This window comes from Streptomyces sp. NPDC003379 (assembly GCF_053589195.1).
This window is the reverse complement of the sequence record NZ_JBSFRK010000008.1, coordinates 17,548-73,921: the sequence shown is the minus strand read 5'-3', so window position 1 is coordinate 73,921 and position 56,374 is coordinate 17,548. Positions and strand designations below refer to the sequence as shown.

Below are 56,374 nucleotides of genomic sequence, written 5' to 3'. Positions count from 1 at the left end.
TCTTCACGATCCAATGATCAGGGTGTCCACGATCCAGGGGCAACGCCCGATCTGGCGGGCGTCCTGGGGGTTGTGGTGGACCTCCCACTTGCCGGCTTTGCTGGAGACGGGGGAGCGCTGGCTGCGGTGGGGGTCGAGGATGTCGTGGTCGTAGGTGCGGTAGTCGAGGCGGATGCCGCGTTCGGTGATGGGCTGCCAGCGCACTGGCAGCAGTTCGAGGTACTGGGCCCCGGTCAGCGGCACCGGTACGTAGCCGCTGATGGTGATCAGTGCGGCCCACATCTGGTTCGGCGTGAGGGCGGCCTTGGGCAGGACGGGGTGGCGCAGTCCGTCGTGGGGCCGGTTCTGCCAGCCGCAGGTGATCCATTCGTCGAGGAAGTCCTGCAGCTGAGGGATCGTCCACCGTGCCTCGGCCACCGTCGCGGAGCCGCGGCGCTGAGGGTGGATCCGGTGTGGCCCGGGCAAACAACCCCGCCCGTAATGGGCTGTTGCCCGCCCCCTCGGTGATGGGGGAGTGTCGTGAAAGCCCTGTACCGGTTAGCGCCGCGGCCGAGCGCCCGACCGCGACCTCACCCGGTCCGTCAGCGGCCTGCTGGCCGTCGTGCGCACGCACCACGCCGACGCCAACCTTGCACTCCTCGAGCAGGCCCATTCTGCGCGGCCCTGCATCCGGCCAGGCCGGTCTGCTCGCCGATTCAGGCCGCGAGGGCGTCGGCGCGGGACGCGATCGCCTTGGTGGACTTCTGGTCGGTGTCGATGCCGAAGCAGCCCGCCTGGTCGGAACGGGAGGCGACGGCGGTGATCTGCGGGCTGTCCTCGCTGCCCACGGCCAGCGGCGCACCGGCGGTCGCCCGCGCAGATCGCATCCCCGTCCGTGCCGTTCAGCTCTACGTCGGTGCCCCGGGGGGCCGACAAGGGAGGCTGCGGCACACGGTGCGACCGCGGCCGCTCCGCCAGAGTGCGTGCGCGGACGGTGTGGTGCCCGGGCGGCTGCCCCGCCCGGAACATCACCCGTCCTTGAGTACCTTGGTGGCAGCCTCACCCTCCCGCTGGCGCAGAGAGTGCCATTCGGCCGCCGGCTGTGGGTTGGCGTCGAGCCAGCGTTGTTGCAGCATGGCGAGCCTGGCGTACGAGCGTTTCAGGTAGCCGGTGGCGTGCTTACAGGTCACATCGGCACGGGCCGCGGGTTGTTCGGTCAGGGGAGTGTCGGGGCGCAGCGCCGCTGCATGCCGCTGTGGGTCTTTCACGGTGGTGAATCCCGCCTGCCGCATACAGGAACGCCAGCGTGCCGTCGCTGTGAGGAACTCGGAGTCCTTGCCCAGTGTGCGCAGCGCGTCGCGCTCCCCCTGGTCGAGCTGCAGCCGCAGGGTGAGATCGCGTTGCGGTCCTCCTGTGTTCAGCAGTCGTCGCTCGGCGTCGGCCGCGCAGCCCGTGGCGGGTCGGCTCACGCTGATCTCCTTGTTGCGGGCGGAGATCCTGCGCTGCGGGTCCCCGTAGAGCGCCCGGCCGAATGCCTTGCTGCGGGGTTTTTCTGCGGGCTGTGTGTCGGGTCGGCCGGCGGAGCCTGGCGGGCCGAGGGTTTCGATGCCGAACTGCGCCGGGCCCGAGCCGGTGTCTGCCGAGGCCGTGGCATCGACGGGCGGCGCCTGGTAGCGGAAGCCGTGCTTGGCCATGCAGCGGGTGATGAGGCGTTGTCGGGCCTCGTGCACGCGGCGGGAGGTGCTGGTCGGCGTGTGCAGCAGGGGATGAAAGGGGAGCCGGGAGCGCAGTACGGCGGGCTCGGGACCGGACTGCGGTGCGGACTGTCGGGCGGGTGGTGGCTTGCTGTCGTGCAGCGCCCAGGCAGTCATCCCGGTGAGGGCGAGGAGGGCGAGCGCCAGAGCGGTGAGACCCGCCCGGGAACCTACTTTCAGCAGGGGCACGGCAGATCCTCTCTCCGTGGTCCGTGGATCGTGGTCCGTGGTCGGGGTGCGATGAGTGGTGGTGCCGGGGGCGGCGGTGTGTGGTGCGCTGCCGCCCCCGGCACCTGCGGGGGCGTTCGCTCAATAGCAGTCCCCGCTGTTCTTCAGCAACCGGAGCGAGCTGGCCCTGTCCCGCAAGTCCCGGTGGACGTAGCTGACCTCGGAGCCGGGTTCGACGCAGAGCAGGTGCCCGCCCCAGTCGCTGCCGACCCCGGTGTAGTAATGGCTTTCGTATCCGCTGTTGCTCGAGTTGCTGAAGGACACCGCGTTGTTGTGCACGGTCTGGCCGCCGCCCACACGGCCGGTGAGCTGGTTGAAGGTGTCGTTGCGGAAGTCGGTGTCGTTGTTGAAATACGAGTGGCGGGCTGAGTCGTTGAGGCCCTGGTAGAACACGCAGTGATAGCCGGACGAGCAGTTGGTGCTGGCCGAGGCCGGGGACGTTCCGAGCATCAGTCCGGCTGAGGCTGCCATCGTGGCCAGACCGGTGATTGCCGCCCATCGCTTGCCTGTGCGCATGCGTCTCCTCGTTTCTTCAGAAGCTGTGCGATTTCGTCTGGTGGTTGTTTGGGGCTCCCCGCTGCTGACGCGCTGCGTTCCCCTCCCTCCTCGCGACCGCGGCGTGATGAGGCAAGCCCCGTGCGATGTCTCTCGTGGGTTCGACAGTGATCTGCCCCGGACGCTGCACAGTGGCAGGGATGTGCCCAGCCACTCGTGCATCCCCGGGCCGAAGCGCCCGGCTTCGGCCCTGAGTTCACTGGGCTGCGGGTTGTTGCACAGCCCTGCCCCGGGCGTGAAACAAAGCAGGTCGGCGGGCCTGGTTGGCCAGTTAGCCGCTTCCGCGTCTGAGGCAGGCGTGTTCGGATAAGACGCCGTCGCAGGTGCCAGGGGGAAGGACACCAGGTGGGGCGCCCGGAGACGGACCTTGATCCCGGACAGGGGCCGGTCCAGAGATTCGCGTTCGAGTTACGCAAGCTGAGGCAGGAAGCAGGCGGTATCACCTACCGGGAGATGGCCCGGCAGGTGAAGGTCTCCGTCTCGACACTGTCGAGAGCCGCAGCAGGGGAGCAACTGCCCTCTCTGGACGTGATGTTGGCGTACGTCACCATCTGTGGCGGAGACCCTGAGGACTGGGAGCGGCGCTGGCGTGCCGTTGCCCGTGAGGAGGCTCAGGCCGCGGCCGCCGACGAGGACACTGCTGAGGCCCCCTATCGGGGGCTGGCTCGTTTTGAAGCCGATGACGCGCATCTGTTCTTCGGCCGGGACCACCTGGCCGGCCATCTGACACAGCTGGCCCGCCAGCACCGGATCACGATGGTCTTCGGCCCGTCCGGCAGCGGCAAGTCCTCGCTCCTGCGCGCCGGGCTGATCCCGCGCCTGCGCCAGAGTGAGGACGCCGGGCTGCGCCCGGCAGCGATCCGCATCCTCACCCCCGGCGCGCGCCCCGCGCGCACCCACGCCGGCATCCTGGTCCCTGCGGCAGCCACCGGGGAGACATGGCTGGTGGTGGACCAGTTCGAGGAGGCCTCCACTCTCTGCCACGACCCCGCCGAGCGGGACGAGTTCATCTCCGGCCTGCTGGCTGCCCGCTGCCCCGGCAGCCGGTTGCGGGTGGTCTTGGGAGTGCGCGCGGACTTCTATCCCCGGTGTCTGGGCCAGCCGGGCCTGGATGAGGTCATCCGGGAGGCGAGTATGCCGGTCGGACGCATGACACCCGCCGAGCTGAGAGAGGCCATCGTCCGCCCGGCCGCAGCGCAGGGCCTGATCGTTGAGCGCGCATTGACGGCGCGCCTCATCGAGGAGGTGGAAGAGGAGCCGGGAGCGCTGCCGTTGCTGTCGCATGTGCTGCTGGAGACCTGGCGCCGACGCCGAGGCCGCACGTTGACCATGGAGGCTTACGAGGCAGCCGGTGGCCTGCAGGGCGCCATCGCGCAGACCGCCGAGACCCTCTACACCCACCTGACCCCCGCCCACGCCGACACGGCGCGGCGTATCCTGCTGCGTCTGATCGCCCCGGGGAACGGCACCCCGGACACACGCCGCCCCGTCGACATGGACGAACTGGAGGAAGACCCGCGTGCCAGCACCTGCGCCGTGCTCAACCTGTTGGCCCGGGTCCGTCTGGTCATTCTTGAGGAATCCGTCGTTGACTTGGCCCACGAGGCACTGATCACTGCCTGGCCCCGGCTCCGGGGCTGGGTCGCGCAGGACCGCGAACGCCTGCGCGTCCACCGGCGGCTGACGGAGGCCGCCACGGTGTGGGCCGGACTCGACCGGGATCCCGGCGCATTGTACCGAGGGACCCGCCTGGCGAGCGCCGAAGAACACTTCCCCCACCCCTACGGCCATCTCACGGGTCTGGAAGGCGCCTTCCTGGATGCCAGCGCCGCTGCCCGCGACCAGGAACAGCGCGCCGCCGCCCGCACCACCCGGCACCTGCGCCGGTTCTCCCTCGCCGTATCAGTACTGCTCGTCCTGGCCCTGACCGCCGGTGTGCTGGCCTGGCAGCAAAGCCGCGCCAGCGACAGGCAGCGGGCCAGCGCGGTGGCCGCCCGGCAGACCGCTCTATCCCGGCAACTCGCCGCACAGTCTTCCGCGGCGATGGCGACCGACCCCGACCTTGCCGCGCTGCTGGCTGTTGGCGCCTATCGCACCGCCCCCACCGACGAGGCAACCGCCAGCCTGTATACCGCTGCAGACCTTGCCCGCCAGTACCGCTTGCCCGTCTCCGCCCGGCCGGTGCTGGTGTCGGCGTTCAGCCCCGACGGCCGTACCCTGGCCACTGCCGACGAGAAGACGGTGCGGCTGTGGGACGCCGCGACCGGTACACCCCGCCGTGTCCTGAGCGGGAGCAAAGCCCCGGTGCTCGCGGCCGCGTTCAGCGCGGACGGGCGGACCCTGGCCACCGCTGACATCTTTGAGCTCCGGCTGTGGGACACCGTGACCGGCACAGTCCGCCGCACTCTTCCCGGCTCTGTCGGCGTCGCGCCCGCGATGGTCTTCAGCCCGGATGGGCACACCCTCGCCGTCGGTGACGGCACCGCACCGGCAGAGCTGTGGGACACCACCACCGGCAGGCTCCGCCGCACGCTCACCGGCCACGCAGGGGCTGTGTCCGCGGCCGTGTTCAGCCCCGACGGCCGCACCCTGACCACCGCCAGCACCGACGACGGTGGGCAAGGGGATGACGAAGGAGTGGTCACGCGCTGGAACGTGGCCGGCGGCAAGACGGACAGCACCCTCACCGACTTCGAGAGCCCCTCTCCCGTAATGGAGTTCAGTCCGGACGGGCGCACCCTGGCCACCGCCGGCAACGACGGAGCGGTGCGGCTGCGGGACACTACGACCGGCACAACTCGCCGCACGCTCACCGGCCACGCAGGGGCTGTGTCCGCGGCCGTGTTCAGCCCCGACGGCCGCACCCTGGCCACTGCCGACGAGAAGACGGTGCGGCTGTGGGACACGGCCAACGGGACGCTCCGGCGCACCCTGCCCTTCCCACATGACTCCACGCCCACCATGGCATTCAGCCCGGGCTGGAACACCCTGACCGCCCTCGCCACCACAGGGACCGTGCGGGCATGGGACATCACGCCGGACCGGCCTCGCCGTACCTTCACCGGTCACACGGGGGAGGTCACCGAGGTGGTCTTCAGCCCCGACGGCCGCATCCTGGCCACTGCGGACAGGGACACGGTGCGGCTGTGGGACACCGCCCGCGGAAAGCTCCGGCGCACCCTGCGCGCGGCCGCCACCGACATGACCGGAGGGATGGCGTTCAGCCCGGGCGCAGACACACTGGCGGTCAGCGACGCCGACACGGTGCGCTTGCGGGACACCACGACCGGCAGAACACTCCGCACCCTCACCGGCCACAACGGGTACGTGTCCGATCTGGCGTTCAGCCCCGACGGCCGCACCCTGGCCACTGCCGACAGGTCGACGGTGCGGCTGTGGGATGCGGCCGAGGGAACGCTTCGACGCGCCCTGCCCCTCCCCAACGAGTCCATACACGCGATGGCATTCGGCCCGGGCGGCAACACCTTGACCGCCCTCTCGAGCGCAGGGACCGTGAAACTCTGGGACACCGCGACGGGCACGGTCCGCCGCACCAGCCGCATCGGGCCGGTATCCGCGGCGGCGTTCAGCCCGGACGGCCATATCCTGGCCACCGAGAGCAGCAGAGACGGCGACACCGCCATAGTCCGGCTGTGGCAGGCACCTGGTGAAAAGCCCCGGCACACCCTGACCGGCCCGACGAGATCCGTTCACACGATGGCGTTGAGCCGGGACGGACGGACCCTGGCCACTGGGGACGACACGGGAGTCATGCGGTTGTGGGACACCGCGACAGGCAAGGCCCGCCGCACCCTCACCAGCCACACCGGGCCCGTGCTCGCCGTGGCTCTCAGCCCGGACGGCCGCTCCCAGGCCACCGGTGGTGTCGAGACGGTGCGACTATGGGAAGGTGAACTGCCCACTCCCGCCCAGGCCGTCCGCAAGATCTGCCGTGCCGTAGACCGGGAGCTCACCCCGCAGGAACGCGCTCTGTACCTGTCCGACCTGCCGGCCCCTCCTTTATGCAAGTCATGACACTGTTCCACGTGGTGCCGCTGCTGGGACGACGAGGGAGAGCATCAGTCGCATCACCACCGGCCTTGACCGCATAGGCTCCGTACTCGCCAGCACCGAAGGCGCCAGCGCGTTTGGGGAACACCTGCTCCCATTCGCGCCGGAGATCTGCCTCGAATCGGTCGAGGTGTCGTTTGGTAGGGGTGCAGTTGAGGGTCAGGCGTCGTCGGGCCTTGACCCCTGATGTTGGACACACGAGACACTGGATCCTGAGGATCTGAGAACGGACATCTCGTGGTCATGAAGAACTACCCGCCGGAGTTCAAGGCGGACGCGGCCGCGCCGTACGAGTCGCGACCGGAAGCGACGATCAGGTCGGTTGCCGCCGATCTGGGGATCAACGGAAGAAGGTCCGCGAGCTCGAGGAGGAACGCGAGATCCTGCGCAAAGCGGCGAAGTGTTTCGCCGGGGAGACGCGCTGGTGAACCGCTTCCAGTGCGTCGCCGACGTCCAGCGCCGCTACGGCGTGGAGCGGCTGTGCACCATCCTCGGCGTCAGCCGCTCCAGCTTCTACTACTGGCGCCGGACGGCCACGGTCCGGGTCGCCCGGCAGGCGGCGGACGCGAAGCTGGCCGCCCGGATACGGGCCGTGCACCAGGAATCGGACGGCACCTGCGGAGCCCCACGGATCACCGCCGAGCTCCGCGAGAAGAACAGTGAAGCCGTCAACCACAAACGCGTCGCAAGGATCATGCGCGTGTCCGGGATCGAAGGGGTCCGGTCGCGACGTCGGCACCGCACCACCGTCCCCGGCCCAGCAGCGGCCAAGGCTCCGGACCTGATCGGCCGCGACTTCAGCGCCGGACGGCGGGAAGTTCTGCTGTCTGGCGACCGTCATCGACCTCGCTTCGCGGCGGCCGGCCGGCTGGGCGATCGCCAACCACATGCGCGCGGACCTGGTGACCGACGCCCTGACCGCGGCGATCCGCAACCGCGGCAGCCTCGCCGGATCGATCATGCACACCGACCACGGAGCCCAGTACACAAGCAGGGCATTCGCCGAAGCCTGCAAGTCAGCAGCGGTCCGGCGCAGCATGAGCGCGGTCGGGTCCAGTGCAGACAAGGCACTCGCCGAGGCCTTCAACGCGACCTTCGAACGCGAGACCCTGCAAGGACGAAAGAGCTGGAGCAACGAGCGCGAGGCCCGACTCGACGCCTTCAGATGGCTGAACCGCTACAACACCCGACGCCGACACTCCCACCTCGGACAACAATCACCGATCGCCGTCGAGAACGCCTTTCACCTCACACCAACTACATTGGCACAAGCCGCATAACCCGTGTTCAGGATACGGGGTCAAGGCCCACTCGTAGTCGAAGGTCGGGCTGTACACGGCAATCCGTGCGGATCACCTGCTGGGGGTGTCGTTGCGGTCGTTGCAGCGGCTGCACAACGTGACGTGGCGGACAGCGGGGCGGGCCCTGGACGGGAAGTGGATGGAGCCGCGGACGAGGTCGCGGTGCAGGGAATCGCGGCTCGATCCCTGCAAGCGTGATCGGCCTCTGTCCTCTTCTCCCGGATTCCGGCGTGGAGTATCAGGCCTTGCGCGCTGTCATGAGCGCATAACCGACATGGGGCAGTGTGGCGATGGTTTCGAAGCAGCGCAGGCTTTGGGTGAAGTGGTCTTCGTTCATCGCGGCGTCGTGGGCCCTGATGGTGCGGAAGCTGGCAATCATGCCGTGCAGGGTGCGCTGGGTGTGGGCGGTGATGTCGGTGAGCTGCAGCAATTGCAGATCGGCTGCTTCGATCAGGGCTGGGTAGGTGTCGATTCTCTCCAGGCCGCGGGAGTGGACGATGGAGGTGAACTGGTCGATCAGAGCCTGGGTGTCATCGTCGGGGATGGGGGCGCGCAGGACGATGTCGGCGATGACCAGGCGGGCGCCGGGCCGCAGGACGCGTGCTGTTTCGCGAAGGACGTGGCCGCGGTCGGGCATGTGGAGCATGGATTCCAACGCCCAGGCGTGATCGAAGCTGGCGTCGGGGTAGGGCAGGTCCATGGCGTCGGCGTAGCAGAAGCGGACTTGGTGGTGGAGCGCTTGGGCTCGGGCAGCGGCATTGGCGATGCCCACCTGGTGCCGGCTGACGGTGATGCCTGTGACGTCGGCGCCGGTTTCCCTGGCCAGCCGCAGGGCCGGCTTGCCGGTGCCGCATCCGATGTCGAGCACTCGTTGGCCGGGATGCGCGTCCAGTCGGGTGATCAGCTGGTCGGTCATCCGGTCGGTGGCCTCGGCCAGGGACTCCTCCTGGCTCTGAGGATCGGCCCAGTACCCGTAGTGGAGGTTGTCGTCGTGGATGGTGCGTGAGAGGTCGGTGAGCTGGTCGTACATCGCGCCGACCTGATTGCTGAAGGGGTGCGGCATATTGTCCTCCACGCCGGGGTGAAAGTGGGCCGTTCTCGCGTCGGGCGCAGAGCGGTGTGTGGCGCCGGGCAGCAGCCAAACACGCCGGGCGCGGCAAGAATCCGAGTATGGACAGGGAGAGTGTTTTACAAAGGCAGTTGGCGAGGAACACCACCAACTGCTCTTCGCCGGTATGACAGGTAACAGCACGGCTTTCAACGGATTTCCTTCCCGCTCGCGCGGCGGTTCACCGGATCGGGCCTGGTGAGGGTCCGAACGGCTGACATATCCCACACACGGAAAGGGCCTGTCATGGCAGCGTGTAGCTTTGAGTCCCTGGCGCCGCCCGGCACGGATTTCACTGCCGATCCCTATCCGGTCTATGCGCGCCTGCGTGAACGCGGTCCGGTGCACCGTGTGAACACCACCACGCATGGTGAGGTCTGGGCGGTTCTCGCTCATGAGGAGGCCGGGGAAGCGCTGGCCGATCCCTGCCTGCGTACCAGCCCGATCGGTATCGGCGAGCCGGAGTCGGACCGGGGCGTCCTGAACCGGACCATGCTGGAGAGTCACCCGCCCGAGCACACCAGATTGCGCAGACTCGTTGCCAAGGACTTCACCAACCACCGCGTACGGATACTGCGCCCCCACATCCAGCAGGTAGCCGACGAACTCCTGGACGCGATGGCGCCGCTCGGCCGCACGGACCTCATCGAATCCTTCGCACTGCCCCTGCCCGCAGCCATCATCTGCGAGCTCCTTGGCGTGCCCGTCACCGACCGCACCGACTTCCACCAGTGGTCATCCGACATCGTCACCGCCACCAGCGTGGAAGCAGGGGCCGCTGCCGCACAGGCCATGGCCCAGTACCTGGCCACTCTCGTTGACGCCAAGCACTCCGGCCAAGAGGGCGAGGATCTCCTCAGCGCCCTGGCCCGAGCCGCAGACGACGATGGCGACCGGCTCTCCCGCGAGGAGCTGCTCGCTATGGCCTTTCTCCTGCTTTTCGCCGGCCACGAAACCACGGTCAACCTCATCGCCAATGGCTGCTACGCACTGCTGCGCCACCCCGACCAGCTGGCCGAGCTGCGTGCTGACTGGACGCTGCTCGACGGCGCGATCGAGGAGATGCTGCGCTATGAGTCCCCGGTCAAGGACTGCGCCCTCCGGTTCGCCGCGGAACCGGTGAACATCGCAGGCACTGCCATCCCCGCCGGGGAGCGCGTACTCATCGTCCTGGCCGCGGCCTGCCGCGACCCCCGCCGTTTTACCGAGCCCGACCGTTTCGACATCCGGCGCGACACCCACGGACACTTGGCCCTGGGGCACGGCATCCATCACTGCCTGGGCGCTGCACTCGCCCGCCAGGAGGCCGCCGTTGCCTTGCGTACGCTTCTGGAGCGCTGCCCCGACATCGCCCTTGACGCCGACCCGGCCGACCTCGTGTGGAGGCCCAGCATCTGGCTGCGCGGACTTGCCCGCCTCCCTGTCCGGTACTCGCAGGTCGCTCCCGCTCAGACAAACTGAAGACTGTTGCCGAACCCCGCAGTCGGTCGGCTGCCCGTCGTCCCAGCCTTTGATTCCGGGTGGCCGCTCTCGTGAAGAGGAGTGGCCGAAGCGGATGGGCGGCTTGCTCAGTCCGTGGCTGGTGAAGAGGTCCAGCAGTGCCTGGATGGGCAGGTGGGCTTCGGCTGGGTGGCGGAGTCTGTTGTTCAGGTGGAGGGTGTAGTGCGTGCGCCGTCTGTGCCGTTCCCGGCTGAGGTAACCGGCCTGTTCGAGGTCGGCGACGATGGCCTGGGTGGAGCGTTCGGTGATGCGGCAGACTGCGGCGATGTCGCGGATGCGCGATGCGGGTTCCCGGGCAAGCACCAGGAGAACGCGGGCGTGGTGGTGAGGAAGGTCCACCGTGTCGATCCGGGCTTGTCCATATGCTGGCCCTTCTTGAACGCTGTCCGCTTGGAACCCTGCAAGCGCTTGCTTGAAACCTTCTTCAGGCATTGAGCGTTTTCCAACCTCGTGGAGCTGACCCAAGATCACCCGGTGTCCGCCAGGAGATTCGCGTGCTTGTCTACCCGTCCTCGATCGATCTGTCCAGCAACACCCTGCGGCATCTGAGCAGGCAATTTGCCGCTAGGCAGCGGCGACACCTACGCCCAGCTCGCCGCCGGGTGCGGCATCGGGATCGCGAACATGTTCCGCTACATACGCGAGGCCATCGAGGCGCTGGCCGCCCTCGCGCCGTCCCTGGCCGAGGCGATGGAGGATATCCGGGAAAAGGCGTTCGTCATCCTCGACGGCACCCTGCTGCCGCTCGACCGCATCGCCGCCGACACCCCGTACTACTCGGGGAAGCACAAACGGCACGGCATGAACGTCCAGGTCCTCACCGATCCGGTCGGACGGCTCCTCCGGGGCCTCTCCCGCACTGCCCGGCTCAACCCATGATCTGACCGCCGCCCGGCAGCACGGAATCGTCGAGGCCCTCTCCGATGCGGGGCTCAAGTGCTGGGCGGACGAGGCGTACCAAGCAGTCATGCCAAGATCCGCTGCCTCGGCGAGCAGGCCATGGCCACCCTGAAGGGCTGGCGCCTGCTCCGGAAGCTCCGATGCAGCACCAACCGCATCACCGACATCGTGAAGGCCGTCCTGGTCCTCCACCACGCCTCAACCTGAAGTTGGAAATCGCTCACTGACAGATGCTGGCGGTGTTGTCGGCGCGTATGCGGTTTTTGATACGCGGACGATATATGCCCGCTCGTACCATCGAGAGTATGCGTGTGTTGATCGTCGAGGACGAACCCTATATGGCGGAAGCCATCCGCGATGGCCTGCGCCTGGAAGCGATCGCGGCCGACCTCGCGGGCGACGGCGACATCGCCCTGGAAATGCTGCGCATCAACAGCTACGACATCGCCGTCCTCGACCGCGACATCCCCGGCCCTTCCGGTGACGAGATCGCCAAACGCATCGTCGCCTCGGGCAGCGGCATGCCGATCCTCATGCTGACCGCGGCCGACCGCCTCGACGACAAGGCATCCGGCTTCGAACTCGGCGCCGACGACTACCTCACGAAACCGTTCGAACTGCAGGAACTCGTCCTCAGGCTCCGGGCGCTCGACCGCAGGCGTGCCCACAACCGGCCTCCGGTCCGTGAGATCGCGGGGCTGCGGCTGGATCCGTTCCGACGCGAGGTCTACCGGGACGGCCGCTACGTCGCGCTGACGCGCAAGCAGTTCGCCGTACTCGAGGTCCTCATCGCCGCCGAGGGTGGTGTCGTCAGCGCCGAGGAACTTCTGGAGCGCGCGTGGGATGAGAACGCCGATCCGTTCACCAATGCTGTGCGCATCACCGTCTCAGCACTGCGCAAGCGTCTCGGTGAGCCGTGGATCATCGCCACGGTCTCCGGCGTCGGCTACCGAATCGATGCACAGCCGCAGGCCGGAGAGAGGGGGGAGAACCGTGGATAGAGCGCCTGGATTGAGCGTCCGCCTCAAGCTCACCCTCAGCTACGCCGGATTCCTCATGCTCGCCGGTGCCTTGGCGCTCGCCGCCGCAGGAGTGTTCCTCCTGCGACAGGGGTGGTTGCAAACCAACGAAGAGGGGGCATGGAAAAGAAACCCGGTCACCGACTTCGTGCAGGGTTTCGCGCCAACGGCAGCCGCAGTAATGGTGTTCCTCCTCGTGTTCGGCCTCCTAGGGGGATGGATCCTCGCCGGCCGTATGCTCGCCCCCCTGGCTCGCATCACCAACGCCACCCGCACGGCCGCTATGGGATCGCTCTCGCACCGTATCCAGATGCCGGGCCGCCAGGACGAGTTCCGCGAACTTGCCGACGCCTTCGACGCGATGCTTGAACGGCTTGAAGCACACGTAGCCGAGCAGCAGAGATTCGCGGCCAACGCCTCGCACGAACTACGCACCCCGCTGGCAATCTCGAAGTCGCTTCTCGACGTGGCCCGCACCGATCCAGCACAGGACACCGGCGAAGTCCTCGAACGCCTCCAAGCTGTCAATACTCGAGCGGTCGACCTCACTGAAGCCTTGCTCTTGCTCAGCCGAGCCGGCCAGCGGTCCTTTACCCGAGAACAGGTTGACCTGTCCCTCATGGCGGAAGAAGCCACCGAAACGCTGCTCTCCCTCGCAGAGAAGAACGGTGTCACCATCGAGACCCGCGGCGACATCACACCCACGAGCGGATCGCCGGCGCTCCTGCTGCAACTGACCATGAACCTCGTGCACAACGCGATCGTCCACAATCTGGCCGAACAGGGCATGGTGTGGGTTACTACCAGCGCCCACCCCGGCACCGTGATGCTCACGGTCGAAAACACCGGCGAGAAACTGACTCCACACCTGGTCTCGACGCTCACCGAACCATTCCAGAGGGGAACCGAGCGCATCCACGCCAACCAGGCGGGCGTCGGCCTCGGCTTGGCAATCGTCACAACCATCACTCGCGCACACGACGGCACCCTCACCCTCACCCCGCGCGACACCGGCGGCCTGCGCATCACGGTGGAACTGCCCGCGCGCACGTCCCCGCGGTCGTGATACGGCCCCAGCCGCTACGCGGGTGGGGCGTCCGTGTCGACGTACGCCAGGATCTGCCGGATGTCCCACGCGTGCTGCGCGGCACCGTGGGCATTGTTGTGCGCCACGTCCTCGGCGCGCTGGATGCCGCGTTCGGTGTGCTCGAGCACCACGTGGGCCTCAAGGGCGGCGGACACCCCGATAGGTGTGCTCCGGCCAGTCACTCGGTCCAGTTGCGCAGGCTGTCCGTGGCGTGGCTGACGTATACCGAAATGTTCCAGCCGAGTTCCGGATGCCGCTCGTTGCCCCGGCGTCCCTCGACCAGTGCAGCCTACCGCGCGGGCAGTCCCTCGACCTGGTCCATGGTGTCGTCCGGCGTCAGTGACCAGTCGTAACCGCAGCCGCTGGTCGGCGTCCCGGCGGCCTCACGCGGTGCGAGCGGCGGTCTCCGAAGAAGCCGCCCTCCCCACCCGGCGTGAGCGCGCAGGCGCGCGCCTCCGGCTGAAGGGCGCACTCAGCGACGCGTGGCGGGGTCACGAGATCGGCGTCGGCGGGGGTGAAGCCAGCGGCGCGAACTTGTCGGGTTCGTACCGGTATGCCGCGTGCCTACTCTCCGGCACCGGGTCGACCCCGGGTGAGCGGGGCGGCGCTCCACCTGTTCCCAGAGATCCAGCACGGCGACGTTGAGCACCGGCTCGGTGCGTACGGCGAGGTTGCGCGCCGTCTGGCTCGCATCGCCGAGGCCAAGGACCACGTTCTGGCCCAGGACCCAAGCGGAGGAGATCGGGGCGAGGTTGGCGGTTCCCTCGGCATGCCCGTGGTCAACAGGAACACGGGCATGCCGCGTCGCCCGCCGACTATGGCCGGAGTGACCAGCACCGACACCTTCGCGGAAGAGCCCGGCCCAGCCGCCTTGGGTGCCCTGCTGACGGAGCGCACCAGCGCCGCCATGTGCCTAGCCCCCCTCGACGGCCGCGCCTGGACGGCCGGCGACCTGGACCGGCTCGCCGGGGTGGCGCCGTTCACCGCGAACAGCCACCGCGACCGGCTGGTGGCCTGCTGGGCGAACACCGCGCGGGCCGGCAAAGCGGGTGACAACGTATCGGAGGCGTATCGAAAACTGCATACGCGCCAGCAACACCCTGTTTCCTTGAATGGAGGCATGACCTACAGCGAACCAGTGGGAATCACCGCTTTCGGATGCGGGCGGGACGAAGCCGCACGGTTCCGGGAGCTGGCGCCCCGATTCGGAGTGACGCCCACGATCACAGAATCCGCGGTGTCGGAGGAGACCGCCCATCTGGCATCCGGAAACCGGTGCACCAGTGTGGGGCACAAGACCCGGATCACCCCGGCGACACTTCGTGCGCTGAGCCGAGTCGGCGTCTCCTACATCTCCACAAGAAGCATCGGGTACGACCACATCGACGTGAATTATGCGGGCCGCGTGGGCATTTCCGTCGGGAACGTCTGCTATTCCCCCGACAGCGTCGCCGACTACACGGTGATGATGCTGCTGATGACGGTGCGCCACGCCAAGTCCACCGTCCGCCGCGCGGATGTGCACGACTACCGGCTGCACGACGTACGGGGGAGAGAGCTGCGCGACCTGACCGTCGGCGTGGTCGGAACGGGGCGCATCGGCACGGCCGTCATGGACAGGCTCCGCGCCTTCGGATGCCGGATATTGGCGTACGGAAATCGTACCGGTGAATCCGGCGACCCCGGCGACGAGATGCCGCTCGATGAATTGCTGAGGTCGAGCGACGTCGTCACGCTCCATGCGCCGCTCAACGCCGAGACGCACCACCTTCTCGACCGTGAGCGCATCCAGCGGATGAAACCCGGCGCGTTCGTGGTCAACACCGGCCGCGGTGCCCTCATCGACACGACCGCGCTGGTCGAGGCACTGGAGGACGGACGCCTGGGTGGTGTCGCCCTCGACGTCGTCGAGGGCGAGGAAGGCGTGTTCTACGCCGACCGACGGAACGCGCCCATCGACAGCAAGCCACTGCTGCGGCTACAGGAAATGCCGAACGCGTTCATCAGCCCGCACACCGCGTATTACACGGACCGCGCCCTGAGCGACACGGTCGAGAACTCGATCACCAACTGCCTGGAATTCGAAAGCAGGAATCAGCATGCCTAAGGCCAAGCTTCAGGTCGGAATCCTCTTCGGCGGCTGCTCGGAGGAACACACCATCTCCATCAAGTCCGCGCAGGAGATCGCACATAACCTCGACCCGGACAAGTACGAGCCGTACTTCATTGGCATCACGCGCAACGGCGCCTGGAAACTCTGCGAGGGCCCCACCGCAGACTGGGAGAGCGGCGCATACCAGCCCGCCGCGCTGTCCCCGGACCGCGGCGTGCGCGGACTGCTCGTCCTCGATCAAGGGAAGTACGAGACGATCGGCCTGGATGTCGTGGTGCCCGTCCTGCACGGCAAGCTCGGGGAGGACGGCTCGATCCAGGGCCTGCTCGAACTGTCCGGAATCCCGTACGTGGGCTGCGATGTCCAGAGTTCCGCGCTGGGCATGGACAAGTCCCTCGCCTATGCCGTCGCCGCCGGCGCCGGAATCGCCACGCCGGACTTCTGGACGGTCACGGCGGGCGAGGACATCGACGCCGACCGGCTCACCTATCCCGTCTTCGTGAAGCCGGCCCGCTCGGGATCATCCTTCGGGGTCAGCAAGGTGACGAACGCGGAGGAACTGCCGGCCGCGCTGGACGTCGCCCGACGGTACGACACGAAAGTCCTGGTCGAAGAAGCGGTCGTCGGCAGCGAGGTCGGCTGCGCCATCCTGGGCGACGGAACGGACCTGACCGCTGGAGAAATCGACCGCATCGCCCTGTCCCACGGATTCTTCCGGGTCCACCAGGAGGACGAACCCGAGACCGGCTCCGACAATTCGACGCCGATCGTCCCCGCCGACATTCCGGCTGAATCCCGGGCACGCGTCCAGGAAGTGGCGAAGGCCGTCTACCGCGCCCTGGGCTGCAGCGGACTCGCCCGCGTGGACCTGTTCCTCAAGGATGACGGACAGGTCGTCCTCAACGAGGTCAACACATTCCCCGGCATGACCTCGTACAGCCGATATCCGAGGATGATGGCCGCCGCCGGAGTTCCGCTGTCCGAAGTGATCGACCGCCTGGTGACCGGGACGCTCGCCCGGCGCCTGACTCCGACGGAGCAGGCCAATGCGTAACGACTTCGTCTTCATAGACGAGTACATGCCCGGGGTCCGCTGGGATGCCAAGTACGCCACCTGGGACAACTTCACCGGAAAACCGGTCGACGGATACCTGGCCAATCGCATCGTCGGTACGAGGGCCCTGTCTGCGGCATTGCAGAGCGCGCGAGAAGAGGCGGCCACGCACGGATTCGGCCTCCTTCTCTGGGACGGCTACCGTCCGCAACGTGCCGTGGACTCTTTCCTGCGCTGGTCGGAGCAGCCGGAGGACGGCCGCACCAAGCACCGCCACTACCCCAATATCGACCGGCCCGAGATGTTCGAGAACGGATACGTGGCCGCCAAGTCGGGCCACAGCCGCGGCAGCACCGTCGACCTGACGCTGTACCACCTGGAAAGCGGCGACCTCGCCGCCATGGGCGGCGACCACGACTTGATGGACTCGATCTCGCACCACAGTGCGGAAGGAATCTCGCAAGCCGCGGCGGACAACCGCAGGCGTCTTCGCTCCATCATGGAGACCAGCGGATTCAGCTCCTACGCCTGCGAATGGTGGCATTACACGCTCAAGGACGAGCCCTACCCGGACACCTATTTCAACTTTCCCATCACACAGGTGAGTCCGGGATGAATACGCCGAGGCTCCACCAGAGCCCGCCACCTATCGTCGGCGTATCGAGAACCTCATACGCGTCGGCAACACCCCGCCGCCTTCACTGGAGCCATGACTCAGAGCCAGCCATCCCTCGCCCCGCATCCCCTCTCCCTCGCCGAGATCGCCACGCTCGTCGGCGGCCGGGTCACAGGTGACGCGACCGTCACGGTGAGTGCGCCGGCCGTACTCGACAGCCGGCACGGCGAACCGGGCGGTCTTTTCGTCGCCATGGTCGGTGAGCGCGTCGACGGCCACGACTACGCCGGCTGCACCCGTGCGACCGCCGTGCTCGGCTCGCGGCCGACACCGCTCCCCACAGTCGTCGTCGACGACGTACCGGCCGCACTGCAGACACTCGCCGCCCACGCCGTGACCCGGCTGCGCGAGCGGCTGACCGTCGTCGCGGTGACGGGCTCGCAGGGCAAGACCAGCACCAAGGACCTGCTGTCCGTGGTCCTTTCGGGCGCCGGGCCGACCGTCGCCACACACGGTTCGTACAACAACGAACTCGGCGTGCCCCTGACCATGCTGCGCGCCGACGCGCACACCCGCTTCCTCGCCCTCGAAATGGGCGCCCGCCACCTCGGCGACATAGCCCACCTCACCGGCCTGGTCGCACCCGACATCGCGGTCGTGCTCAACGTCGGCCAGGCCCACATCGGGGAGTTCGGCTCGCGCGCGGCCATCGCACGGACCAAGAGCGAACTCGTGCGCGGCCTCGCACCCGGCGGCACCGCCATCCTCAACGCCGACGACCCCCGCGTCGTCGCGATGCGCGCGCTGACCGACGGGCCGGTCCTGACCTTCGGCCGCGCCGAACACGCCGACGTGCGTGTCCAGGACCTGGTCCTCGACCGCCTGGGCCGGGCGACCTTCACGCTGCGCACCTCCGGCGCCTCGGCCCGTGTCGCGCTACCGCTCGTGGGCGCCCACCAGGCACTCAACGCGGCGGCCGCCGCCGCGGCGGGACTCGCGGTCGGCATCCCCCTGATCACCTCGGCGGTGGCCCTCAGCACCGCCTCACTGTCCAGGTGGCGCATGGAGCTCCGCACCCTGGCCTGCGGCGCGACCCTGCTCAACGACTCCTACAACGCGAACCCCGACTCCACCCGAGCCGCCCTGGACACGCTCGCAGCGATCGCGGGCCGGCGCCGTATCGCCGTACTCGGCGCGATGCTCGAACTCGGCGCCGACAGCGAGGCCGAACACCGAGCGGTGGGCGAATACGCGGCCGCGCGCGCCGACCTGGTGGCCGTCGTCGGCGACACCGCCCGTCCCGTCGCCGACGCCGCGGGAAAGCGGGCGGTCGCGCTCACCGACAACCAAGCAGCCGCCGCCTGGCTGCGCGAGAGCCTCACCGGCGGCGACGTCGTCCTCGTCAAGGCGTCGCGCGGCGCCCGCCTCGACGAGGTGGCCGCCGCACTCGGGTAACCGCGCAGCGCGGGCTCAGCGCCCGCGCCGCCGCATGTACAGGTCGAATGCGCGGTAGACCAGCGGTCGCAGCGGCAGATCCCACTCCCCGACGTACCGCACCGCTCGCCCCCCGGTGCCGACCTTGAACTGGATCAGGCCCACATGCGGATCAGCGGCGTCGAGCGTCGGCGTGATGCCCCGCAGGTCGTACACGTCGCAGCCCGCCGCCAAGGCGTCACGGATCATCGCCCACTGGCACGCGTTGGAACCCCGCGCCTCACGCTTGGCCGTCGACGAGGCGCCGTACACGTACCAGGCGTGCGCGCCGACCCGCACCAGGATCGTGGCGGCCACCAACTCGCCCTCGTGGCGCGCAAGATAGAGCGCGATCCGCCCGGGTTCCTCGGCACTCAACTCCGCGAACATTGTCTCGAAGTACGCCGGCGGCCGCGGCCTGAATCCGTCGCGCGCGGCGGTGTGCACGTAGAGCTCGTGGAACGCCGCAAGGTCCGACGCGCCACCGACCGTGACCTCGACTCCCGCATTCGCGGCCTTCTTGATGTTGCGGCGCCACTGCTGGTTCATGCCCTTCAGGACGTCCTCCTCGGACCTTCCCGCCAGCGGCACCTCGTACGTGAACTGCGGCTGCCCGGCACCGAACCCGTCCTCAGGGCTCTGCGGCAGCCAGCCGGCCGCCCGGAGCTGTCGGCTCACCTCGGCACCGACCGGATCGACGTGCCCGTCGGGGAGCCCGGTGAGCCGCCGCACTCCCGGGTCGGCCACGCCGTCCTTGACCTGCGCCGCATCCCAGGTGTGCGTCCGCACCGGCGGGCACAGCCGGATCGCGAACGCGCCGCGGGCCTTGAGATATGCCGCCAGCGGGTCGAACCACGCACCGATGTCCCCGGACCAGTCGATGTCAGGACCCCACGGCAGATACGCAAGCGTGAACCGCGACAGCCCCGGCACCGGCCGGTGAAGGACAAGCCCCGCCCCCACAAGCCGCCCGCCGTCGAACCATCCGAGCGACTCACTGCGCCACTCCGTCTTCACCCGCCCCCACGCCGGGGTCTGCACAAAGTTCACCGACCGCCGCGCCCGCACGAAGGCCAGGTGCTCGGCGTCGCTGATCGGCGCGACGGTCAGCGTCACAGGGAGGGACATGGGTGCTGGTTCGCGGTAGGACATGACGTCAGTCAAGACGGCCCTGTGTCGCCGGCGCGTATCCGCTTTTCGATATGCCGACGATATGCGCCGCTCAGGCGCTCCGCGCGCGCCACAGACCGTGCTGCTCACCGACCGGCGCCACAGCCGCGCGCCCCCGTCAGGAGTGAGGTCGCCCAGCGGTACGAGGAATTGGTTCGCGAGGACGTCGGCGAACCTCTCGATGTCGCGGATCGGCTCGGGCGTAGCGCCACCGCCGCCGAGTTCGCGCAGGGTGCGTGGTGCGGTGACGATGTGGACAGGGACGACGACGGTCTGGCCGGCGAAGTCGCCGGGGACCCACGGCCCGGTGAAGGGGACCTGATCGTCCGCCTTGTCGCCCGTAGGCTGCCCCCGTCGACTTCTTGCTGTCTGTCAGTTGTGATGGTCGTGGTTGGTCCTGGGGTGGTTGTCCGGGTGGGTGGGGGTGTTGCGGTTGAGATAGGTGGTCCACCAGGCGAGGCGGTCAGCGGAGTTCTGCGGGAAGAGGGCGCTGATGGCGATAGGGGCGGCGGAGAGCGCCGCGGTGAGTACGGCGGTGGTAAGCGTCGCCCACCAGGGGGCGCTGGTGGCGGTTGCGAGTGCTGCGGTGGTGGTGGCGCCGGCGAGGGCGCTCCATGCTGGCTTGCGTGTCATGACGGGGTTCTGCCTCCACGTGTCGACAGCGCCTGCGGGCGCCGGTGAGAGCAGATTCGGGGGACACGGTTTTCTGCAGGAACCAGCAAGATTGATTCCTGCACAGGCGGCGCAACTTGCGTGGTAGCAAGAGGACATGGACGACCACGACGACGCAGGGCTGGATGCGCTGACCAGTAGTCCGGGGCGTGCGGGCCGCAGGCTGAGCCTACTGCCGGACCAGCTCACCGGACCGAAGCGGGAGTATCTGGAGCGACTACGCGCCCTGTACGCGCGGACAGGGGAGGGGGCGGGCGGCCAGACCCTGAAGGGCACCGCCCAGGCCCTGACCGAGATGGCCCAGAACACCCGGCATCGACCGGGTGCGGGTGAGCGAACCTGACCTGTCGAAGATGCTGGCAGGCAAGAAGCCCGCACGCCCGGAGGTCATCCGCGCCCTGCACCGTCTGGCGGACCCGCACGCCGATCCGGTGGAGCTGGAGGCTCAGGCCAAAGAGACCCTCAAGCTCTTCTACGGATACCTGCGCCAGGACAATCCTGAACTGCACCGGATGTACCGACTGCAGGACGACAACCGGCGCCTGCAGGAAGAGATCGACCACCTCCACACCCAGACCCAGACCCTGGAAAGCGCCCTGCGCGAGCAGCGCCACGAGCACACCCGAGTGGTTGCCGAGCTGGAGAACTTGCAGATGGAGCAGGTTCGCACAGCCGCCGACCGCACCCAGCTCACCGAACTGACCCTGGAACGGGACGCGGCTCTGGAACGCATCACCGACCTGGAGGAAAGCCTGCGCCACGCTGAGCGGGCCGCTGCGCACTACCGCCAGGATCTGGAGCACGGCTGGCGGATGGCCGAGCAGGCCGAGCATGAGAACACGGGGGAGCCGGCTCCTGGTGGGCTGTTCGACGCGCAGGGGCTTGTGCAGGAGAGCCTCCATCTGATCCAACGGGGGGCGCCGAAAGAGAGCGACGACCTGCTGTTGGAGCAGGCGCAATGCACGCCGGCTGAGGTCTATCAGCTATACAGGGCCTTGATCGCACGAAACCGCACGAAGATCGCCTTCAAGCTGCTGCGCACCTACAGTGCTCGGCGCGACGCCACAGACCTCCTCCTCCTGCTACTCACGTTCATCGCGCCGTACCGCGACTTCACTGCGGAGGCGCTCTGCACAGATCTTGGAACTTGGGAGTCCTCCAGTGCCATCTCAGACTTCACGGAGCTGCTGCGCGCGGTGGTCGGTGAGACCCCTGCGCCAGAACTGCTGACCATGGTCAGGACCCTCGCTGAGGTCGATTCCGAGCGGTTGCTGCATCTTCTCGTGGAGGAAATTGTTACCGCCGAGCGGCCCGATGTGCTGGAGTCGGTGCTGATTGTTTCGGCTGCAGCCAGAGATGGCCTGGAAATCAAGCTTCTGGAGCTGTTCAGAGGGTCTGATGACCCAACCACTCTTAAGGTTCTGGCCCAGGCTGGCGTCCGGCGGAGGAAGGGTAACCCGTGGGTACTGGAGTTCGTTGCTCGGGAAGAACGCAGCCGCCTCTGGCGTCTCAGGAGGCTGAGGCCTCGAACGTAGGAGCCGGTGCAGCCCTTGCTGATGGTGGCGCTTAGAGGCCATCTCACTTGGCTGTTCAACTGAACGTGCGCCGGTAGGTCTGCGGGCTGACGCCGGTGGTGCGCTTGAAGCGGTCACGGAAGGTGGTGGGTGAGCCGAACCCGACCTGGCTGCCGATGCGCTCCACGGAGTGCTCCGTGGTTTCCAGCAAGTGCTGTGCCTGGCGGATGCGGGCGCGGTGGAGCCACTGGAGCGGCGTGGTGCCGGTCTGGTCGCGGAAGCGCCGGATCAGGGTTCGGGTGCTGGTTCCGGCCCGCTCGGCGATGTCGGCAAGGGCGAGGTCGCGGGCCAGGTTTTCCTGTAGCCAGGTGAGCAGCGTCTCAAGCTCGGAGCCCTGCGGTGTGGGTGCGTGGTCGTAGACGATGAACTGCGCCTGCCCTCCCTCTCGTTCGAGAGGCATCACTGACAGGCGGGCGGCGTCGGCGGCGACGGCCGAGCCGTAGTCACGGCGGATCATGTGCAGACACAGGTCCATGCCCGCCGCGGCGCCGGCCGAGGTGAGCAACTGGCCGTTGTCGACGTAGAGGACGTCCGGGTCGACGTCGAGGTCCGGGTGGGCGGCAGCCAGCAGACCGGCCGCGCGCCAGTGGGTCGTGACGCGCAGTCCGTCGAGGAGCCCGGTGTCAGCCAGGGGGAAGGTGCCCACGCAGATGGAGGCGATCCGGATGCCGTCGGCAGCGGCCGACCGCAGCGCGTCGTGCACGGCGGGAGGGAGTGAGGCAGCGAGATCGGCGACGCCCGGCACGATGATCGTGTCCGCGCCCTGAAGGCCCTCCAGGCCCCAGGGGGCACGCAGGGTGAAGGCTCCGGCGTCGACCTCGTCGCGCTCGGCGCACACCCGTACCTGGTAGCCGGGCCGCCCGTCGGGCAGGCGGGCCCGGGAGAAGACCTCGATCGGGGTGGACAGGTCGAACGGGATCACCTGATCCAACGCGAGCACGGCAACCGTATGCATGGCCAGAACTTACCTCCCCCTCAGCTTGACGGACCTGGGCCGCCTTCCCGGAAGCCCCACGTCATCGCAGTCCACACGCCTTAAGAAGGTGTTGGCACTATCCCGTTGCAACCTGTCACTAGTGCCACTGGGCGAGCACCCAGGAAGCCGGTTGACTTCGGAGTGTCCCGATGGAAATCGACCGACGTCGAAGGAACCCCACACCCATGCACACCCAGGTCGTCCTGGCCGATGGCTTCGACCCGCTCGATGCCATTGCCCCCTACGAGGTCCTGCACGCCGGCGCCTCGGCGACGGACGGCACTGTGACCGCCGAGCTGGTCACCGCGGAGGGCCCTCGTGAGGTGAGCGGAAGCAGGACGAGTACATCCCGGTGCTGGTGGGCCGCACGCTGACCACCGAGCTCCCTGCGCTCCTCAAGCAGGCAATGGGCGACCCGGACATCACCGTCGCCACCGTCTGCGGCGGCTCACTCGTCCCGGCCATGGCCGGCCTGCTGGAGGGACGTCACGCCACCACCCACCACATGGGCCTCGACATGCTGGACGTCACCGGCGCCCACGCGGTCCGCGCCCGCATCGTGGACGACGGCGACCTGATCACCGGCGCCGGCGTGACCTCCGGTCTCGATCTGCGTCTGTACCTACTGGAGCGCGAGGTGGGCCCCCACGTCGCGCACGCCGTCGAAGAACTCATCTCCCATGAGCGGCGCGGCACCGTCTGGTGCGCGCAGGGTCCAACGCCCACCACTCCCTGAGCGCCCGGCCCTTCGCAGATCAGTCGCTCACCAACCCCCTGCACAAGCAGGAAGAACATCAGCATGAGCGTCGAAGGCACCGTCGCCGTCGACCCGATCACCGTCCCCGCGAGTATGTTTCCCGCAACGCCGCGCCGCGCCCTCGCCGACGCCTGACTGATCGCCTCGATCCTGCTGACCGCGACGGCCGCCAGCGTACTGACACTCCTGATCCTGCCCACCCGGACCACGCTCTGGCCAAGACGTCGGTGCTCGCGCTCCGAAAGCTCACCGCGGCGATTCGGCCCGCCCAGGAGGAAGAAGTCATCGCCTCATGAACCTTGTGTCACCAGTGATCGTCGGCATCATCTACTGCCTGCTGATGTCCCTGATCAAAGAACCGCACCGACGCCACTTCAACGCGATCATGGTGGGCGGAGCCGGCGCCGCCTATCTGAGCGGGGGCGGCTTCGGCCCGTGGGAGCTCCCATTCGTCGCACTCACGGCCTACGTCGCCTACCGCGGCCTGGACTCCTGGGCCTTCATCGGCGTCGGCTGGCTGCTCCACACGGCCTGGGACATGGCCCACCACCTCAAGGGCAATCCGATCCTGCCGTTCTACCACGACGCATCTCTGGCATGTGCCATCTGTGATCCGGTCATCGCCCTGTGGTGCTTCCGCGGAGGACCTTCCCTGATCGCGCTCGTCCGCCGCCGGTTCCGGCCCGGCCGGGCAGCAGACCACGCGCACGATCACGTCTCCGCCCCCTCCTGACCGGACCGCACCGGCACCCGCGGTCAGCCTTGGAGCCGGAAGACCGCCCCCGCCTCTCAAAACGATCGAGTCTGGTTAGCAGATGAGGGTGCAGGCCGGGGCGGTGAAGGCGAGGAAGTGTTCGGCCTTACGTTCGTAGCGGCGGTGCAGGCGGCGGTGCAGGCGGCGGTGCAGGCGGCGGTGCAGCCGGCCAGCCAGGACATCGTCCGTTCGATGGTCCAGCGGTGCCGGCCCAGCCGGGTGGATGGTCCGATGCCCTTGCGGGCGATACGGTGCCGGATGCGGCGCTTGCGCAGCCATCGGCGCAGATCTGCGTAGTCGCAGCCCTTGTCGCCGTGGAGTTTGGCGGGCCGCCACCTGCGCGGGCCGCGCCGGGAGCGGATCGGGGGGATGCCACGAACGAGGGGCTTGAGGGCCTGGCTGTCGTGGAGGTTCGCGCCGGAGATGCCGATAGACAGGGCCGGTTGGGAAATGCCTTCGCCTCGGCATAGGGCTCACGGTGCTGGAGGCAGTGGAAGAGCATCCCCATGAGGCGGTTGAGAAGGCTGCGCTGGGCGGCGACGTGGCGGTCGCCTGCCACTTTGCGACGGTCGTAGTGCGCTCCCGCGCCGGGGGGAGGCAGTCAGGGTGTCGGCGTACACGTGAACGTGGCTCTGGCAAGATTTTCGTGGTCGGAGATCACCTCGCTGGTGTGGTCTCTTCGGCGCTTTGACGTTTCAAGTGTGCGTTCAGCACGACGCGTTGTCGTAGGAGGGGGACTCCGGCACGTCCACTCGTGATCCGTTTCTGGAGTTTCACGTCGTTGACACGGCCCTCGTTCATTCCGGAGCTGTAGCGAGTCGCGATGCCGAGGATCGCCGCGTCCTGGTCCTCTCGGATTCCCTTTGCCAGGCCCGCCAGCGTGGGATGTCCGCTGGTGGTGAGCGCGTCGAGCCAGCCGGGCAGTGCGGTGGCGTCGCGCTGGTCGAGCATCGCGGCGAACTCGCGGACCAGCTCGTGGACGCGAGCCAGTTCCGGGCAAGTGGCCAAAGAGCAGGCGGAGCTGTTCCTGGGCGTCGAGGTGCCGGCGTTCGGGCGGCGTGATGATCCATCGCGCGACCTGGAGGGGCGAGGGTGCACGGGCCTGTGGTGGTGGCACCCTGTCGGTCTCGCGCCAGGGCGCGACGGCGACTTTGACGCGTTGGTCATGCCCTCGGCAGCCCTTCGAGGTGATCTCCTGGTGCAGCACGACGGCGTTGCGCTCACCCTCTTCCCAGCGTTGCCGCAGGTAGTCGAGGAAGGGGGCAAGGGTCGTGGGCGAGCGGAGTCGAGTACGGCGCACTACGTCCTGCCAGCTGGAAGCACGGGCGTACTTGTGCACAGTGCGCCGGTTCAAGCCGAGTTGGGTGCAGATCCTCTGAAGTGACGGTCGGGATCAAGCGGTGAGGCTGTAGTTGTGCTGGCCAGGACTTGAGTAGAGACGTTGATGCTCGCGGGCCGCGTGGAAGGTCTAGTAGTCCTCGAAGTCGCCGTTCGTGATCAGTGCGCGGAGTTGGAGGATGGCTTCGGCGCCGTGGAGTCCCCAGCGGGCGCCGGTGATGTCGAGGCGGTCGGCGATCAGGTGGCGGCAGGCGCCTTCGATGGCTCCGGTGGCGATCGGCCAGCCGTTCTGCAGGGCGGTGTCGTAGTGGAGTTGATCGAGGTGGCCGGTGAGGTAGCGGTGGCAGGTGGTGACGGCGTTGCGGCGGGCCGCGGGTAGTTGTTCGGCCGCGGTTTGCGCGGTCATCTCGGTGGCGGCGCGCTCCGCGTGTCCGGTGAGGATCATGGTGAGTTTGTCCGCGGCCCAGGTTTCGGCCTCGAGGCTGCCGGGTGGATGGAAGGCGTGCGCGGCCGTCCATGTGTATTCGGCGACGTGCACGAAGTCGAGCAGGACGTGAGGGCTGATGCCGCGGCGGGCGGCTTCGGTGTGGATCAGGTCGAGTTGGTGGCGGGCGCCGTCGACGAGTACGAGCCAGTCCCGCAGATGCTGCGGGTCGCGGGCCTCGGCCTGGGCGAAGGTATCGGCGACGACCTGTTCCGGAGAGCGGATCACTGAGGCGGTGCACCATTTCCGCTGTGCTTTCGGACCTGGCCGCGGCGGCCTGGTTTCGCTGCGGCCGCCGGGTGGGTGGATGATGTCGTGCGGCCGGCGCGGGGCGGGAGCGGTGTCGAAGACGCAGGCCACGGTTGCCATGCGCTTGCGGTTGGGTTTCTCCCCCCGGGGCCAGGCGTCCGCGCCGCCCGGCCGCCTCACTCTTGGCCGCGGCCCGGCGGGTGGCTTCGCGCAGGGCCTCGGGGCGCATCACCACGCCCTTCTGGTCGACCTGGATGACCAGCGGCATTTCGCGGGTGCACGGGGTGGGGATCTTCGCCGTGTAGTAGGCGGCGATGTCGACGGCGGCGGCGACCGCGAGTTCTTTGAGGCGGCGCTTGCCCAGCACTCTTCCACATCGTCGCTCGATCGCGGCGGCGGCCTGGTCGTATGAGCCGCGGACCGCTTCCAGGACCGCGAGCCGGGCAAGGCCGCGGGAGTGCCGCCCGGCGGGCAGTGACAGTTGGGCATCCGCCGGGTGCACGTTGGCAACGCCCCGGCCGCGATGGGCGATCCGGGTCACCCGCACGGACCCGAACACACAGGTCAGCCAGCGACCGTGGCCCGTCACCCGCCAGGTTCGCGGCTGTCCTTCCGGCCCGCGCACCACCGGCTGCCCTCCCTCCGCTCGCACGGCGTCCTCTTCGCTCTTCGCCCGCGTGTCGAGGTGGTCCTGCATCAACTGCCGCAGCACCTCGCGTCCCTGGTGTTCGAGCAGCAGCTCCAGCCCGTCATGGGCCATGCCTCGCGCCGGGGCGCCGGCCAGCGTCGAGACGAGGCGTTCGAAGGCATCACGGGAGGCGATGTACGGATCAGGCTCGGACAAGGCGTCGTACTGTTCCACCGGGCTCTTCTTTCAGCGGATCCGATGTGGTTGGCACCCTCGAATCTAGAGAGAAGAGCCCCTTGGTCACCGGGAGTTGGACCGGTCGGCGCCCGGCCCACGGCGGGCGAGGGTGAACTGTCCCGGCGCGTCCTCGTCCAGCCAGCCCCGCTCCACCAGCCGCTTCAGTTTTCCCCGGGTCCCCTCGATCTTCCCGGTCGTCGTCGGCAGACCGATCCGTGGCACGATCTGTTTGGCCTGCACCGGCCCCGGCGCATCGGCGATGATCTCCACAATGTCCCGGTAGATATCCGGCAACACCGCCACGACCAGCCCTTCGCGCCACGGCGGCACCATCATCACCCCAACGCCATGAGGCACCGACGTCTCGTTCGTTTCCGGAGCGTCCGGCCCAGCCGCGGCCTCCGCGGCCGACAGCTCCGCCAGCACCTGCGCGACCGTCTCCCGCGTGATCTCCAACCGCGACAGATCCTCGCGGGCCCTCTCCAGCCGGTCGGCCAACTCCGCCGCCTCAGCCTGAAGTCCCGCCACGCGACTCCGAGCTGCGGCCTCTCGCATCTGAAGCTCTTCCGGCAACGACACCATGACACCCCACCTCCACCCCGCCACGGTAGAACTACACTGACGGCCGCCACTGCCCTTCGGCGCTGATCCCTTTGTCTTGCAGTCACACTCTTCGAGTGATCATTGATGCTGGGCGATGTTGACCATCCAGGTGATCCCGAACTGGTCGACGAGCGAGCCGGCCTCGTCACCCCATGACTGCTTCTCCAGGGGCAGTGTCACGGTACCGCCGGCGGACAACCTCTCGAAGTAGTCACGGAGTTGGGCGTCGTCGCCGCCGAGGAAGACCGCGACGTTGTTGCCCGGGGCATGGGGCATCTCTTCCCGAACGTCCCACGCCATCAGCGTGTAGCCGTCCGGGGTGCGGAGCGTGGCGTGCATGATCCTGTCGGGGTGCGCGTCCGGCGAGCCGTATTCGGCGTAGGTGCCCATATCCAGCTGGCCGCCGAGGACGTCCTGATAGAACTCGATCGCCTGCCGTGCGTTCCCCTTGAAGGCGAGGCACGGGTTGAGTTGAGAACCCATCTGATGCTCCTTGGCGTGAGTGATTTCGAACGGCTTGAACGTAGCAACAGGCACCGACAACCATCCGAATCCTGGCCAACGCTCTGCTCGACGCAGAGACCAACTGCACAGGACAACCACACACCAACCAGCGTCTTCCCGGCTCAGCCCGTCCCCCCGACCGTCACTTCAGAGGATCCGCACCCAGCCGAGTTCGCGGGCTATTGCGTGGATGCTGCGGCCCGTACCGGTGTACTCATGGACGGCGTCGAACAGGTGCTTCGCATGCCTTCCGGCCCGGGTCGTCTCCAGCGTCGGCCCTGGATCGGCGGCAGGCTGCGCCTCACGTTCAGGGGGTGGCGGGGCTGCGGCGGCCAGGCAGGCGCGGTGCGTGACCGAGACGTCCTGAACCCGCCGCGAGAGCCCCTGCCGGAGCTGAAATCGGTCACTGACCTGCAGTGCTTCGGGCGCGCCGTCGCAGATCCCCTGGCGGTAGGTCAGTGAACCGTCAAGGCATACGACCTTGACCCCGGGGTGCTCGCGCAGCCATCCGACCAATGCGGCGGCATCGCGTCCCTCCCACAAGGTGACCGGCAACCGTGTGTCGCCGTTGACGAGCAGGGTGCCGTACACCTCCGCATACAGGGCGAAGACGTCCACTCCCAGCACCCGCGGCGTCACCACGGTCGGCAGGTTCACTCTCATCAGCTGGAACAGCACGCTGGTGTGGGAGAGCGGCGCGTTCAGCAGCCCCAGGAGCCGGGCGCCGCTCCGTCCGGCGAGCAGGATACCGATCGTCTCGACCAGGCTCTGCAACAGTGGAGTGCGGCGCTGATAGCGCACGGCCAATCCTGCGGCCTGCTCAGCAAAGGTGAGCTTGGAACAGGCGCTGTTCGTGCAGTACAAGCGGCGCACGCTCAGCTCGATCCGCACTGGCCGGGCACCGATCTCCCGGTCGGCGAGGCGACGTGCGTATCGAATGTGCACCCGGGTGCTGGCATTCCCGCTGCCCGTACACGGGCAGGGCCTTTGTCGTTCGTGCGAGCGCGGACGGTCAGCACAGGCCCCGCGCAGTCGACCGAGGTAACCGCCACCCCGCCGAAGTGCGGTAGAAACAAGGGAAGTTCATGGACACGCAGCAGAAGGATGCCCAGTGTCACGCAGTTCTGCATCGCTTCCCGAGGTGATCTCCGACCACGGAAATCTGCCAGGGCCGTATAGACGAGTACGCCGACATCTCCGGTCTCGTCGACCACCAGCACCGCCTCGTCGTCGTGCAGATGCCCCACCACGTAGTCACCCACCTCGTCGCGGACCTGGTCGGCATCCCACTGCGCCCTCCCGAGCAGGTGCTGCATGCCGTCCGGGGGCCTGTCCCCGGCCCACTCGGCGATGGTCCAGCAGTTCTTGCGCGGCAGGTCCGACAACAGGCCGAGTACCAACTTCCGGGCCCGGCGACGGGATTCGACCCGTGTGAAGCGTCCCGCTATCCGGCTCATCAGGCCCTCGAACGCCTCCTGCCAGCAGGCAGGGCCTACGCTGTGACCTGCGACCACCGCATGATCGTTTGTCTTCACACACCGATGATCAACGGTGGCCGCACCCGTCTCCACACCGCGTCAGGTCGCGCAGCGTCTGCCTGCCGTCCTGTGTATCGGAGGGCTTGTGCAACGTGGCGAAGTCTGGTGGGTCCAGTTCGACGAGCGGAGGTTGGTCGTACTGCTGTCAGGAGACGACGCGTCCGGGTTCCAGGTGATGCAGGTCGTCGCTCCGGCGGGCCTCGACATCAGTGGTCTGGGCATCGAAGTGACGGTCGGCGCCGGTGAAGGGCTGCCGCTCGAAGGCGTGCTGCGGCTCGCGTTCCCGCGTCCAGGCTTCACCCCGTGCACGTGGCTGACCACCGTGTCCCGGGACGACCTGATAGTGCGAGCGGCCGTCCTGTCCTTCAGAAAGCTCAGCGAGATCGACGATGCCCTCCGACTCGCTGAACAAGCACAGGAGCGGACCCCGGCAACGGCCGCGAAGCTCAGCGAGATAAGGGACGCCCTCCGTCGCGGTGAACGCGGGTAGACGGAGAAGGAGCCGACGCCCGCGACGGCATGGGAGATATCGGGCGAGATGGTCCACGCTGGACACCTGCCGCCTCGACGCCCCTCACCATCGAGATCACGATCTACGGCTGGAGTACTACTGATCTTTCCGATGGGTTGTCGTGGAGGGTGACGGTGTTTGATCCCTGCGGTATGTCGTAGTGATGAGGCATGCGCAGGGCGGTGGGCTCGGGCCCGGCCAGCAGGTTGCCCGGGAGCGGATACGGATGCTCGCGGGACAGGGGTTTGACCGGGGTGAGAAGAACATGGGCCTTGACCCCTGATGTTGGACACACGAGACACTGGATCCTGAGGATCTGAGAACGGGCATCTCGTGGTCATGAAGAACTACCCGCCGCAGTTCAAGACGGACGCGGTCGTGCTGTACGAGTCGCGGCCAGAGGCGACGATCAGGTCGGTCGCCGCCGATCTGGGGGTCAACCCGGAGACTCTGCGGAACTGGGTGAGGGCAGCCGGAGCAAGCCGTCCACGGGGACGAACTCAGGAACCGTCCCAGCCGCCGGTTCCGCTGGAGGCGGAGAACGCGGCCTTGCGGTCCGCACCGGCCCCTCCGCACACAACGACGCGTCGGTGAATTCGAAGAACGTATCCGCCCGCGCGGACAGCCACGCGTAGAAGTACGTCCGGAAGCCTGACAGTTCCTGGATCGTCTCCCGCTCGCAAACCCGATCCACCACGCGGCCCCCTGCGTGAACACCTGCATGTCGTTGCAGAGTTCAGGATCACGAGAACGCCGTTCCGCGTCCGGCGATCACCCGAACGGACGACCACCTGGGCTCGACGACCAAGGCGTCGCACGGGCGAACTCAGCCATTCAGCAGCGCGCGCAGCCAGTGGTCTTCGCGTTGCTCGATGTACTCGGAATCGCTTCGCCAGACATCGCCGTGTCCTTCGGCCCACAGCCTGGCCCAGGGCTGCACACCGCGGGCGGCCTGGTCACGCAGAAAGTCGTGCATGGAACGCGTTCGGCGGCCCAGCATCGGGACCAACCGACGGCGTTCACCTTCGGCAAGACCGTAGGCATCGGCGAAGCCGCACATTCGGTCTGCCGCATCGGGGCGCTGCCAGTTCGGATCGGCGGACAGCGGAATGAAACCGTGGAGCGCGTACGCGACGTCCCACAGGCGGGAACCGGGACCTGCACCGTCCCAGTCGATGAAGGCCCACTGGCCCTCGCTGCCGACCACAAGGTTCCACGGAGCCAGATCATGATGGGCGATGATGTCGCTGCCTTCCGCGGGGATCAGCCCCTGCCAGCTCGCGTCAGGCGGCGGCGTGAAGTCCTGCACCGCATCGTGGAAGTCCCTGATCAGCCGTGCCACGCGGGCCAGTTGCCGAGCAGGGTCCAACAGTGAGAACTGGTCGGGCCACACCACCTGTCCTGACAGGAAGGACAGGACCTCGCGCCCCTGATCGTCGATGCCCAGCGGGCGGGGCGCCCCGTGGAATCCCACCTCATGCAGGTGAGTGAGCAGGGCATGGACCGCAGGAGTCCACGGCCCGGTGGGACGACGGACGGTGTCGCCAAACCGGACGACGCCCTGGTTGACATTGCCTCCAGCCAACGGCTGTTCCTCATCGCTCTGCATCAAACCAGTGTGCCGAAGCGCCCTGCCCTACTCACCGCAAATAGGAGCGAGTGCGGGCCGTGGCTCGCGAGATGCCCATCTCGGCCGCGACGTGAGCAACGGGGACGGCCCGCGCTGACGCGTTCGACGAGCAGCCGCCTGCCGTGAATGGTCAGCCGGGCATTACGGTGTGACACGAAGACCTCCGAGCGGTGCAGTCCTAGACAGCTCCACCACACCGGAGGTCTTCGCCATGATCAAGCCCGGCCAGTGTCAACAACGCTCGTGATCAAAACACCTAGTCTTCTGAGTCAGGAATTCTGTTCAGATAGCTGGCGAGGCGTTCGAGGATTCCGTCTGCGGTCTTCGTCGAGGTTGAGCCAGGACGAGCCGGTGGGTGTGAAGTGCAGGCGGAACTGGGAGTGGGCCCGCAACCACTTCTTGATGGCGGGTGTCTTGTGGGTGGCGTAGTTGTCACAGACGAGGTGGACATCCAGGTCACCAGGCACCTCTTTGTCGAGCTTGGCAAGGAACTTCTTGAACTCCTCGGCCCGGTGCCTGCGGTGCAGGGAGCCGATCACCTTGCCGGTGGCTACCTCGAGTGCGGCGAACAATGTGGTGGTGTCGGCACGGACGTAGTCATGGGTCGCCCGCTCGGGAACACCAGGCATCATCGGCAGCACCGGTTGCGATCGGTCCAGGGCCTGAATCTGCGACTACTCATCCACGCAGAACACCAACGCCCTTTCGGGCGGGTCCAAGTAGAGACCGACGACGTCGTGCACCTTGTCGACGAAGCAGGGATCGGTCGACAGCTTGAAGGTCTCCGAGCGATGTGGCTGCAGGCCAAACGCCCGCCAGATCCGGGACACCGACGACTGGGACAGACCCATCTCTTTCGCCACCGACCGAGTCGACCAGTGCGTCGCGTTCTTCGGAGTGGACTCCAGCGTCCTGGTGACCACCGCGGCAACCTGGTCGTCCGTCACCGTCCTGGGCCCACCGGGACGTGGTATGTCTCGCAGACCAGCGATCCGGTACTGAACGAACCGGGACCGCCAGCGGCCCGCCGCATGAGGTGTGCAATCGAGTTGCGTAGCCACGTCCTTATTGGAGGCGCCTTCGGCGCAGGCCAGGATGATCCGGCACCGCAGGGCCCACGCCTGCGGCGTGGACCGCCGCCGCACCCACCCCTCAAGCGCGGCCCGCTCCTCATCCGACAGAGTCACCCCGGCCCGGCGGACCGGGGGACCGGCAAACAGGTCAGGCCGGCGCGAGCAGTCCTTCCAGCTCCGCTTCGAAGAAGGCGTCCGCGTCGAAGCCCATCCCGGTGAAGTGGCCCGCCAGTTCGAGCGAGAGCACGCCGTGCAGTCGGGTCCAGAAGGAGAGGGCGCGGTGGAGCTGGGCGGGCGTGGCCGGGTGCTCGCCCGCCCACTGCCCGTGCGTCTCGATGTGGCGGTCGAAGGGCTGGTCGTCGACCTCGGCCGAGGTGCGGGCCGGGAGCTTCGCACAGGCGTCGAGCAGTGCCGCCATGATCTCGGATGCGATTCCGGTGACGTCGTCCGGGGCGTGGTAGCCGGGTACGGGAGTGCCGTAGACGAGGAAGTACCGGTGGGGGTCGGCTCGCGCCCACCGGCGCAGGGCGTGGGCGAGACTCGCGAGGTCGGCGCCGGAGCCGGTGCCGACCTCGGCGCCGTCCTCGGTGTCGGCGGTCACGGTGTCGGCGTCGGCGCGGAAGGTGTCGGCCAAGTTGCGGTAGGCGTCCCGGATGAGTTCGGTGATCAGCTCGTCACGGCTGCCGAAGTAGCGGTAGAGCGCCGGTCCGCTCATCCCCATCCGCTTGGCGATCGCGTTCAGTGACAGCGCCGAGGCACCCGCGTCGGCGATCTGCTCCCACGCCCGCTCTTTGATCTCGGCGCGTACCTGTGCCCGGTACCGCTCGCGAGGCGAACCGGTACCGGGCGCGGTCCGCGTCCCCGCGCCTTTCCTCCCTGCCGTCCCCGTCCCGCCGGTCTCGGACATGCCGCCTCCCCTGCTCTTCCCTTGCTCTTTGATACCTGCATCCCTGATGCCTTGACGCTTGAGTTAGAGGGTATCACTCAAGTCCTTGACGAGGTCTAGAGTGAGTTATAGCCTCTAACTACAGAGGCAAGTACTATGCCAAGTTAGGGGTCGTAAAATGGTTGCTACGGAGCTGGTCGAGGTTGTGCTGCCGGGGCGGGTCGAGCCGGAGGGTCTGGAGTTGCGGCGCGGTCCCCTGCCAGCCGCGGGGGCCGGACAGGTGGTCGTCGAGATGGAGGCGACCGGCGTCTCCTTCGCCGAGCAGCAGATGCGCCGAGGCCGCTACTACGACCAGCCGCCCTTCCCGTTCGTCCCCGGCTACGACCTCGTCGGTACGGTGCTGGCGGCCGGCCCCGGTGCCGCGCCCTCGCTCGTCGGCAAGCGGGTCGCCGCCCTGACCAAGACCGGCGGCTGGGCCAGCCACGTCCTGCTCGACGCGGCGGACGTCGTCGAGGTGCCCGGGGGAGTGGGCGCCGCGGAGGCGGAGACCGCGGTGGTGAACGGCATCACCGCCTGGCAGATGCTGCACCGCAAGGCCCGGGTCCGCGCCGGCCAGACGGTGCTGGTGCACGGGGCGAACGGCGGGGTCGGCTCGCTGCTGGTCCAGCTGGCCCTCGCCGCCGGTGCGCGCGTGATCGGCACGGCGTCCGCCCGCCACCACGAGGCCCTGCGGCGGCTCGGCGTCCGGACGATCGACTACCGGACCGAGGATGTGCCGCGCCGGGTCGGGGAGTTGGCCCCGGGTGGTGTGGACGCGGTTTTCGACCATGTGGGCGGGCACAGCGTCATCGACTCGTGGGGGCTGCTCGCTCCCGGTGGCACGCTCGTCTCGTACGGCACCGCGGCCACCCGCGACGACACCGGGTCCAAACAGTGGCCCGTGCTCAGGATCCTCGGCCGGGTGTGGCTGTGGAACGGCCTGCCCAACGGGCGTCACGCGTACTTCTTCAACGTCTGGGCGGGGCGCGCCTTCGGCAAGGACCGCTTCCGGGCCCGGCTGCGCGCCGACCTCGGCGAGGTGTTCGCCGCGCTCGAACGCGGCGAGATCACCGCGAGCGTCGCCGCCGAACTGCCCCTGGCCCGCGTCGCCGACGCCATGCGGCTCGCCGAGTCCGGCACGGTCAGCGGCAAGGTCGTCCTCACTCCCTGACCGGCACCGGCCGCCGACCGGACCCCACGCGCGGCAACCGCGAACACGCACCCCCAGCGGATCCATCCACGCCACAAGGAGAACCGAGGCGATGACCGACACCAATACGGCCACAGATGCAGGCGCAGACATCGGTACCGCAGCCGACGCCAAGACCAGTACCGATACCGGCGCCTACCACCACCAACTGCCCTACCTCACCGGCCATTTCGCCCCTGCCCCCGACGAGGTCACCGCATGGGGCCTGACTGTCCGAGGTGCCGTCCCGCCCGAGCTGTCGGGCCGCTACTTCCGCAACGGGCACAACCCCGGACCCGGCCAGAAGCCCACCCACTGGTTCCGCGGCGCGGGCATGCTGCACGGTGTGCGTCTCAGCGGGGGCCGCGCCGAGTGGTACCGCAACCGCTGGGTCCGCACCCCCGCCCTGGAGGGTGCTCCGCTGGTCCGCGACGACGGCACCGTGGACCTCACCGCCAGCGTCGCGGGCACCCACGTCATCGAGCACGCGGGCCGCATCCTCGCCCTGCAAGAGGCCAACCTGCCCTTCGAGGTGAGCCCCCAGCTCGACACGATCGGCGCGTACGACTTCCGGGGCAGACTCACGACCGCCATGACGGCGCACCCCAAGGAGGACCCGGAGACCGGCGAACTGCACTTCTTCGGCTACTCGCCCCTTGCGCCGTACCTGACGTACTACGTCGCCGACGCGCAGGGGGAGTTGATCAGAAGCCGGGTCGTGCCCGGTGCGGGCCCCACTCTCATGCACGACTTCGGCCTCACCGCGCACCACACCGTCTGGCTCGACCTGCCGGTCGTCTTCGACGCCGAGGAGCACTCCGGGATCCCGTACCGCTGGAGCGACACGTACCGGCCGCGGATCGGCGTGATGCCGCGCGGTGGATCCGCCGAGCCCGTCTGGTACGAGGTGGAGGCCGGCGCGATGATCCATGTGACCAACGCCTACGAGGACGCGGGAAGGATCGTCGTGGAGGGCCCCCGCTACGACCGGTCGTCCTGGGAAAGCAGCTGGAAGTGGTGGACCGGCGCCCCCGGTCACCCGCCCGTGCCCGACGTCGGCTCGATGCGGCACCGCTGGGTCCTGGACCCGGTCACCGGGACCGCCCGTGAGGAGCGGCTCGACTCCCTCGTCACCGAGTTCGCCACGATCAACGAGGCGTTGACCGGCTCGGCGCACCGCTACACGTACACCGTCGCCTTCCCCGGCGCGGGGCTGGAACGGTACGCGCTGGTCAAGTACGACGCGCTGACCGGGCAGCGGCAGATCGCGGACGCCGGGCCCGGGCGGATGTACGGCGAGCCGTACTTCGTACCGGCGGCCGAGGGGACGGCCGAGGACGACGGTTACCTCATGACCCTCGTCAGCGATCTCGCCCGGGACGCCTCGGAACTCCTCATCCTGAGCGCACGAGACATCACCCGGCCACCGGTCGCCGCGGTCGAACTGCCGCGCCGCGTCCCGACGGGCATCCACGGCTCATGGATCCCCGACGCCTGAGCCGCGAGCCACGTCTGGCGCCGCCGCCCCCGGCCTCTCCGCCGGAGCGGGCCGAGGAACCGGTTATGGCCGGCGCCGTACGGGCCGTCCCGTGTGGGCCATCCGCGTACGGGCCCCCATCCCCGTACGGGCCACCAGAACGCGCCGCCTCCGCGCGGCTCCGGCCTTGAATAAACACGGCACACAGACCGGCCACGGCGGCGCATGGTCTCCGTCTGGGTGAACGATGCGGCAGGGCAGGCAGCTCCCGCGCCCGTGACCCGGTACATTCCTGCTGCGGCCGACCACCGCTCCCCGGAGGCACTTCGGCCCCCTGCTTCTCCACGCTCGGGGGAACCGGTCCCCATCCCCGCCCCACTTCTTCGCATCTCTTTTTGGATCTCTCTTGGACACGTCCTGGGCCGAGGCGTTGCGGAGACCCATGAGCGCATCACACCAAAACGTCGCTCTGCACCGCCGCCGCTATACCGGCGAGAGCGTGCAGTCGTGGATGCCCGCACCGGTCGGGATGCTGGCGCTGCCGGTGGACAGTGGTGAGGTGCCCAGCCGTCGGCGGTCACCGCCGGGGGAAGTTGATCGATGGCGGCCAGGATGTTGTCCAGGGTGCCGGAGTGAGCCAGGACGTCCTCCAACGGGATCTCTTTTCCGCGACATCTACAGAGCAGGGACCGGCCGCTTCCCGCTGAGCGTCACCTACCATCGGAGCCCATCGAAACTCACTTCCTGGCAGGACCTGACCTGCCCACACGCCACCTGTCGCCCGTGGGCACCCGAGCGTCAAACGAACATCACGGTTGACGGCCCGGAGACGCCGGGTGGGAGGCCGACCCGACCGTGTCCCATCCCAGGAGGTCGTCCTCACACTGTCGTGTCATGGGCAACTACCCCTTCCAGCGATGTGGTCCGGGCACGATCGAGTAGGACGAGGGCAGCAGGAGCCCGCGTCCATGGCCCATCCGGGCAGGTGGGGATGAGTGAGAGGCCGGCACACCGGTTCACTCCCGGGCGTCGTTGCTTTCGCTCTCCGTGGTGTCGTCCTCGAAGGGGATCGCGTGGACGCGTCGCAGCACGTCGAGGTGGGCGCGGTTGTGGAGCTCGATCAGCGCGTGCACGACGACCGACTCCGCGACCGCCGTTTCCCGGTGCGAGGAGGCCCCCAGGTCGGCCAAGCCGGGGTGATCCCTGTGCTGTTGGCGGACCTCGGGCGCCATCCGCTCCGCCAGTCGCTGCCGCACTTCGTCGATAGCGTCCTCGTCGAGCGCCGCGAACTCCGCTTCCAGATTTCCGCGAGGGTCCGAGAGCTGTTCCCGGAGGGCTGCCATCGCCTCGGGTGTGAGGATGCTGGAGTACCAGCAGCAGGGACCGCTGGGCCTCGGGCAGGTCGTCGGCGAGCGTCCTGAATTCCGGGGGCATGTCTAGCGCGGCCCGGTTCCCCATGCTCGGGCCGCCAGTTCCCGCCGCATCCGCTGCTTGCGTTCGATGTCCGCCGCGAGTTCGACGTCCAGGTGCCGGAGGATCTGCAGCGTCTTCTCATCGCCGCTCTCGACCAAGGGGACGTCCGCGAGGGCCACGCCGAGGTCGGTCATTCTGCGGATGCGCAGCAGGCGGACCAGATGACTTACGCCGTACCGTTTGTAGCCGTTGGGCGCTCGTTCCGGCTCTTCCAGCAGGCCGAGGTCGTGATAGTGCCGGACGGTCTTGGTCGTCGTGCCCGCGAGTTCCGCCAGCTGACGCGTGCTCCACGCCACCAGAAGCCCTCTCTCCAGCATCGGTCCCGGCGCTCATTCACAACCGTGCCCCTGCGGCACGGTCAACCACCGGCCGGTTCCACACCGACCGGTGTTGACCATGCCCCGAGGGCACGGAGTGGGATGGCCTCGACCACGACCCCGAACCGGTATGCGGAGACTGGACATGAAACGACATGGCAGTGTCGGCCAGAGCCTGGCCCTCGTGGCGGTTCTCGGCCTGTGCGGCTCGCTGGCCACCGTGCCCGCCGCCGCCGAGGAGCCGAAGACGCCACAGGTGGAGTGGGGCCAGTGCCCCGACGACGTCGTGGCCGAAGCCGCTCCGACCGAGTTGCGGTGCGCCACCGTGCCCGTACCGCTGGACTACGCCGACCCGGAGGGCGAGCAGATCGACCTCACCGTCTCCCGGCTGGCCGCCGCCAACCCGGACAAGCGGCGCGGCGTCCTCATGCTCAACCCGGGCGGCCCCGGCGGGTCCGGGCTTGCGCTCTCCGCGCTGCTGGTGGCCCAGGGCCTGCCCAGCAGCGTCACCGACCGCTACGACCTGATCGGCATGGACACCCGCGGGATCGGTCATTCCACACGCGTCAGCTGCGGCTTCACCACGGACAGCCCCTACTACTCCAACATCCCGCCCTACGCGGTCGACGACGCCGCAGTCTCCGCGTAGGCGAGGGTCGCCGAGCAGGCGGCCGAGCAGTGCGCGGACAACGACCACGACGGCCGGCTGCGCCACCTCACCAGCGCGAACACCGCGCGCGACCTGGACCGGATCCGGGCCGCGCTCGGCGAGGAGAAGACCAGCTACCTGGGCTACTCCTACGGCACCGCACTCGGCGCCGCCTACGCGTCGATGTTCCCCGAGCACGCCGACCGGATCGTGCTCGACAGCAACATCGGGGACACCCACCTCGACCGCGACGGCCTGCGCCGCTACGCGTTCGGCATGGAACAGACCCTGCCGGACTTCGCGAAGTGGGCCGCCCGCCGGCACGACAGCTACGGCCTGGGCCGCACGCCCCACCAGGTCCGCGCGTCCTGCCTCACCATCGTCGGCACCCTCGACAAGGCTCCGGTCGCGGGGATCGACGGCAGTCTCTTCCGGCTTCTGACATTCGGCCACCTGTTCAAACAGACGAAGTGCCCCCAACTGGCACAGATCTGGCAGGCGATCCTCGAAGACGACGAGACGGCGCTCCGCGGCCTGCCGGCCGCCCAGGAGGAAGCGGTGGACGGGGCGCCGTCGCCGACCGACAACGCCCTCACCGTATTCCTCTCCGTCACCTGCAACGACGTCGAGTGGCCCGAGGACGTCAACACCTACCGGCGGGGCGTCGCCGAGGACCGCGAACGCTACCCGCTGTACGGCGCCGCCACCGCCAACATCACTCCGTGCGCCTTCTGGCCGTACGCCCCCACCGAACCACCGGTGAAGATCGATACCAAAGGCCCGTGCAACGTGCTGCTCCTGCAGAACCGGCGGGACGCGTCGACCCCGCACCGGGGCGGGAAGATGCTGCGCGAGAAGTTCGGCAACGGCGCCCGGCTGGTCAGCGTCGATGACGGCGGGCACGGCGTGTACGTCCTGGGCAACAACTCCTGCGCGCTGAACACCACCACGCGCTACCTCGTCGAGGGTGAGATGCCTGTGAAGGATGTGTTCTGTCGCGCGGACTGACCACCGGATCCGCACCGGTGCTCACGCCGCCCGTCCGCCGCCGACGTCCGCAGAGCATGCCGGGTCCACATCCGGCCGCCGGATGCGGGCCCGCCGGGGCGAGGGCATCGGCGTTCTAGAGGTCGGCGAAGTCCGCCCGGGTCGCCGCGACGGTTTCGGGGGACGCCTGCTTCTTCTCGTGCTCGTCGAGCGCGCGCGGTAGATGCTGGCGACGCCGGGCGCCGGGCCTCTGCGCTTGCCAGTCGGGATCAGCAGGTCGGCTGGATCTGCTCGACCGACTCGCCTCTCGCCCTCCGCCGCAGCACGGTATGCAGCATGTCCTCGGTGATGACCGACGGTCGGCGACGAGCCCCGGGCCGCCGTGACGAGCCCTTCGAGGGTCGACTCGCGTATGTTCTCCCGCTCGGTCTTCGCCATCACGGCGAAGAACACGAACACCAGACGACCCGGCGGACTCGGGTCGTATATCCCTGGCAGCGGTCCGGCAAGCATTTCCAAGGCCAAGGCCAAGGCCAAGGCCAAGGCCAGGGCCAGGGCGCCGGCGGCGAGGTGGTCGGCGAGCGCCGTGCACTCGGCGGCGTCGCGACTCGGGCGCTTCATCTCGTACACGGTGGAGAAACCCGGCAGTGAGGCGTGGGCCTTGATCTGGCGGGTCAGCGCGAGCACGCCCTCGAACCCGCGGGCGGACCCGGACCCGGAGGCCAGCGGCCCCATTGCAAGGCCGTGAAGAACATAACAGGGGCGGACGCCACGGCCGGCCCGGCGTGGGTCGGCGAAAGTGGGCACGCGCAGGAGTTTGGCGAGCCGGACCACCTCTGTGAAGCGGCCAGTGGGGTGGGTGCCGGCGACGCGCCGGAGTACGAGCGGCATGGCGAGCTGGGGTCGGCCCGGCAGCGTGGGTGGGATGGCGCTCGACGTCGTCCGCCCCTCGGGGAAGTTCCTTGTGGGGCCGTCATGCCTCGACTGCTGCCACAACCAGCGGTAGAAGTCGTCCCGAACCCGAGGTTCCGCGAACCGGAAGGGCTCCTCGCGGTCACCGGTCCGTCACGTTTGATCTTACTCGGGCAAAGGACGCCGTTGGGGCGAAGCAAGGTGAGGGCGCGCGTGCGGCTTCGCCTGCCCTGCCGTCGCACTCACCCCCTCCGACAGTGCATCAAACCTAAGGGCGATACTCACTTGCCTATAAGGCATAGGTAAATACATGCTGTCCGTAGGCATACCGAGAGAAGGTGATGGTTGTGGTTCGGGCAGGACTGAGCCCGGAGCGGCTGACGCTCGCTGGTGCGGAACTCGCCGATGAGGCCGGTTTCGGCCAGGTGACTCTGTCCGCGCTCGCCCGGCGTTTCGACGTGAAGCCGGCGAGTCTGTACGCGCACGTGAAGAACTCCCACGATCTCAAGACCCGGATCGCGCTGTTCGCGCTGGAGGAGCTCGCCGACCGGGTCGCCGACGCCGTGGCCGGGCGCGCGGGAAAGGACGCCCTGACGGCCTTCGCGAACGCCTACCGGGACTACGCCCGGGCGCACCCCGGCCGGTACGAAGCAGCCCGCTACCGGCTCGACCCGCAGACCGCCGCGGCCAGCGCCGGCGTCCGGCACGCGCAGATGACGCGGGCGATCCTGCGTGGCTACGAGCTGGCTGAGCCGGACCAGACACACGCGGTCCGCATGCTGGGCAGCGTCTTCCACGGCTACGCCTCCCTAGAGGCAGCCGGTGGCTTCGACCACACGGACATCGCCGCGCAGCAGTCCTGGGCTTGGACTTTGGACTGCCTCGACACCGCATTGCGGAGCCGGTCCGCCTCATGACCGGTCGCGTCACTCGCGACGGCTTCTCTGTACCGACCCGACAGCACCTCCACCCCAGAATGACAAGGCTTGAGGCAATGAGCACCGAACAGAAGCTGATCACCACCCCCGTCACCGCCGACTTCCTGCGCGGGCACCTCGACGTGGAAGAGACTGCCCATGGCCTGCTGCCGCACCGGCTGCCTGCCCGGGCGCGCCGCCAGATTCCCGATGACCAGCTGGCCGTGGCCGAGGCCCAGCCCTCCGGTGTCCGGCTGGCCTTCCGTACCAGCGCCACCACCATCCGCCTGGACACCCTGCCGACCAAACGCGTCTACCTGGGCTTCCCGCCCCCGCCGGATGGCGTCTACGACCTCCTGGTCGAGGGCCGCCTCACCGCCCAGGCCACCGTGGACGGCGGGAACCTGCGCACCATCACCGACATGCAGACCCAGACCGCGGAATTCACCCCGGGCCCGGTCGGCACCGCCCACTTCACCGACCTGCCCGCCGGCGAGAAGGACATCGAGATCTGGCTCCCACACGCGGAGATCACCGAGGTCGTCGCCCTGCGCAGCGACGCCCCCGTCGAGCCGGCCCCGAAGACCGGGCGCCGGGTGTGGTTGCACCACGGCAGCTCCATCAGCCACGGATCCAACGCCGTCTCCCCCAGCACCACCTGGCCCGCGCTGGCCGCCTCCGCATGCGATGTGGAGCTGATCAACCTCGGATTCAGCGGCAGCGCGCTGGTCGACCCCTTCACCGCCCGCGCGATGCGCGACACCCGCGCAGACCTGATCAGCCTCAAGCTCGGCATCAACGTCGTCAACGGGGACACCATGCGCCTGCGCGCTTTCGCCCCCGCCATTCACGGCTTCCTCGACACCATCCGCGAGGGACAGCCCGCAGTACCCCTGCTCCTGATCTCCCCTGTCCTGTGTCCGACCCACGAGAACACCCCCGGACCTCTCATGCCGGACCTCTCCGGTGGAACCCTGAAGTTCAAGGCCACCGGCGATCCGGTCGAGACCGCCGCAGGGCGGATGACGCTCACGATCGTCCGCGACATCTTGACCGACATCGTCGAGCAGCGGTCCGCCGAGGACCCCAACCTCCACTACCTCGACGGACTCGACCTCTACGGCGAGAGCGACCACGACGAGTTCCCCCTGCCGGACGCGATCCACCCCGGCCCCGAAGGACACCGCCGCATCGGCGAGAACTTCGCCAAGCTCGTCTTCGCAAACAATGGGCCCTTCGCCATCACGCCTGACTGCCCCAGAGAACCGTGACCGGCGGAGAGAGGGCGATGGCAGGCCCCCGGTAGCGCCCCGCCCCGTAGGCGAACAGGGGGCGCATCCGGATGACGTCATCGCGAAGACGCTCGGCGATCACGACGAGACAGCCACCCGCCTGGGCACCGGAGCCGGAGGAACATGGAGCCGGTACGCCCGCGGCGGCCACCAGGGATAAGGCGCGCTACTCAAGCTGGGCCTTGTTTGGGGCGACGTGAAGTTCGATGCCGTCCCGGTGGCGCTACGAACGTCCGAACAGCCCGACGGCGATCCGCGACTGCTTCCGAGGCTCATCGGGGCCGGCATGAGCAAGGACGTCGTTTTGACGCCCCGTGACAACCCACCCCTCGACGTCCTTCAGGCCGATCACCCCAAGCCTCCTGCCTAAGATCCGGCATGCGCCGGGCCAAAGTTCTTCAGGAGGCCGGTTGCCTGTTCAGCGACTTCCTCGTCCGGAGCGGCAAGCACGACACAAGTTCAGCATTTCGGTGTTACCCCGGTCGACCGACGGCTACGGCGAATACGTGGCTCAGGAACATGCGGGCCCGTCAGCCTCACACCCGGAATCAGACAGGAGCTCTTGGAGACGCCGCATCACGTCGACCTGGGCCGGATTGTAGAGATCGGCAATGGCTTTGCCGATGGTGCGATCGGCGTGCCGCCGGCCACGCGGGGCGTCCGAGGCGAGGTCGTGCAGCCCGGGATGCTTGACCCGGAGACCTCGGACATAAGGCACGAGACGCTCGGCGAGACTCTGGCGCGCCTGCTCGTCCGCATCGGCAGGAAGCTCGTCGGGTTCGCGTGCCACCGGCTGCGGCTGCTCATGGAGCAAGTCCGCGTAGGCGTCCATGCTATTGGGGCCGAGAACCGTACCGAGGACTGTGACGAAAGAGCGGTCGGGGTCAGGGAACTCTGCTGTCTCATCCAGGGAGGCGAGGCTGAGGGGGAGATCGCTCGCGGCCGTTCCGCGCATGAGGGCGCCGACCTCGGCGCGGGCGTGTTGCAGTCGTTCGATAACGCAATCCTGTACATCAACCGCACGGGAATCCCGTGGAAATACCTCCCGCACGACTTCCCCAACCACGGCACCGTCTACGCCTACTACGCCGCCTGGCGAGACGAAGGAATCCTCGCCCAGCTCAACTACGACCTGACCGGCCTCGCCCGCGTGAAAGAGGGGCGCAAGCCCGAACCGACCGCCTCCATGATCGACACCCAGAGCGTGAAGACCTCCACGAACATGCCCCTGACCAGCCAGGCAACCGACGCCGCCAAGAAGATCGTAGGTCGGAAGCGAGGCATCATCACCGACACACTCGGCCTGCTCCTCGCCGTAACCGTCACCGCCGCAAGCCTGTCGGGAAACGCCGTAGGAATACACCTCCTCGACCAGGCCAAGAAGACCTACCCGACCATCTCCAAGAGCTGGGTCGACACCGGCTTCAAGAACGCCGTCATCGAGCACGGAGCGAAGCTCGGAATCGACGTCGAGGTCGTCAACAGAAACCCGGAAATCCGCGGATTTCATGTCGTCAAAAGGTGCTGGGTCGTAGAACGGAGTATCGGATGGATCATGATGCAGCGTCGTCTCGCGCGCGACTACGAGACCCTGACCTCCAGCTCTGAAGCCATGATCCACATCGCCCTGACCGACACCCTCACCCAGCGCATAACGGACGAGACCACACCCACGTGGTAAGGACCTATTAGGAAATAAACCGCAATTCGCCTACATCAAACGACCTCTCAGCTTGTCATTTATGGTCCGGCGTCGAACGCGGCTCGAACTTGATGAGCGTTTTGCAGTTCAGCGGACACGTAGGCGGCCTTCGTCTGATCCTGTGCTCCGTCACAGAGTGGATCAGCGCGAAGGCGTGGTCGTGAGTTTGGTGCATCAGGGCGTCCTGCGGGATGCGTTCGCGGAAGTGTCACACTTCCGGTCGGAGCTGTACGCGTGTCTGACCGCGCGGGGCGACGCGTTGTTCGATTTGTGCGATGCGCTGCTGTGCACGGACGGGCCGGTGCGGACGCTGGTTGATCTCGCGCTCGTGCCTGAACACCGCCGTGGGCACGGGGCTCTGTACGGCGGCCTCAACCAGGGCCGGATCAACGTCGCCCGGCTGCGTCGGACACTGGCCGGGGTGCCGCTGCCGAGGGCGGCGGACGGTCGGCTCGTGCTGGCGGTGGATGTCTCGCCGTGGCTGCGGCCGGACGCCAACACATGTGCTTTTGCCACACGTTCGGCAGGGGGGAGGGCAAGCATCAGATGGTGCCGGGCTGGCCGTACTCGGTGGTGGCCGCGCTGGAGACCGGCCGCACGTCCTGGACGGCGGTGCTGGACGCGGTCCGCCTGGAGCCCGGCGCCGACGTCGCCGCGGTGCCCACGGTGCAGATCCGCGAGGTCGTCGAGCGGCTGGTCACCGCCGGCCAGTGGCGGCCGGGTGACCCGGAGGTCCTGGTCGTGCTGGATGCGGGATACGACGCTCCGCGCATCGCCCACCTGCTGGCTGACCTGCCCGTCGAGATCCTCGGTCGGCTCCCTTCAGATCGGGCGATGCGGCGTCCGACACCCTCCCGTGAAGAGTTCCACCTGGACCCCCAAAGGGCGGCCGGACGCCCAAGCACGGCGGCGAGTTCGTCTTCGGCGACCCCACCACCTGGGGCACCGAGCAGGCCGTCACGGCCACGGGCACCCGGCTATACGGGAAGGCGACCGCGCAGGCGTGGGACCGGCTGCACCCGCGGCTGACCCGCCGGGCCGCACGGCTTGACCACGACGGGCCGCTGCCCCTCATCGAGGGCACCGTCATCCGCCTGGCCGTGGAGAAGCTGCCCAGCGGCGGGGTCAACAAGCCGGTCTGGCTGTGGTGGTCGGGCACCGGCGCCACCGAAGCGGACGTCGACCGCTGCTGGCAGTCCTTCCTCCGACGCTTCGACATCGAGCGCACATTCCGCCTGTTCAAGCACTGCGCAGTACAAATGCGGCCTGGATCGGGGCCACCACCCGCTCGGGGCAGTTCCTCGGCTACGGCTACTGGACGATCTTCCCCAAACCCGAGAATGTCCGTGGCCACATCAAGCTGCAGCTGTGGATCAAAGAACCGTGGCAGGTAGCCTGGTGGGACACCGACGGCACCACCCGGAGCTTCCCCGTCCCACCGCCGCGCCCCGCCTCGATGCCCTCACCCGGCAATGCGAGGTCCGGACCGCCGACTCCTGCAAACTCAGGGCAAGTTGTGTGTGGACCGGGTGTGGGGCCCGCCGCACCCTCGCCGTCGTCATCGCTGACGCGCAGCCCGCGGCCGAGGACCGGCCGAGCGCGCCGTCGCCTTCGGGCAAAGCGAGCGTTCGCCAGCCGTTCCCTGCTGACGCCGGGCAGGACACGGTGCCCGCCCAAACCCACGGCGGAGTTCCGGATCCGCTTCTGCCGCCCGTGCCCGCCATGCCGCCGCTGCCCACCTCGTCGGTGGTCGTGGCTGACCGGCTGGCTCGGCCGTCACAGAAGACGCCGCTGATCCCTAAGCCTGGATCCACCGATGTGTTGCCTGGGAGATGTGTGTCGGGATGTAAGAGATACCTCGTGACCTGTGACGACGGACTTGTGGAAGCCTTCTTCACGCACGATCGGCGAGGCATCTCGTGGGCGAAGACATCTCATGCCGCTTCGGCGGTCTCTGTCTGGTTCGACGGAGCGAGTCCGATCGCCGATGCGGGGCTGTTGCCGCTGATCCAGCTGGCGGGTTGAGCCCGGCCGCCGTGGGGCACCAGACCGGTACAGTGAGGAAGTGATCTCACCTGACCGTAGAGCAGCCGAACGTGCGGCGGCGGAGGAAATTACCTATCGCGTGGCGGAGAGCGAGAGGGACAAGGCCACCGTCGTCAAGGGCGAGTTCAGCTCGGATACCGTCTTCGAAGTGGTCGGCTCCGAAGGCGGGTTCACCGTTCGGCCCGCCCGGCTGGACCCGCCGGTTCACAAGGTCTTCCCCGACGACGAGCCCGAGGCCGATGAGGCGCCGGAGGGCAAGCGGCGGTTTGTCGCGCTGGATGGCGAACTCGTGTGCGGCTATGTCGACACGGAGTATGAGCCCTGGAACCGGCGGCTGATTATTGCCGATATCGAAGTGGCCGGGCCGTACCAGGGCCGGGGAATCGGGCGGACACTGATGAGCCACGCCACCGACTGGGCACGCGCATGCGGTGCCGGGCACGTCTGGCTGGAAGTGACGAACATCAACGCTCCGGCCATCCGTGCCTACCAGCGGATGGGGTTCACCTTCTGCGGCCTGGACACTTCCCTGTACAGCGGTACGGAGTCCGAGGGGGAGACGGCACTGTATATGAGCCTCTTCCTCGACTGATCCGCTGGGGCGGATAGCCGGTCCAGTGCTTGGACATGGAGACGCGGATGTCCTCTGAACTGGATGATAGGACTTCCTACGTTCCACATCCACAGAGCAAGAGAACACCCGCGAGATGCACCTCCCATGCCGCTTCAGCGGTGTCCGCCGCGTTCGATGACGCGAACCTGGTCGCGTATGCCGGGCTGGTCCCGGTGATGCGGCTGGCCGAGCGATGCGGGCTTGCCCGTCTGACGGCGCAGAAGGTGAAGCTGAGCGGGGTGAAGAACAGTGCGGGTGCCGCAGCGGACGCCAAGGTCACCAGCATCGTGGCCGGTATGGTCGCGGGTGCGGAGAGCATTGACGACCCTGGACGTCCTGCGGCACGGTGCGATACCGGCCCTGTTCGGCGGGATCCGTGCCCCCCTCCACGCTGGGGACGTTCCTGCGCGCGTTCACTCATGGCCATGCGCTCCAACTCCTCTCCGTGCACCGCAGGTTCCTCGCCGCGCTGGCCGCGCACACCCCGCTGCTGCCGGGCGCCGGTGAGACGGCGTTCATCGATGTCGACCCCCCCTGCAAACTGTCTACGGCCGCACCAAGCAGGGCGCGGAGTACGGCCGGTTCAAAGGGATACGCACCCTGCACCCCCTGCTCGCCACGATCTGCACCCCCGCCTCCCGGCCGGTTATCGCCACCGTGCGGCTGCGCCGCGGTAAAGCTGCCGACTCCCGCGGCGCCCCGCAACTCGTCAGCGAGGCACTGGCCACCGCGGCTGAGGCCGGCTGCACCGGCATGCGTATCCTGCGCTCGGACTCGCAGTTCTACAACGCCGGTGTGATCGCCGCCTGCCGCCGGGCCGGAGCCCGCTTCTCGGCCACCTCCGGCATGAACCCTTCCGTCAAACGGGCCGTCCTGGCCGTCCCCGAGCCCGCATGGGAGCAGATCACCTACCCACCGCCGTGCCCGACCCCGACACAGGCGAACTCATCTTCGACGCGGAGGTCGCCGAGATCCACGCCTATACCGTCTTCACCGGCAGAAAGAAGGCGGAGCGGGTCACCGACCGGCTGATCGTGCGCCGGGTCCGCGACCTCGCCATACCCGTCACCGTCGGCGAGCAGGGCGAACTGTTCTCCGTCTGGCGCTACCACCGGTTCTTCACCGACAACCCCGCGCCGGTACTCCAGGCCGAGGAGGAGCATCGCCACCACACCGTCGTCGAGCAGATCATTGCCGACAGCAAAGCCGCCCGGCGCCTGACGCTGCACCTGCCGCAGCGATGGCCCTGGCAGGACCCATGGACGCAGTCGTTCGCCGCCGTCCACGCACCGCCCGAAGCAGCCCTACGTCCCTGACCGCTTCGCCCCGCCAGGGCCCAACCGGAGCCGAAACCATGGAAGAGCTGGGCAGACCAGCGGATACCTCCTACCCGCATCGGCTCCAAACCCCAACACGCTGCCCAGCAGCCCCGGAAGATCACTTCAAGATCCGGCCGGTGGATCGAGGCTTAAGCGCTGTTTCTCGGATCATGTTCGGAGCCAGATGGTGAGGGCTGCGAGGGTGATGGTGCCGAGGTAGATGCAGGCGCGTCTTTCATAACGGGTGGCCACCGCCCGGAAGCCCTTGAGTCGGTTGATGGCGCGTTCGACGGTGTTGCGTTTCTTGTAGCGCTCGCTGTCGAAGTCGGTGGGCCTACCGCCGCGTGAGCCGCGGTTGCGCCGGTGCCGTTGCTGATCGAGGCGTTCGGGGATGGTGTGGGAGATGCCGCGTCGCCGCAGGTAGCGGCGATTCTTGCGGGACGTGTAGGCCTTGTCCGCCAGGACGTGGTCAGGCCGGCTGCGCGGCCGTCCCACGCCGAGGCGAGGCACGCAGACCTGGTTGAGTACCTGCTCGAACTGGGGGCTGTCGCCCTAGTGTCCCGGGGTCAGGACGACGGCGAGGGGCCGGCACCGCCCGTCGGCGGCACGGTGGATTTTGGTGGTGAAGCCGCCGCGGGAACGTCCCAGGCATTCGCCGATCGCAGTACCTCCTCCAACCGGGCGGCCAGTTTCTGCAGCACCGGATCGACCTGATTCGTCCCCCGGCCGGCCCCCTTTTGACCCACCGCTTGACCCACCGCGGCCGCAGGCGCCTTCCGTGCGCCGGCGGCGTGCTGGTGTGCTCGCACCATGGTCGAGTCGACGGACACTTCCCAGTCGATGCGGCCCTCGGCATCCTCAGCAGCCTGGACCGTCAACAGCAGCATGGCCCACGTGCCATCCGCTGACCAGCGGCGATGACGTTTGTAAACCGTCTCTCACGGCCCGAAGCGTTCAGGCAGATCCCGCCACTGCACCCCCGTGCGCACCCGGTACAGCACCCCGTTCATCACACGCCGGTGATCACTCCACCGGCCCCCACGCGCACCACCACCAGGGTAAGAACGACACCAGCCGATCCCACTCCGCATTCCTCAGATCTCCACGGCCCATAAGGCCAGCCTGGCCCCAACAACCCACCGGCGTCAGGAGACCCGAGAAACAGCGCCTAGGGTGACGCCACCTGCGTGATGGAGGAACATGGCCACAGCATGATCGGGAGCCGCCTCGAAAAGTTCAGCGATCACGACAGTGACGAGACAGGTGCGGACGGCATCTGCGGGCTCGCTGCCGCCTTGTACGTCATCGCCGTCTCCCGGGACGACGTCGATGAGCTGATCCGGCGGCGTCCAGGCGAGAAGGACCCGGACATCGTCCGTCGATGGGAGACCCACCTGCAGTTGGCGGGTCACAACCTCGAGGACCCCACCGACCCGGACCGCCAGGCCCGGCGGAGTCACCTCCCGGGGGGCGGAGCCCCCGGCTCGGGCCGGATCCCCAGGCCAGGGCTGCACCTCCACCTCAAGCCCTGCCCCCAAGTCTCAAGCCCCGCCCCCAAGACGGTCGAAGCGCCCTGCCCCGGCGGAGAGCCCGGGCAGCTATACATGCCGGGTATACATGCCATGTAGAGTGCGCCGCATGTCAAGCAGTCGCGCCCGCACCGCACTTCTGAGGGCGGGAGAGTTCACCATCGCCCGTCTCGGCCCGCTCGCCACGGAGATCCGTTCATGAGCGCCCCCATCCTGGCCGCCACCCGCCTGCGCAAGGCCTACGGCTCGACCAACGCCCTGGATGGCGCCGACTTCAGCATCCGGCCGGGCGAGATCGTCGCCGTCATGGGTCCGTCGGGCTCCGGAAAGTCGACCCTCCTGCACTGCCTCGCCGGCATCGTCCTGCCCGACGCCGGCCGGGTCACGTACAAGGGCCGGGCCATGTCGACGCTGTCGGACGCCGGACGCAGCAGGCTGCGTCGGAGCGAGTTCGGGTTCCTCTTCCAGTTCGGGCAGCTGGTGCCCGAACTGACGTGTCTGCAGAACGTGGCGCTGCCGCTGTGGCTGAACGGCACCCCCCGCAAGGACGCCATGCGCCGAGCCCTCGCATGGCTGGAGCGCCTGGAGATCGACCACCTCTCCCGCAGGCGTCCCGGAGAGATATCCGGCGGCCAGGGTCAGCGGGTCGCCCTCGCCCGCGCCCTCGTTGCGGAGCCCCGCGTCCTGTTCGCCGACGAACCGACCGGCGCCCTGGACTCCCTCACCGGCGAACTCGTCCTCGGGCTGCTCACCGAAGCCGCCCATGACACGGGCGCGGCCGTCGTCCTGGTCACCCACGAGGCGCGGGTCGCCGCCCACTCCGACCGCGAGATCGTCGTACGCGACGGCAGGTCCCGGGACATGGAGCGCACCGCGTGAGGGGCGGCCACAGCACCCGCGACCGCCTGAAGCACCGGCGCGCGGCCCGGGGTGAGGCCCGCACCAGCCCGGCGGCCTGGGCGCGCGACCTCGCGTTCGGCGCCTGGTTCGCGGTGAGCGGCGGACGCCCGGCCTGGACCCGCACGCTGCTGACCGCCGTCGGCGTCGGCCTGGGCGTGGCCCTGCTGCTCCTCGCCTCCGCCGTTCCGGCCGTGCTGAGCGCCCGGGACGACCGCGGCGCGGCCCGCGACGACTTCGTGTACGGCGCGCCGATGCCACCGACCGACGAGACGGTCGTCACCGGCAGGGCGAACACCACCTACCGGGGCCAGGACATCTACGGGCGGCTCGTCCGGCCGGACGCCGACAGGCCGGTCCTCCCGCCGGGCCTGGACGAACTGCCCGCCCCTGGCGAGATGGTCGTCTCCCCCGAACTCAAGAAACTGCTCCACTCCGCCGAGGGCGCCCTGCTCAAGAAGCGTCTGGACCATCGCGTCACCGGCACCATCGGCGAGGCGGGGCTGCTCGGCCCACGCGAACTGGCCTACTACCTGGGGGTGGATGACCTGACCCCGAGGGGCGACAACCCGACGCGGACCGACCACTTCGGCGGCCCGAGCCCCTCCGAGGGACTCGACTCGTTCCTCATGCTGCTGGTCGTCATCGCCATCGTGGTGCTGCTGATGCCGGTGGCGGTGCTCATCGCCGGGGCCGTCCGCTTCGGGGGCGAGCGCCGCGACCGGCGGCTGGCCGCGCTGCGCCTTGTCGGCTCGGACACCGCGACGATCCGGCGCATCGCGGCCGGTGAGGCCCTGGTGGGCGCGCTGACGGGCCTCGCCGTGGGCCTCGGGCTCTTCGTGGGCGGACGGCGGCTCGTCGGCACGGTCGAACTGTGGCGGATCAGCGTCTTCGCCTCCGACGTGGCCCCGGCCCCGGTGCTCGCCGCGCTGATCGTGGCCGGCGTACCGGTCCTCGCCGTCGCCGTCACGTTGTTCGCGCTGCGCACCGTCGCCGTCGAACCGCTCGGCGTCGTACGGCACGCCGGTACGGTCAAGCGGCGGCTGTGGTGGCGGCTGCTGCTGCCGGCCGCCGGGGTGACGCTGCTCTTCCCGATGATTGACGGCCTTGATCCGGAGACCCGGGTCAACGAACCGAAGATCGCGGCGGGCGCGATCCTGCTCCTCGCGGGGGTGACGGCGCTGCTGCCCTCGGCGATGGAGGCCGTCGTCGGACGGCTGCGGGGCGGTCCGCTGTCGCTGCAACTCGCCGGCCGGCGCCTGCAGTCGGACAGCGGCACGGCCGCACGCATGGTCAGCGGCATCACCCTCGCGGTGGCCGGGGCGATCGCCGTGCACATGCTGTTCTCGGGCCTGGAGAGCCGGTACACGCACAGCACCGGCCGCAGCCCGGTCCGCGGCGAGCTGCGGATCACCGGGGCGTACGAGGGTGAGAACCGGCAGCGCGAGGACATGGCCGCCCTGCGTGCCACGCCCGGCGTGACATCCGCCCTGGCCTACACGCTCGGCCATGCCGCGGAGCCCGGCAGCGACGCGCCCGGTGCCTTCGTGATCGTCGGTGACTGCGCGAGCCTGCGGCAGATCGTCGAGGCCCGAGGCTGCCGGCCCGGCAGTGTCTACACCGTCGCCGACGAGTCGGGCGAGGACCCCCTGAAGGGCGGCGTGTACACCCCCGACCCGGGCGAACAGGTCGACCTGGCCGCCTCGGAGGAGGGTTCCCCGAAGGCCGCGCCCAAGCTGTGGACCGTCCCTGCCACCGCCCGTGCCACACAGGCGGTGCCGGACCCGGCGGGGTCCTTCACGACCGGCGTCTTCGCCACGCCCGAGGCGATCAGAACCCACGACCTGGCGGACGCCGGCACGGAACTGCTGGTGAAGCTGGACCCCTCCGACCGCGACGCGGCCGAGCGAGTCCGCAACACCGCCGCGCGGATCGACCCCTTGCTCCAGGTCGAAGAGAACGTAGAGAGCGAACAGGCACCGGAGTTCACGAACATCAAGCGCGGCCTGTTCATCGGTGCGACCGTCACGCTGCTGCTGATCGGCGCGAGCATGCTCGTGACCATGCTGGACCAGCTCCGTGAGCGGAGGAAGCTGCTCGCGGTGCTCGTCGCCTTCGGCACCCGGCGCTCGACGCTCGGCCTGTCGGTGCTGTGGCAGACCGCGCTGCCGGTGCTGCTCGGCCTGGCCCTGGCCGTCGGTGGCGGCCTGGGTCTCGGCTCGATGCTGCTGAAGATGGCGGGCCTGCCGCTCGCGGTGGCCTGGGGCAGCATTGCGGGGATGGCCGGGATCGGTGGCGGAGTCGTCCTCCTGGTCACGCTGCTGAGCCTGCCGGCGATGTGGCGCATGATGCGTCCCGACGGCCTGCGCGACGAATGACCGGACGCTCGAACGCTCGCTCGCGCCACGGGGCCCGCACCGCGTGACCGGCGGCCGGGCCGGTTGCCGGTCATCCGCGTCGGCGCCGGCTGGTGGCCCCGGTTCCGGCCTTGGTCGCAGTTGTGGCCCTGGCCCCGGCCGCAAGTCAGGGCCCTCATCGAAGTCGCGGCCGCGGTCACGGCTGTGATCGCAGTCGCGGTCACCGCCCTGGCCGGTCGTAGCCCTGGCCACGCCGTCCGCACCGTTCCGTGCGCGCGGCCGACCTGGACCGCTCTCACCGGAGTCGCGGCGCGCCGCCCGGCAGCTCCCCCGCCGAGACCTCCAGTACGCCCCGCTTCCAGTACGCCCCGCTTCGTGACCAGGGCCGTCACCAGGGAGCCCGGGGTCGCGTCGAAGGCGGGGGTGTGGCCGCGCGAGGCCGCCGGGGTCGTACGGACGCCGGACCACTCCAACACCTCATCGTCGCCGCGCGGTTCGATGGGGATGCCGTCGCCCGAGGCCGTCCCGAGGTCCACCGTCGTGGTGGGGGCCGCCACCACGAACGGGATGCCCGTGTGCGCGCACGCCAGGGCGATGGCGACCGTGCCGACCTTGTTGGCTGTGTCGCCGTTGGCGGCGATGCGGTCCGCCCCGACGATCGCCGCGTCGACCTCGCCCTGCAGGATCGTGCCCGACGCCCTCGATCCGATGTGCCCCAGCCCGGAGCTGCCGTACGAGGTGCGGGTCTACAGCGTGCCGGACGGCATCGTGGGCGCGGACTGCACCGGCACCACACCGCATTGGTGGACGCGGGCCTGGTGCGACCGCCTCAACAAGGCCGTCCTCCTGGCCGACACGGCAGTCGCCCACCGGCTGGGCGCCCCCTCCCGACCGGCGGGCGGTGACTGTGGCGACCTGCGCGCCGAGGTCTGGCAGCACTCCACCACCGACCTGGGCACCCTCCCTTCTCGGGTCCACCGGGTCGACGCCGATCCGGACCGGCCGGCGGTGCCGCGCCTGCCGCACGACACCTGGCCGAAGGGGCATCCGGCCTCGACCGAGCCGACGCCGGAGCCGGCCTGGCGCCTGGGCGAGCAGCACCCGCCGACCTACGACCTGCGGGTCTGGTCCGAGGCCGACGGGTGGATGACGCTCGGGTGGATCGTCGGCGGCCGCGGCACGGCGGGCATCGCCGCCACCCTGCTGCGTGTCGGCTGGACGAAGGAGACCAGTTCATCTCGGCTGCGGACTTCATCGTCGGGAACCACTGCCTTACACCGGGCGGATCTTCGGCGGCGGAGCACCAGCGGGAGTATGTGCGGCACGTGCAGGCCTGCACCCGGTGCAGGCTCGTGCACGGCTGGGACAGGCGGCCGTCGGCCTCCCGCAGGATCAGCTCGGCGAAACACGCGACGCCCGTCATCCTCGGGAAGCCGGTCCGCGTGGATGCGCACCTCGTCGGCGACTACCCGCGCCGCCCCGGCAAGCAGGTGACCGATGACCGCGACGTCGGCGGCTGGTACGTCGAGCGGGGAGGACCACGCCAGCGCTGTGCGCACCACCTGCTCGTGCACCGTGCGGTCGGGCGGGAGCTCTGCCGTGAGGCGTCCGTCCGGGTCGTACAGAACGGGGTGAGTGCTGCTCACGAGGTGGCCGCCTTCTGGTGGTCGCGGGCCAGGTCTCGCAGGTGGTGGGTGAGCCGGTCGGGGCGGATCAGCGGCGGCGCACTCCCGCGCGGCGGGCTGACCCAGTGCGCCAGGGGGCTGCCGTGCTGGCCGGTGGGCAGCAGGAGCTGGAAGCCGTCGCCGAGGACGCGCACCCCGGAAAGGTCGGCGGCCGCGTGGCCGGTGCCCGGCGGCACCAGGACATACAGCTGGTCGCGCAGATGGACGGCGAGTACCGGATAGCCCCGGCGCGGGCCCACCCGCATGGCGACGAGCGCGTCCAGGCCGTCGCGAGGCCTCTACTGTGCGCGTCCCAAATGTAGCTTTCCCCGCTTCTGCTTACACCTGCCAGCCAGGCACCGTCGGGCGAAATCGCTACCGCTACCACCGCTAGCAGTGACCAGCTGGTGAGAGTGGCGGTGCATTGGACGCTGGTCGGGTCCCACAGCCGCACCGTCTTGTCCCAGCTGGCGGTGGCCAGCCAGGTGCCGTCGGGCGAGATCGCCACCGCATTCACCGCGTCGGTATGGCCGGTGAGGGTGGCGGTGCACTGTCTGCTGGTCGGGTCCCACAGCCGCACCGTCTTGTCCCAGCTGGCGGTGGCTAGCCAGGTGCCGTCGGGCGAGATCGCCACCGCATTCACCGCGTCGGTA

The 56,374-nt window shown here is 68.6% G+C and carries 46 protein-coding genes and 13 pseudogenes; 31 read left to right on the top strand and 28 right to left on the bottom strand.

Features of this window, described 5'->3' with window-relative positions:
• Nucleotides 1-3 precede the first annotated feature (3 nt).
• The 4 genes from ACWDVB_RS09895 to ACWDVB_RS09880 form a co-directional block, all read right to left on the bottom strand.
• A complete protein-coding gene (locus tag ACWDVB_RS09895) occupies nt 4-417 on the bottom strand; it encodes a hypothetical protein (protein ID WP_451514384.1) in 414 nt (137 codons plus the stop codon).
• A gap of 278 nt (nt 418-695) precedes the next feature.
• On the bottom strand, nt 696-866 hold the full coding sequence (locus ACWDVB_RS09890; RefSeq protein WP_451514385.1) for a hypothetical protein: 171 nt from the start codon (nt 864-866) through the stop codon (nt 696-698).
• A 141-nt stretch (nt 867-1,007) separates the two neighbouring features.
• The gene (locus tag ACWDVB_RS09885; protein WP_451514386.1) at nt 1,008-1,922 is read right to left on the bottom strand and encodes a hypothetical protein; all 915 of its coding nucleotides are present in this window, start codon (nt 1,920-1,922) and stop codon (nt 1,008-1,010) included.
• Between the two features lie 120 nt (nt 1,923-2,042).
• Nucleotides 2,043-2,477, bottom strand: a complete 435-nt coding sequence (locus ACWDVB_RS09880) for a hypothetical protein (RefSeq protein WP_451514387.1) — start codon at nt 2,475-2,477, stop codon at nt 2,043-2,045.
• A gap of 384 nt (nt 2,478-2,861) precedes the next feature.
• Here ACWDVB_RS09880 and ACWDVB_RS09875 point away from each other — a divergent pair, with 384 nt between their 5' ends.
• Both ACWDVB_RS09875 and ACWDVB_RS09870 read left to right on the top strand, forming a co-directional pair.
• A complete protein-coding gene (locus ACWDVB_RS09875; RefSeq protein ID WP_451514388.1) occupies nt 2,862-6,551 on the top strand; it encodes an nSTAND1 domain-containing NTPase in 3,690 nt (1,229 codons plus the stop codon).
• A gap of 273 nt (nt 6,552-6,824) precedes the next feature.
• Nucleotides 6,825-7,867: pseudogene (locus tag ACWDVB_RS09870) on the top strand (DDE-type integrase/transposase/recombinase).
• A gap of 259 nt (nt 7,868-8,126) precedes the next feature.
• On the opposite strand, the gene ACWDVB_RS09865 reads toward ACWDVB_RS09870, so the two are convergent.
• A complete protein-coding gene (locus ACWDVB_RS09865) occupies nt 8,127-8,951 on the bottom strand; it encodes an SAM-dependent methyltransferase (protein WP_451514389.1) in 825 nt (274 codons plus the stop codon).
• 396 nt (nt 8,952-9,347) lie between these two features.
• Here ACWDVB_RS09865 and ACWDVB_RS09860 point away from each other — a divergent pair, with 396 nt between their 5' ends.
• Nucleotides 9,348-10,457, top strand: coding sequence for a cytochrome P450 family protein (locus tag ACWDVB_RS09860; protein ID WP_451514390.1), 1,110 nt, complete (start codon nt 9,348-9,350; stop codon nt 10,455-10,457).
• Nucleotides 10,458-10,730: 273 nt separating this feature from the next.
• Here the strand turns inward: ACWDVB_RS09860 and ACWDVB_RS09855 are convergent.
• Nucleotides 10,731-10,928, bottom strand: a pseudogene (locus tag ACWDVB_RS09855) (hypothetical protein); the annotation flags it as partial.
• A gap of 62 nt (nt 10,929-10,990) precedes the next feature.
• Between ACWDVB_RS09855 and ACWDVB_RS09850 the strand changes: the two are divergent.
• From ACWDVB_RS09850 to ACWDVB_RS09840, 3 genes and pseudogenes are all read left to right on the top strand, one after another.
• Nucleotides 10,991-11,603: pseudogene (locus tag ACWDVB_RS09850) on the top strand (transposase family protein).
• Between the two features lie 98 nt (nt 11,604-11,701).
• Nucleotides 11,702-12,397, top strand: coding sequence for a response regulator transcription factor (locus tag ACWDVB_RS09845; RefSeq protein ID WP_451514391.1), 696 nt, complete (start codon nt 11,702-11,704; stop codon nt 12,395-12,397).
• A complete protein-coding gene (locus ACWDVB_RS09840) occupies nt 12,390-13,481 on the top strand; it encodes a sensor histidine kinase (RefSeq protein ID WP_451514392.1) in 1,092 nt (363 codons plus the stop codon). The genes ACWDVB_RS09845 and ACWDVB_RS09840 overlap by 8 nt, the downstream gene beginning before the upstream one ends.
• A 14-nt stretch (nt 13,482-13,495) precedes the next feature.
• On the opposite strand, the gene ACWDVB_RS09835 is transcribed toward ACWDVB_RS09840, so the two are convergent.
• Nucleotides 13,496-13,657 carry a hypothetical protein gene (locus ACWDVB_RS09835; RefSeq protein ID WP_451514393.1) on the bottom strand — a complete coding sequence of 54 codons (162 nt, stop codon included), beginning with the start codon at nt 13,655-13,657 and terminating at the stop codon, nt 13,496-13,498.
• Nucleotides 13,658-14,622: 965 nt separating this feature from the next.
• Between ACWDVB_RS09835 and ACWDVB_RS09830 the strand changes: the two genes are divergently transcribed.
• The 4 genes from ACWDVB_RS09830 (at nt 14,623) to ACWDVB_RS09815 (ending at nt 18,740) form a co-directional block, all read left to right on the top strand.
• Nucleotides 14,623-15,609 carry a D-isomer specific 2-hydroxyacid dehydrogenase family protein gene (locus ACWDVB_RS09830; RefSeq protein ID WP_451514443.1) on the top strand — a complete coding sequence of 329 codons (987 nt, stop codon included), beginning with the start codon at nt 14,623-14,625 and terminating at the stop codon, nt 15,607-15,609.
• Nucleotides 15,602-16,669 carry a D-alanine--(R)-lactate ligase gene (vanA, locus tag ACWDVB_RS09825; RefSeq protein ID WP_451514394.1) on the top strand — a complete coding sequence of 356 codons (1,068 nt, stop codon included), beginning with the start codon at nt 15,602-15,604 and terminating at the stop codon, nt 16,667-16,669. The genes ACWDVB_RS09830 and vanA overlap by 8 nt, the downstream gene beginning before the upstream one ends.
• Nucleotides 16,662-17,285 (top strand): D-Ala-D-Ala dipeptidase VanX, encoded by a 624-nt coding sequence (gene vanX / locus ACWDVB_RS09820; RefSeq protein ID WP_451514395.1) that lies wholly within the window; start codon nt 16,662-16,664, stop codon nt 17,283-17,285. Before vanA ends, vanX begins: the two co-directional genes overlap by 8 nt.
• Before the next feature lie 93 nt (nt 17,286-17,378).
• The gene (locus ACWDVB_RS09815) at nt 17,379-18,740 is read left to right on the top strand and encodes a UDP-N-acetylmuramoyl-tripeptide--D-alanyl-D-alanine ligase (RefSeq protein ID WP_451514396.1); all 1,362 of its coding nucleotides are present in this window, start codon (nt 17,379-17,381) and stop codon (nt 18,738-18,740) included.
• A 15-nt stretch (nt 18,741-18,755) separates the two neighbouring features.
• Here the strand turns inward: ACWDVB_RS09815 and ACWDVB_RS09810 are convergent, their stop codons facing one another.
• Together ACWDVB_RS09810 and ACWDVB_RS09805 are read right to left on the bottom strand one after the other, a co-directional pair.
• The gene (locus ACWDVB_RS09810) at nt 18,756-19,910 is read right to left on the bottom strand and encodes a lipid II:glycine glycyltransferase FemX (RefSeq protein WP_451514444.1); all 1,155 of its coding nucleotides are present in this window, start codon (nt 19,908-19,910) and stop codon (nt 18,756-18,758) included.
• Nucleotides 19,911-20,300: 390 nt separating this feature from the next.
• Nucleotides 20,301-20,561 carry a hypothetical protein gene (locus ACWDVB_RS09805; RefSeq protein WP_451514397.1) on the bottom strand — a complete coding sequence of 87 codons (261 nt, stop codon included), beginning with the start codon at nt 20,559-20,561 and terminating at the stop codon, nt 20,301-20,303.
• 136 nt (nt 20,562-20,697) lie between these two features.
• Between ACWDVB_RS09805 and ACWDVB_RS09800 the strand changes: the two genes are divergently transcribed.
• Nucleotides 20,698-20,943, top strand: coding sequence for a hypothetical protein (locus ACWDVB_RS09800; protein ID WP_451514398.1), 246 nt, complete (start codon nt 20,698-20,700; stop codon nt 20,941-20,943).
• The gene (locus ACWDVB_RS09795; protein WP_451514399.1) at nt 20,930-22,135 is read left to right on the top strand and encodes a hypothetical protein; all 1,206 of its coding nucleotides are present in this window, start codon (nt 20,930-20,932) and stop codon (nt 22,133-22,135) included. The genes ACWDVB_RS09800 and ACWDVB_RS09795 overlap by 14 nt, the downstream gene beginning before the upstream one ends.
• A gap of 55 nt (nt 22,136-22,190) precedes the next feature.
• Here the strand turns inward: ACWDVB_RS09795 and ACWDVB_RS09790 are convergent, their stop codons facing one another.
• The gene (locus ACWDVB_RS09790; RefSeq protein WP_451514400.1) at nt 22,191-23,129 is read right to left on the bottom strand and encodes a GlxA family transcriptional regulator; all 939 of its coding nucleotides are present in this window, start codon (nt 23,127-23,129) and stop codon (nt 22,191-22,193) included.
• Between the two features lie 206 nt (nt 23,130-23,335).
• Between ACWDVB_RS09790 and ACWDVB_RS09785 the strand changes: the two are divergent.
• A pseudogene (locus ACWDVB_RS09785) lies at nt 23,336-23,886 on the top strand (DJ-1/PfpI family protein).
• Between the two features lie 313 nt (nt 23,887-24,199).
• Complete coding sequence (locus ACWDVB_RS09780) at nt 24,200-24,640, top strand: DUF6010 family protein (RefSeq protein WP_451514401.1); 441 nt, start codon at nt 24,200-24,202, stop codon at nt 24,638-24,640.
• A gap of 75 nt (nt 24,641-24,715) precedes the next feature.
• Here the strand turns inward: ACWDVB_RS09780 and ACWDVB_RS09775 are convergent.
• The 3 genes and pseudogenes from ACWDVB_RS09775 to ACWDVB_RS09765 form a co-directional block, all read right to left on the bottom strand.
• Nucleotides 24,716-25,098, bottom strand: a pseudogene (locus ACWDVB_RS09775) (transposase); the annotation flags it as partial.
• Between the two features lie 220 nt (nt 25,099-25,318).
• Nucleotides 25,319-25,828, bottom strand: coding sequence for a transposase (locus tag ACWDVB_RS09770; RefSeq protein WP_451514402.1), 510 nt, complete (start codon nt 25,826-25,828; stop codon nt 25,319-25,321).
• A 301-nt stretch (nt 25,829-26,129) separates the two neighbouring features.
• Nucleotides 26,130-26,912, bottom strand: a complete 783-nt coding sequence (locus ACWDVB_RS09765) for an ISKra4 family transposase (RefSeq protein WP_451514403.1) — start codon at nt 26,910-26,912, stop codon at nt 26,130-26,132.
• Here ACWDVB_RS09765 and ACWDVB_RS09760 point away from each other — a divergent pair.
• A complete protein-coding gene (locus ACWDVB_RS09760) occupies nt 26,824-27,144 on the top strand; it encodes a hypothetical protein (protein WP_451514451.1) in 321 nt (106 codons plus the stop codon). The two genes, ACWDVB_RS09765 and ACWDVB_RS09760, sit on opposite strands and share 89 nt — an antisense overlap.
• A gap of 516 nt (nt 27,145-27,660) precedes the next feature.
• On the opposite strand, the gene ACWDVB_RS09755 is transcribed toward ACWDVB_RS09760, so the two are convergent.
• The 4 genes and pseudogenes from ACWDVB_RS09755 to ACWDVB_RS09740 all read right to left on the bottom strand — a co-directional run.
• Entirely contained in the window at nt 27,661-28,179 is a 519-nt protein-coding gene (locus ACWDVB_RS09755; protein ID WP_451514404.1) for a hypothetical protein, read from the bottom strand.
• A 99-nt stretch (nt 28,180-28,278) separates the two neighbouring features.
• Complete coding sequence (locus ACWDVB_RS09750; protein ID WP_451514405.1) at nt 28,279-28,683, bottom strand: VOC family protein; 405 nt, start codon at nt 28,681-28,683, stop codon at nt 28,279-28,281.
• A 168-nt stretch (nt 28,684-28,851) separates the two neighbouring features.
• Entirely contained in the window at nt 28,852-29,595 is a 744-nt protein-coding gene (locus ACWDVB_RS09745; RefSeq protein WP_451514406.1) for a transposase, read from the bottom strand.
• A 299-nt stretch (nt 29,596-29,894) separates the two neighbouring features.
• Nucleotides 29,895-30,161: pseudogene (locus ACWDVB_RS09740) on the bottom strand (transposase); the annotation flags it as partial.
• A gap of 166 nt (nt 30,162-30,327) precedes the next feature.
• Between ACWDVB_RS09740 and ACWDVB_RS09735 the strand changes: the two are divergent.
• Both ACWDVB_RS09735 and ACWDVB_RS09730 read left to right on the top strand, forming a co-directional pair.
• Complete coding sequence (locus ACWDVB_RS09735) at nt 30,328-30,732, top strand: type II toxin-antitoxin system PemK/MazF family toxin (RefSeq protein ID WP_451514445.1); 405 nt, start codon at nt 30,328-30,330, stop codon at nt 30,730-30,732.
• 360 nt (nt 30,733-31,092) lie between these two features.
• Nucleotides 31,093-31,347: a transposase gene (locus ACWDVB_RS09730; protein ID WP_451514407.1), complete on the top strand. Its 255-nt coding sequence runs from the start codon at nt 31,093-31,095 to the stop codon at nt 31,345-31,347.
• A 232-nt stretch (nt 31,348-31,579) separates the two neighbouring features.
• Here ACWDVB_RS09730 and ACWDVB_RS09725 read toward each other — a convergent pair whose 3' ends face one another.
• The 4 genes and pseudogenes from ACWDVB_RS09725 to ACWDVB_RS09710 form a co-directional block, all read right to left on the bottom strand.
• On the bottom strand, nt 31,580-32,362 hold the full coding sequence (locus ACWDVB_RS09725; protein ID WP_451514408.1) for a phosphotransferase enzyme family protein: 783 nt from the start codon (nt 32,360-32,362) through the stop codon (nt 31,580-31,582).
• A 55-nt stretch (nt 32,363-32,417) separates the two neighbouring features.
• Nucleotides 32,418-32,538: pseudogene (locus ACWDVB_RS09720) on the bottom strand (IS481 family transposase); the annotation flags it as partial.
• Between the two features lie 168 nt (nt 32,539-32,706).
• Nucleotides 32,707-33,603, bottom strand: a pseudogene (locus ACWDVB_RS09715) (IS630 family transposase); the annotation flags it as partial.
• Between the two features lies 1 nt (nt 33,604).
• Nucleotides 33,605-34,363 carry a TetR/AcrR family transcriptional regulator gene (locus tag ACWDVB_RS09710; protein WP_451514409.1) on the bottom strand — a complete coding sequence of 253 codons (759 nt, stop codon included), beginning with the start codon at nt 34,361-34,363 and terminating at the stop codon, nt 33,605-33,607.
• A 157-nt stretch (nt 34,364-34,520) separates the two neighbouring features.
• Here ACWDVB_RS09710 and ACWDVB_RS09705 point away from each other — a divergent pair, with 157 nt between their 5' ends.
• Together ACWDVB_RS09705 and ACWDVB_RS09700 are read left to right on the top strand one after the other, a co-directional pair.
• The gene (locus tag ACWDVB_RS09705; RefSeq protein ID WP_451514410.1) at nt 34,521-35,552 is read left to right on the top strand and encodes a medium chain dehydrogenase/reductase family protein; all 1,032 of its coding nucleotides are present in this window, start codon (nt 34,521-34,523) and stop codon (nt 35,550-35,552) included.
• 91 nt (nt 35,553-35,643) lie between these two features.
• Nucleotides 35,644-37,068 (top strand): carotenoid oxygenase family protein, encoded by a 1,425-nt coding sequence (locus ACWDVB_RS09700; protein WP_451514411.1) that lies wholly within the window; start codon nt 35,644-35,646, stop codon nt 37,066-37,068.
• A 995-nt stretch (nt 37,069-38,063) separates the two neighbouring features.
• Here ACWDVB_RS09700 and ACWDVB_RS09695 read toward each other — a convergent pair.
• Complete coding sequence (locus tag ACWDVB_RS09695; RefSeq protein ID WP_451514412.1) at nt 38,064-38,390, bottom strand: hypothetical protein; 327 nt, start codon at nt 38,388-38,390, stop codon at nt 38,064-38,066.
• A 93-nt stretch (nt 38,391-38,483) separates the two neighbouring features.
• Nucleotides 38,484-38,837, bottom strand: coding sequence for a helix-turn-helix domain-containing protein (locus ACWDVB_RS09690; RefSeq protein WP_451514413.1), 354 nt, complete (start codon nt 38,835-38,837; stop codon nt 38,484-38,486).
• A gap of 145 nt (nt 38,838-38,982) precedes the next feature.
• On the opposite strand from ACWDVB_RS09690, the gene ACWDVB_RS09685 reads away from it, so the two are divergent.
• Together ACWDVB_RS09685 and ACWDVB_RS09680 are read left to right on the top strand one after the other, a co-directional pair.
• A complete protein-coding gene (locus ACWDVB_RS09685; protein WP_451514414.1) occupies nt 38,983-39,486 on the top strand; it encodes a hypothetical protein in 504 nt (167 codons plus the stop codon).
• Between the two features lie 57 nt (nt 39,487-39,543).
• Nucleotides 39,544-40,494 (top strand): alpha/beta hydrolase, encoded by a 951-nt coding sequence (locus tag ACWDVB_RS09680; protein ID WP_451514446.1) that lies wholly within the window; start codon nt 39,544-39,546, stop codon nt 40,492-40,494.
• Nucleotides 40,495-40,515: 21 nt separating this feature from the next.
• Here ACWDVB_RS09680 and ACWDVB_RS09675 read toward each other — a convergent pair whose 3' ends face one another.
• Nucleotides 40,516-41,364: a recombinase family protein gene (locus tag ACWDVB_RS09675; RefSeq protein ID WP_451514415.1), complete on the bottom strand. Its 849-nt coding sequence runs from the start codon at nt 41,362-41,364 to the stop codon at nt 40,516-40,518.
• A gap of 368 nt (nt 41,365-41,732) precedes the next feature.
• Between ACWDVB_RS09675 and ACWDVB_RS09670 the strand changes: the two genes are divergently transcribed.
• The 6 genes and pseudogenes from ACWDVB_RS09670 (at nt 41,733) to ACWDVB_RS09645 (ending at nt 49,271) form a co-directional block, all read left to right on the top strand.
• The gene (locus ACWDVB_RS09670; RefSeq protein WP_451514416.1) at nt 41,733-42,302 is read left to right on the top strand and encodes a TetR/AcrR family transcriptional regulator; all 570 of its coding nucleotides are present in this window, start codon (nt 41,733-41,735) and stop codon (nt 42,300-42,302) included.
• A 77-nt stretch (nt 42,303-42,379) separates the two neighbouring features.
• Nucleotides 42,380-43,573, top strand: coding sequence for a GDSL-type esterase/lipase family protein (locus tag ACWDVB_RS09665; protein WP_451514417.1), 1,194 nt, complete (start codon nt 42,380-42,382; stop codon nt 43,571-43,573).
• A gap of 1,003 nt (nt 43,574-44,576) precedes the next feature.
• Nucleotides 44,577-45,275: pseudogene (locus tag ACWDVB_RS09660) on the top strand (IS5 family transposase); the annotation flags it as partial.
• A 181-nt stretch (nt 45,276-45,456) separates the two neighbouring features.
• A pseudogene (locus ACWDVB_RS09655) lies at nt 45,457-46,585 on the top strand (transposase); the annotation flags it as partial.
• Between the two features lie 776 nt (nt 46,586-47,361).
• Complete coding sequence (locus ACWDVB_RS09650) at nt 47,362-47,934, top strand: GNAT family N-acetyltransferase (RefSeq protein WP_451514419.1); 573 nt, start codon at nt 47,362-47,364, stop codon at nt 47,932-47,934.
• Between the two features lie 914 nt (nt 47,935-48,848).
• Nucleotides 48,849-49,271, top strand: coding sequence for a hypothetical protein (locus tag ACWDVB_RS09645; RefSeq protein ID WP_451514420.1), 423 nt, complete (start codon nt 48,849-48,851; stop codon nt 49,269-49,271).
• Between the two features lie 171 nt (nt 49,272-49,442).
• On the opposite strand, the pseudogene ACWDVB_RS09640 reads toward ACWDVB_RS09645, so the two are convergent.
• Nucleotides 49,443-50,387: pseudogene (locus ACWDVB_RS09640) on the bottom strand (IS5 family transposase).
• A gap of 98 nt (nt 50,388-50,485) precedes the next feature.
• Here ACWDVB_RS09640 and ACWDVB_RS09635 point away from each other — a divergent pair.
• The 3 genes from ACWDVB_RS09635 to ACWDVB_RS09625 all read left to right on the top strand — a co-directional run bounded on the left by ACWDVB_RS09635 (nt 50,486) and on the right by ACWDVB_RS09625 (nt 54,078).
• Complete coding sequence (locus ACWDVB_RS09635) at nt 50,486-50,902, top strand: hypothetical protein (protein WP_451514421.1); 417 nt, start codon at nt 50,486-50,488, stop codon at nt 50,900-50,902.
• Nucleotides 50,903-51,001: 99 nt separating this feature from the next.
• Complete coding sequence (locus tag ACWDVB_RS09630; RefSeq protein ID WP_451514422.1) at nt 51,002-51,682, top strand: ABC transporter ATP-binding protein; 681 nt, start codon at nt 51,002-51,004, stop codon at nt 51,680-51,682.
• Nucleotides 51,679-54,078, top strand: a complete 2,400-nt coding sequence (locus ACWDVB_RS09625) for an FtsX-like permease family protein (protein ID WP_451514423.1) — start codon at nt 51,679-51,681, stop codon at nt 54,076-54,078. The genes ACWDVB_RS09630 and ACWDVB_RS09625 overlap by 4 nt, the downstream gene beginning before the upstream one ends.
• Nucleotides 54,079-54,352: 274 nt before the next feature.
• Here the strand turns inward: ACWDVB_RS09625 and ACWDVB_RS09620 are convergent.
• Nucleotides 54,353-54,755: pseudogene (locus ACWDVB_RS09620) on the bottom strand (S-methyl-5-thioribose-1-phosphate isomerase); the annotation flags it as partial.
• Between ACWDVB_RS09620 and ACWDVB_RS09615 the strand changes: the two are divergent.
• On the top strand, nt 54,652-55,551 hold the full coding sequence (locus ACWDVB_RS09615; protein ID WP_451514424.1) for a hypothetical protein: 900 nt from the start codon (nt 54,652-54,654) through the stop codon (nt 55,549-55,551). The pseudogene ACWDVB_RS09620 and the gene ACWDVB_RS09615 sit on opposite strands and share 104 nt — an antisense overlap.
• Before the next feature lie 148 nt (nt 55,552-55,699).
• Here the strand turns inward: ACWDVB_RS09615 and ACWDVB_RS09610 are convergent, their stop codons facing one another.
• Both ACWDVB_RS09610 and ACWDVB_RS09605 read right to left on the bottom strand, forming a co-directional pair.
• Nucleotides 55,700-55,987 (bottom strand): hypothetical protein, encoded by a 288-nt coding sequence (locus tag ACWDVB_RS09610; protein ID WP_451514452.1) that lies wholly within the window; start codon nt 55,985-55,987, stop codon nt 55,700-55,702.
• Between the two features lie 56 nt (nt 55,988-56,043).
• A pseudogene (locus tag ACWDVB_RS09605) lies at nt 56,044-56,355 on the bottom strand (WD40 repeat domain-containing protein); the annotation flags it as partial.
• Between the last annotated feature and the right edge of the window lie 19 nt (nt 56,356-56,374).

What these genes read in the sequence shown, in the direction of transcription:
- ACWDVB_RS09890 (WP_451514385.1), bottom strand. Translation starts at nt 866, where the DNA reads ATGCGATCTGCGCGGGCGACCGCCGGTGCGCCGCTGGCCGTGGGCAGC.
- ACWDVB_RS09880 (WP_451514387.1), bottom strand. Translation starts at nt 2,477, where the DNA reads ATGCGCACAGGCAAGCGATGGGCGGCAATCACCGGTCTGGCCACGATG.
- ACWDVB_RS09865 (WP_451514389.1), bottom strand. Translation starts at nt 8,951, where the DNA reads ATGCCGCACCCCTTCAGCAATCAGGTCGGCGCGATGTACGACCAGCTC.
- ACWDVB_RS09845 (WP_451514391.1), top strand. Translation starts at nt 11,702, where the DNA reads ATGCGTGTGTTGATCGTCGAGGACGAACCCTATATGGCGGAAGCCATC.
- ACWDVB_RS09830 (WP_451514443.1), top strand. Translation starts at nt 14,623, where the DNA reads ATGACCTACAGCGAACCAGTGGGAATCACCGCTTTCGGATGCGGGCGG.
- vanA (WP_451514394.1), top strand. Translation starts at nt 15,602, where the DNA reads ATGCCTAAGGCCAAGCTTCAGGTCGGAATCCTCTTCGGCGGCTGCTCG.
- vanX (WP_451514395.1), top strand. Translation starts at nt 16,662, where the DNA reads ATGCGTAACGACTTCGTCTTCATAGACGAGTACATGCCCGGGGTCCGC.
- ACWDVB_RS09815 (WP_451514396.1), top strand. Translation starts at nt 17,379, where the DNA reads ATGACTCAGAGCCAGCCATCCCTCGCCCCGCATCCCCTCTCCCTCGCC.
- ACWDVB_RS09810 (WP_451514444.1), bottom strand. Translation starts at nt 19,910, where the DNA reads ATGTCCTACCGCGAACCAGCACCCATGTCCCTCCCTGTGACGCTGACC.
- ACWDVB_RS09805 (WP_451514397.1), bottom strand. Translation starts at nt 20,561, where the DNA reads ATGACACGCAAGCCAGCATGGAGCGCCCTCGCCGGCGCCACCACCACC.
- ACWDVB_RS09800 (WP_451514398.1), top strand. Translation starts at nt 20,698, where the DNA reads ATGGACGACCACGACGACGCAGGGCTGGATGCGCTGACCAGTAGTCCG.
- ACWDVB_RS09790 (WP_451514400.1), bottom strand. Translation starts at nt 23,129, where the DNA reads ATGCATACGGTTGCCGTGCTCGCGTTGGATCAGGTGATCCCGTTCGAC.
- ACWDVB_RS09780 (WP_451514401.1), top strand. Translation starts at nt 24,200, where the DNA reads ATGAACCTTGTGTCACCAGTGATCGTCGGCATCATCTACTGCCTGCTG.
- ACWDVB_RS09770 (WP_451514402.1), bottom strand. Translation starts at nt 25,828, where the DNA reads ATGACCAACGCGTCAAAGTCGCCGTCGCGCCCTGGCGCGAGACCGACA.
- ACWDVB_RS09755 (WP_451514404.1), bottom strand. Translation starts at nt 28,179, where the DNA reads ATGGTGTCGTTGCCGGAAGAGCTTCAGATGCGAGAGGCCGCAGCTCGG.
- ACWDVB_RS09750 (WP_451514405.1), bottom strand. Translation starts at nt 28,683, where the DNA reads ATGGGTTCTCAACTCAACCCGTGCCTCGCCTTCAAGGGGAACGCACGG.
- ACWDVB_RS09730 (WP_451514407.1), top strand. Translation starts at nt 31,093, where the DNA reads ATGAAGAACTACCCGCCGCAGTTCAAGACGGACGCGGTCGTGCTGTAC.
- ACWDVB_RS09725 (WP_451514408.1), bottom strand. Translation starts at nt 32,362, where the DNA reads ATGCAGAGCGATGAGGAACAGCCGTTGGCTGGAGGCAATGTCAACCAG.
- ACWDVB_RS09710 (WP_451514409.1), bottom strand. Translation starts at nt 34,363, where the DNA reads ATGTCCGAGACCGGCGGGACGGGGACGGCAGGGAGGAAAGGCGCGGGG.
- ACWDVB_RS09705 (WP_451514410.1), top strand. Translation starts at nt 34,521, where the DNA reads ATGGTTGCTACGGAGCTGGTCGAGGTTGTGCTGCCGGGGCGGGTCGAG.
- ACWDVB_RS09700 (WP_451514411.1), top strand. Translation starts at nt 35,644, where the DNA reads ATGACCGACACCAATACGGCCACAGATGCAGGCGCAGACATCGGTACC.
- ACWDVB_RS09695 (WP_451514412.1), bottom strand. Translation starts at nt 38,390, where the DNA reads ATGGCAGCCCTCCGGGAACAGCTCTCGGACCCTCGCGGAAATCTGGAA.
- ACWDVB_RS09690 (WP_451514413.1), bottom strand. Translation starts at nt 38,837, where the DNA reads ATGCTGGAGAGAGGGCTTCTGGTGGCGTGGAGCACGCGTCAGCTGGCG.
- ACWDVB_RS09685 (WP_451514414.1), top strand. Translation starts at nt 38,983, where the DNA reads ATGAAACGACATGGCAGTGTCGGCCAGAGCCTGGCCCTCGTGGCGGTT.
- ACWDVB_RS09675 (WP_451514415.1), bottom strand. Translation starts at nt 41,364, where the DNA reads ATGCCGCTCGTACTCCGGCGCGTCGCCGGCACCCACCCCACTGGCCGC.
- ACWDVB_RS09665 (WP_451514417.1), top strand. Translation starts at nt 42,380, where the DNA reads ATGAGCACCGAACAGAAGCTGATCACCACCCCCGTCACCGCCGACTTC.
- ACWDVB_RS09645 (WP_451514420.1), top strand. Translation starts at nt 48,849, where the DNA reads ATGGGAGCAGATCACCTACCCACCGCCGTGCCCGACCCCGACACAGGC.
- ACWDVB_RS09635 (WP_451514421.1), top strand. Translation starts at nt 50,486, where the DNA reads ATGATCGGGAGCCGCCTCGAAAAGTTCAGCGATCACGACAGTGACGAG.
- ACWDVB_RS09630 (WP_451514422.1), top strand. Translation starts at nt 51,002, where the DNA reads ATGAGCGCCCCCATCCTGGCCGCCACCCGCCTGCGCAAGGCCTACGGC.
- ACWDVB_RS09615 (WP_451514424.1), top strand. Translation starts at nt 54,652, where the DNA reads ATGGCGACCGTGCCGACCTTGTTGGCTGTGTCGCCGTTGGCGGCGATG.
- ACWDVB_RS09610 (WP_451514452.1), bottom strand. Translation starts at nt 55,987, where the DNA reads ATGCGGGTGGGCCCGCGCCGGGGCTATCCGGTACTCGCCGTCCATCTG.